Origin of the sequence: Paeniroseomonas aquatica (genome assembly GCF_030409335.1) — a bacterium.
GTDB lineage: Bacteria > Pseudomonadota > Alphaproteobacteria > Acetobacterales > Acetobacteraceae > Belnapia > Belnapia aquatica.
The window spans coordinates 1-52,950 of sequence record NZ_JAUFPN010000200.1 but is presented as its reverse complement, the minus strand read 5'-3'; the positions used below and the strand labels follow the sequence as shown (position 1 = coordinate 52,950).

The following is a 52,950-nucleotide window of genomic DNA, read 5'->3' as shown; positions in this document are numbered from 1 at the left end:
GACGGGTCACCCCTATCTCAGGCGGACATCTGGTCTAGTGGGTCACCTGCCTCGGAGTGTGCCATTGTTCCGAGCAGCGGCGGCGGCGTGCAAGCGGCTGTGCCGCATGAGCGCCTGAGCCGCCGAGGGCGTATGCGTCATTGCGCTGCTTGCGCCGCCTTTGCCGGCGCTTGCCGTTCCACAGGAAGGGTGTGGGATGCCGGTTCCACGCTTGTGCGGTCTGCTCGAACCAGGTGCCGATCTCAGTCGGGTTCTGTGGATGCTGGCCGTCGAGCGTACGGCGCTTGAGGATCCGCTGGATGGACTCCGCCATGTTCAACCAGCTGCCGTCGAGCGGGTGTAGAGCGGCATGACGCCGTGCTCGCATAGCCAGACCACCATCTCCGGTGTTTTGTGGCCAGCAAGGTTGTCCCAAACCAGGAGCATGCGCAGTGGTGGCAGCTCGGCGGGTAAGGTGAAGCGCACGGCCAAGCCGTCCTGCCAGGCTTCCCACGCGGCACGGCTTGTCGTTGCATCCGCCAGCGCGGCGGGTGGCGGCAGCGTCGCCAAGACCATTTCCAGCCGCTCCTTGAGCCAGCCATGCAGCACCGGGTTGGTGCAGCTGCTGACTGGCTGGAGGTGAACCTGCCCGCTGGCAGGATGGAACAGGGTGAGGATCTTGCAGGTGCCGCCTCGGACATACCCATGCGGCTGGGTTGCGGGTTCGCCTTGCGGCCGCCAGCTGCTGCCCGGCTGCGGCACAGCCTGGAACGGACCCGCCTCGTCCTCGCACCAGACGGCCAGGCCGAGCGAGGCGCCAAGCGTGTAGGCCCGCTCGATTAGCCCCTTTTTATGTCGGCATCTGGATCAATGACGGTGACCGGGCCCGTATGCTTGCGCTGGCGCAGCCCGTCTCGCAACAGCTCCGCTCCTTCTGCCAGCGGTATCCGACCGCCTGCAGGACACGTCCAACTGTGGAGGTGGTGATGCCGGGCAGGCCATCTTTGGCCCGGCGCAGCGAATCCCGCAGTGTCGTCAGCGACCATTTCGCCGTACCGTCCCGGGCCCGCTCCGGCACCCGGACAACTTCGGCCAGAATACGCCGCTGTTCGGCCTCGCCATAGCGGACCCGATGGCCACCACCATGGCGCGGCACCACACCAGCCAAACCGTCCCGGTTGAAGCCCGCCACCCAGCGCGCCACGGTGTCGCCGACCTCGCGGCCCACCAGGTGCGCCGCTGCCGTGTAGTTCTGCCCTTCGGCCACGGCCAGCAATGCCCGGGCACGCGCAACCTGCGCCGCCGGTGCACTCTGCGATCGGCTCAGCCGCCAGAGCGAGGTCCGCTCCGCCTCACTGAGTGAACGGAGTGGATCTTTGTGCCGCCGTGACATGGGTCGCCTCGCCATCGGAAGCAGAAACTATGGCACACTCCGAGGCAGGTGACCCACTAGAGAGCTTCCAGAGCGTCATCGCCCCGAAGAAAAGCAGTATTGCGCACTCGATCACGGACATGAGACGGTGGGCAGCAGCCCGGGAGGGAAACGACTATGTCCTTCGTACGCATCGCGACGCTGGATGGCGGTGAGATCATCGTGGCGGTAGCAAGCGTGTACCGAATACGACCTAGTCTACCCACGGCCGAGATGCCAAACGCTACAAAAATTGAGTTCGGACTGGATCGGCAGTACACTCGCGAAGGCGTCCACCAACTCGCAGAGAGACTCAGGCAGGCTGGGGCCATACTTCTGCAATTGACGTCGGCGAACAGAGAACCGGTGTATTTAAGCCGGAGCGCCATTTCCTCTGTCAAGCCAGCTGACCCACAACAGGACCCTCCGGAAGCTCGGTCGGTAATCACAGTCTCTGGTCGACGGCACGTTGTGATGGAAACGCCGCAGGAAGTGAATGCATTGCTTGGGGTCGCGTAGCAGCAGAATCGAGACCCCCGCGGTGAGGCGGCATAACGCGCGGCGTTACCGCGGCGCATGATAGCTGCGGGGGAGTGCAGATCCTGTGCGCCCCTTGAAAATCACTCGGCGTGCTCGACAGGGTGGGAACCGAACAAGCCGTTACAAACAGCTTGACCGGCTAGAGACTGCAGTGCTGTCATACCCCAGAATGTTCAACCCTATGCGAGGTCGGCTCTATGGATACGCAGCAGACGGTAGAGACCGCCGGCACGTCCGACGTGCCCCACATTTCGGCTCAGAAGGCAGCCGCAGCCAAGAATGCCGCCTTGGAGAACGCGCTGGAGCAGCTTGAGAATCTTGCCATCGGCACCGTCGAGTCGTTCGACAGCTACGACTCATTGGAAGCGGGATGTTTGTCGTGCTCGGGCGTGAAGATTTCTACAGACTGAAGTCGGCTCTTACCTGCCCCCAACCGACCGCGCGATAGAGGACAGCCGATGCCTTCCCACCCAAAGATGGCCGCGCTCATCCACAATGACGGGATGGAACCCACCATCCCAAAAGGCAGTATCGCTGTTGCCGAATATCGCGATTTGAGTGTCGATCGGTGGACCGTGGTTGGCTACAGGTCTCAGATGACGATTGACCAATGTGCTTTCATTGCAGGCCGCGAATCAGCACACCTTCGGCAGATCGGCGCTGCAGAAGTCAAAAAATTCTATGCGGAACACTTCGCAGTTTTCGGTCCACTGCGTATGAATCGCGTCGGACGTGTCGTTGGCCTGCCGAATGAGACCATCATGTTGGACCAATCGGGTCTCTACATTAACGGAAGCCATATCTCTCCCCCGAAAGAGCTGCAGTCTATATACAGCAATGTGGCCGAAGCTGCGTTCAAGCCATATTTTTCCGCCGGCCCGATTACCATTCCCGATCATCAGGTATTCATCCTCCAGGACAATCTTTTGTCGGGAAACGATTCGCGTAGCCTCGGCACCGTCAAGCTGACGTCAGTTCTAGGTCGGTTGAACGACCTCATTCCTCCTCATGAGGTCACTGCGGCCGCGCTTCGGAGTGGCACCTCACGGGTACCGGCCGATGTACTCCAGGATCTCGAAGAGCAGCACGGCCCCATCTCGACCTGGGTTCGGAGCAACTGAGTTTCCTCAGCATCGAAGCGTGGCACCCACTGCTCGCAACGCAGACCGGCTTGGTGGCCTTAGCCGTACGGCTCGGATCTACTTGTCGGGCGCCCCAAGATTGAGGCAGGCGCGAATGCACCGATGTCGCGGTTCGCAACGTATTGTGGCCACATGGTCAAGGCCACAGAAAACGCGCATCGGGCTGAAAGGGTGGATCTGATGCCTGAGCGACCTGCACCTCTTGTCGGTTGTCATCAGAGAGGCAGTGCGAAGCATCTTTCGCGGCTTGGCGATGCGGTCGATTTGATGCCGATATCCGTCGGTGGGACTGGAGCGCCTGGCTAGGATGAGCGCTCGGATAGCGATATTGGGGAAGTTTCCGCCAACTGTGGGGCAGGTAAGCACCCTCAATTTTTGGCTAGCCATTGGTTTGAAGCGTCTCGGCCACGATGTAATCGTCTGTTCTGACAGCATGTCGACGGTCAAGGACGCGGTCCGAGCGCACACTGACGAATCGCTCGCAAGGCCGCCTGCTGAACTTGCGAATATCGAGGTTCAGTACGCCGACATCGAGGACCCGACACTCTATCTACCCTTTGCGAACATTGAATTCACAAAATTTCTTTCCAAGTCTTTTGCGGCGCTGAAGAGTTTTCGTCCGGATGTTCTGCTCTCTCATTACCTCGAGCCGTACGCTCTTGTCGGTCATTTCGTCGCGGAGGCGTTGAGGATCCCGCATGTGATAACCCATGCGGGGACTGACGCGGTTCGACTCTGCTCCGACGAGGCGATCGCCGAAGTTTACCGGGAGGTTGCACAAAAGGCCCGACGTTTCGTCGCGAAGTCTCGGATTGCGGCCGAACGGTTTGGAGCGGCCCTCGATGGACCGCGCCCGGCCCCCTACTTTCCGCCTTCAGAATACTTCCAAGCAACAGATGCGCCTACTACCTTTCGCTCCTTGCTTACCGCAAAATTTGGGTTGAGCAAGGACGAGCCCATATTTGGCTTCTACGGCAAATTCACACGCGGTAAGTGTCTATTCGAATTGCTTACTGCTTTTACAGAATTTCGGAACGCCCATGCATCTGGCAAGCTGTGCTTGGTCGGAGCGCCCTTAAACAACGGGCTCAACCTAGCCGAAGACGCGGCTTCATGCCGCATTCTTGACCATGTCTCTATCCACAAGCCTTTGCCGAATTGGCAAATTCCGGATTTCATTCAGTCTTGCACAGCAGTCGTGTATCTAAAGGAAGCGTACAAAGTTGCCCAGCACAGATCTATAGTACCTCGTGAAGTCTTGGCATGCGGCGCCCGTCTCATTGCAACTGACGAATCACTGCTCGGGGTTCCCGAAGCCTTGAAATCTTCCGGCGATCTACTCATGGCTCGAGGGCCGGATGTCACACGCTCGCTAGTCACAGCAATGGCCATCGCCGCTGAGTGCAAACGCCGTCCACGGCAGACTGATGAACTAAGTCACCGACAGCTTCATCAGGATTATATTTGCTCCTGGGAGAAAATACTTCTTCAGGCGACGAGGTGAGGTATGGAGGCATTCAATCACTTCCTGGCGGACATAAATCGTCAGCTAGTGTCGGCATCTACCGACAAAGAGCGCGTTGATGTCGCCGGAGACACGCTTAAGACCTACATAACTCGTCCGGACTTCGTCCACTCGTGCATTGAGCGTTGCCTAATGACAATGCAGAATGGCAGGTCACGGTGGCGAAACCCACAAATCGCCGAGGACATCGACGCTGGCTATCTAATGCGAATGCTCTTCTGGCCTGCCAGATTCAAAGGGGACATTCACAGGCACAACCGCTGGACTGTAACAGGTGTTGTGTCCAACGCGATTGACGCCATTTTGTATGATGATGCAGGTGAGAAAGAAGTAAAGCGCTTTTCGGGCATCGCGGGCGACATTGGTAAAGTAGTGCCCCCATGTGTCCATGCCGCCGAAAATGTGGGAGATGTTCCGGCGGTTACACTTGCGGTTTTTTGTAGAACTCCGAAAAGTCAGCAATTTGGGGACGAGGTAGAATGGATCACCGAGACACAAGAGGGAAAATACGCTGCAGGCATCTTTGACCGCGCTCTCCGGGCTTTCATATTCATGATCAATCACAGCCCAACAGAGCGGTCACTCCATCTTCTTGACACGATATATATTTTGGCTCGCCCATCAATGAAGCTTCTCGCCATTAAGGCAATGGCGCGAATTGATCCAATTCGGGGCCTCCGTCGGCTAGAGGATGCTTACCACTATCTTGATGGTCCCGACGACAAGGCTCAGGTGGCCCGAGCGGCCCAGTTACTCCGCGAGGCCATCCGTGCCTGACGAGTTCATCCACCCCGACGGTTCCGATGTCTTCGTTGCCAGGTATGTTGCGAGTGCCGATCTCCGGCTCAAATTGCAGGACGTCCTTGCATCAGCACAAGATAACAGCCCTGCCGGACAGCATGATAAGAGGCCAGACTTAGATTCGCCAGGCTGGCGCTGGTTTCGAAAGAACCGAGTGGGCTTGGACGCCTTAGCTCGATTGAACTGCGAAAGGGCAAGTCGTAGCCTCAGTGTGCGCTTCGCGTCAGTTCGGACGGCGCTCGGGGCCGAGCAGTTTTCCAATTATCTCGCTGCCTTTTTGGGCCACGCCGAGATCTCCCTGAGCGCTGACAGCAGCAAGCTCGAGGACGAGTGCTTCAGTTGGCTTTGCAGACAGGTGTCTGGCGGCGACTTGAAACTAGCCTTGCATCGCGATCGCGCCCGGATGCTCTGTGACCGTCAGTTGAGAGATCTACCGCTGATAGCCACGGCTGCTGGTCTCAGGGGGCTGCGGTACGCAGTCACCAGCCGTACGTTGATCGAGGTAGAGCTGCTCACTGCGGACGACCTTATGTCGGGCACCGTTCAAATATTCGAGCCGTGCTTTGAGACAGGGAAAGTCCGAGCACTCACCGTACCGGTGGAAAAATTTCGGGCAGCCGCTTTTGTCTCGGCTGAAGGCGCAGAAGATGGCGAATAATTCGGGCGATGTACGCCTTCAAATCAACGCCATGACGCGGAAGTTCTTAACCGAAGCTGACGCACTGCTGGATGGGTACGAGATCGTCCTGGAGAATGAAATTCGGCATCGCGGATTGCGGCTACCAAGCCCGGACAAGCCCGTTAGCATTCATTCGGTCAGCGTTTTTCCTGCGGAACTAGGCCACAGTGATCTTGACGCCGTGAAGCGATTTCTGGATGAGAATAGAGATTATAGATTTGATTTGTTTAGTATCCATCTTGCTAGGGACGCCCTTTCGGGCATTTCGACCGGCCGCCTGATGCCAATTTCATATAACCGCTCCACCCTCGACGTCATGGCCGCCTCGATATCGAAGATAGCCAAGGCGGTCTCTCTCCCCCTTCTCATAGAGAACGTGTCAGAATACTACCAGTGTATAGATGCCGAGATGGATGCGTTGGATTTCTTACACGAACTTTCTTCCCGCACGGGAACTTCAATTTTGTTTGACGTCAATAATTTTCTGATAAATACGGCAAATTTCGGAGGAAATATTGAGCGCTGGCAAGAATTCATAAGCCATGGGCGTGTTCGAGAGATACATCTTGCCGGAAATCGGATGGTTGCAGGCTACGCTGTCGACACCCATGACTCGCCTGTATCTGAGGACGCTCTGATGATTGTGAGAACCATAACGCAGCAGGCGTCAGGACCTATCACCGTGGTGTTAGAACGCGATGCCAACTTGGGCGGTTCGGGTGATCTGCTTAGCGAGCTATCCAGAGTTCGAGACGCGCTCTCAGTTTAATTCCAGACCACGAGTGCTGGAGTATGGCCAGCCGGAGGCATTGCGCGCCGCCTTAACCCGGGGCGGGACCACTGCGGCCAGGAGCTTGTGCGTCCCGGGTAGGTTCTGCGCCCACACACGTCACAGGCCGGTCCATGCCATCACTTCGAGTGGGTCCAGCTTGTCCGCGGCCAGGCGGATGGCCGGCTGGCCTGTAGCGCAATCCTGGGCGGCCTCAGGACGGCTGCGGTGCCGATAGTGGTAGTCGGCGGGTGGCAGTGCATGCCGGCAGGGGCGCCAGGGGGCCGCCCAGGTAGTCCCCCTATGGGTGGCTCTGGGTCCTTCCGGGAACCAACTGGTTACCTGGGGCGGGCGCGGAGCCCGGTGTTACGGCTGATTCGGTAGGTGGAAGGCCGATTTAGGGAGAGGGGCAGAGGGAACCGTTACTCCATTCGGCGCTCCGGGGGCACAGGAAGGCCGATTGTGCGGAAGCGTCGCTAATCGCTCGACCGGTTAGTCCACCGCGTAGACTCGAAAGGGCCGGGGTGCCGGCGTTTCCGCCGGGCTCGCGTTCTGGTGTCCAATGTCGGGCGTTCCGCCGGCGAGCATCGACAGATGCACACCGCCATATCCACCGCGATTAGGAGCTGCTCAAGCCGGGCCTCAATCGATTCCTCTAGGTCGCGCACTGCTGTCTGCGCGGCCTTGAGGATTCGGAGTGCATGTTCGTTCGCGTACATAGTTCACTGTCCGGAGATTTGTCGGATAGTCGGCACACGACGCTATGTGCCCTGTATGGTCAATGCCGCAACCACCTAAGTTAGCCATCATCCCGAAAAACCAATATGCCGGCTCAACTAATCCCTGGCAGGTATGCCGGTGCGTAGAAAAAGCGATTGCCCGAATGCCCGATTGCCCTGGTGCCTTATTACCCCTATAGAGAAATTCGTTCTATATGATATCGTATCCTTTGCGTTTTTCTCCTTCCTTCATATTATACCATTCTATCTATCTATTCGGGCAGTAGAAGAAGAAAGGTATATATAATAAGGAATTAGCGATGCCCGAAAGGGTGTGGCCGAATAGTTCGTTTCGGACGCTTAAAAGGCGTATTCGGCCAATTTCGGTCAGTGCGCCCCCCGTGGCGGAAGGGCGCCGGCACAAGGATATACCGGAATAATGGTGCAGCAGGGCTGTTGCTCGAAACCGGGCAAGTCGGGGCAGTGACCGGATAGCCCTATCCGGGCGGCGAAATGCCCGTTTTAGGCCCCCGGAAGCCCCGAATCGTCACAATTCGTCCGATAAGAATGCCCGAATCAGAGCCGCCTGTGGCTCGCCTTCCACGCTGAACAGCCCCGGCCGGCGGGACCAATACCGCGCTCGCTCCTTGTCGACCATAAACCGACTAAGGTAGGAAAACCCAAGCTCGGTTAGCGCCTTGTTCATCGCCCTGGTGAGGGGCACCACGCCGCCCTCTATCTCGCCCATGGCTTCCGTCAGCTTGGTCGCATCGAGCAGGGTAGAGCAGAGATCCGGCTGCTTGCTCTCGGCTAGGACGTCCTCGATCCCCTATGTTTCCTCTGACTTCGCCATGGCGACCATGTAGCGCTTGCCGGTTGAGGTCGGCGCCTGGCAGACAGGTTGAACTCCTTATGCAGCTCGCGGGTACGGAGCCAGCGGCGGAGGGCGCCAGGGCTGCGCTCGATGGCGCCATAGAGATGCCCATAGTAGGTGGGGTTAGCGTTCATGAAGGCGACGAGATCGGCCCGGTTCTGCCACTGGCTCGTGCAGATGAAATAGCGGCTGTCGCCATCCGTCAGCGGCAGCGCGTCCCGATGGTTCGTCAGCAGCAGATAGGCGGTGCAGTTCGGTATCGAGTAGGCGTCTTTGTGCATGCGGCAGACTGAGAGGGAGGCATTCGTGATAAACGGCTTGATCCGATTGAGCACGTCGAAGCGGTTGTGACCGGTCCACTTCACTTCCTCGATCACGTTGACCAGCTTGCCCTCCGCGAAGGCGGTAAACTGGTTTTCGAGCGCATCGCCGGTCACGAGCCCGACGTTCTCAGGCCCGAGGACGAGGGCGAGCAGAGAGTGGAAGAAGGTTTTGCCGTCGCCCTCGACGCCTTGCAGCAGCACGGCCCAATTCGGCCGGCGCATGGTCCGCACGATGTAGGCGAGCCAGGACAGGAACAGCTCGCGCTCGCGGGCGATGGGGAACAGATGGCGCAGATGCGCCTCTACTATGTCGATATCCTTCGCCTCTTGCGGGCTGAATGTCTCGGGCTCCTCTGGCACGGACTTGTCGGTGTAGGTATTGACGTAGGGAACGCTGTTGACGGTGAAAAACTCGTCTTCATGCGGCATATACATGCGATTGCGGACGCACGGAATCTGATAGAGATTCATCGCAGCATCGGCGGGGAGCAGCTCGGTGAACACGCGCCCCTCAAGCACGTCCCGCTTGGACAGCATGTGCCGGGTGTGCGCGGTATTGAATGCCTGTGGCATCATCACCGTGCCCGTCTCGCGGTGATAGAACGTGTTATCGTCGGTAAGGTAGCACCATCCCTCAACCCATCGCGGCGCCGCCTTGCGCTCTGGATCTTCATACCGAACCATGCTGCGAGCAGTGGCGATGGACAGCGCGTGCCCGGTGATGCGCTTGTGTGAGGCACGGAGCTGCGCGGTGATAAGATCGCGGATTGCCGCGTCGAAGCTGGCATGCTTGGCAAGGTCGGCAGCGGCTCGCAGCGTCTCAAAGGTGTCTGCCTCGCGCAGCGCTGTCTCGATGGCTGTACGCTGCTCTGTGGCCGCTTCCTGTAGCGCCTGCTTCGCAAGGGCCAGGATATAGCGAGCTGTCTTCGCATTGGCGGCGTCGGACCGGTGAAAGCTGTTCCATTTTTCGATGCACTCGCTCTCACCGAAGTTGTCGCACCGCGACGAATACTCGATGAACAGCTCAAGCCCGGTTGTGAGATCATCTTGGAACTGGTGGTGCAGTGCCGCGCAGATCTCAAGCCAGCTTTGGTAATCCTCGAATGCGGGCACGAGCAGCAGCTTCGCGTGCAGCTCGTCAACACTGACGTCAACAGGCCCCTTTAGGTCGATCCCCTGTGACCAATCATCCTCAACCTTTGTCGTCTTCGCCAGCTTCGCCGCTTCGATGACGGGGCGCTTGCTACCGGGCAGGCGGGTGTCGCGCGGCCCGTCGAGATTGGCCTTGCGGGCGATCTCCCATCCGCGGGCAAGCGCTTGCTTTTCAAATTCAGCGACGACAGCAAGGGCTTGCTCGCTCGACAGCTCGGTAAGGCTATCCCGCGGTAGCGTCATCGGGCCGGCTGCTGAGAGCCATGCATACGGGAGGCCCGTGTCGGGGTGGATGGCATAGCTGACGAACTGCTGCCCGTCGCCGAGGATCTCTACCTTGTGGATGACGCCATGCAGATCCTTGAAGCGCCGCGACTAAACTTTGCTGAATGGATCATCGGATTTGAAGGCCAGCAACCGCTTTGGGTATTGCCCGATTCTGACGGGTGCATATCCGATGTGCCGGATTACCCATTGCTGCATGTGCCGTGCGAGATCGGACTCGAGAATGTCGAGATCCACGGCCGGGACCGTGGCGGAGATGATGCCGACGCCCGCGTGCGCGTGGCCGTTGCCGACCCAGTTCCGGACCATCGCGGGCGTCGGGTGGATATTTTGCCAGTTGACTATACCAGGCCATTTGCCGCCGACCGGAATCGGGGTCACCGGATAACCGTTCGCCAGGACGATCTCGCCCAGCTTGGCCAAATATCCTGCGGAACTGGCTGTACTCATCACGACCTCGCCGAGTCTAAAAAGGATGAAGGAGGTCGTTCAGGACGGCGGCCGGCTGGCAATAATGCGTTCGGTTATCCAGCCGTCAATCTCCGATTCAAGCCATCCCACCGCCCGCTCGCCCAGCGCAATTGGAACGGGGAAGTGACATTCCTTGACGCGTTGATAAATGCTGCTGCGACTCAAGCCAGTGCGTCTTGCGACCTCTGGCTGGCGGAGGATCCGGTCTGCACCGGAGGCCCCTTCGTGATTCGGTCGGGATGGCGCCCGCGTAGAGACGCGGAGCGGGTTAGCCTGGATCGCGAGCGCATTACTAGAGAAAGTCAGCTGGGCTTTTCGGGACACCGGTAGATTCTCCTGAACGTGCGTGGACGTCAGGAGCATGGCGATCCGCCGCGCGTGGTGCAGCCTCTCAGCCGGCTGGCAGGCAGTCAGCCGGCTGGCTTCGAATCACGTTCGCCCGCTTCCCGTCGCCATCTTCGAGCCCAGCCACCTATGGTACGCGCCTCTACCGTGAGGTATCCGTTGGACATGACCCGCACGAAGGCGCGCTCATCGGGAAAATTCTCCTCGCCGCGTTTCCAGCGGTCCCAGTGCTGCCGGACTTTAGCCTCCACCTTCCCGGCCGGCGACTTCGCGTGCCGCGCCTTCCCGGCCGCACTCTGGTGCTCCGACCTGAGCGGCGCGACGGATGCGGGGGAGTTCTGCGCAGGAGGGAGGTCGTGGCCTAGGAGGCGCCCAGTGGACCGGCGACGATAGGCCGCCGCGAGCCAGGGCGGCTCAAATCCCGCCAAAATCAGCCACCTGATCCATTCGGCAGGTGTGCGTTCATTGAGCGGGTCGGCGCGAGCCGTGAGGCTCCGAAGCTTGGGTAGCACCGCTTCCACATTCCGTTCGAGCTCGAATCGGTTCATTTCGGCCCACTCGGGGGCGGGTGATGCAGGTAGCCATCCGAAGCCCCACCCCTGCTGGTCCGAATACTCCGTGTTTTCAGGATCGAGTCCGACGGCAACGTATGCCGCTGTCTCGGGCGCCCAGCGCGGAGTAGTTAGCAAATTGCGGAGCATGCGCCATTTCGCCGCTTCCCGACGTGCAGTACTGAACACCTCCGTAGGCTCCCTCTTCCAAGGTTTTTTGCACTGTGGGCGGCCTCGCGCTGCCAGGTCGCCTGACGCCGGAATTGCGCGCCGGCTTCGCCGTTGGACTGCAGATCAAGCGCCCTTGCGCTAATGGCGTGAGGAACGGCTGTTCGGCACGCAGCAAAAAGGCACCAGGGCGCCATTAGAGCGTGTGCATCTCGCGCAACCCAGCATGCGTGGAGGGCGCGCCTCGGGCTACCGCCGCCAGCAGGCTCCGGGCATACTCACGCCGCAGCCGACGCGCGAGGTAGGCGCATTGCGTGGCCTCCGTCGCGGAGCACGTCGAGGTAGTCGGCCCAGACCTGCAGCATGGTCCGGCGTTCGTCCAAGTATTGTGCGGCATGCGTGTAAGCCTTGCGGACTTTGTTGCTCTCTGCATGCGCAAGCTGCCGCTCGATCGCGTCAGAGTTCCATTGGCCCATCTCGTTCAGCCGGGTTGCGGCCATGGCCCGGAAGCCGTGCCCTGTCATCTCGTCCTTGGCATAGCCGAGCCGCCGAAGCGCTGCGTTAATTGTATTCTCGCTCATCGGGAGTGAGGCACCGCGTAGGCCCGGGAAGATGAGCTGTCTGGTGCCAGTGATGAGATGGAGATCGCGTAGGACCACGATTGCCTGCCGGGACAGCGGCACCAGATGTGAGGCCCGCATCTTCATTCGCTCGCCGGGGATGCGCCAAATGGCGCCGTCCAGATCGACCTCGGACCATGATGCGCGCCGGAGTTCACCGGGTCGTAGCAGTGTGAGAGGCATCAGACGGAGGGCTGCCAGCGTGGCGGGCTGTCCAGAGAAGGCCTCTATGGCGCGGAGAAGCTCTCCAATGGCCTTGGGGTCGGTCACGGCAGCCCGATGCGTTACGCTGGGAGCAGTCAGAGCGCCTCTCAAGTCGGTGGAAGGGTCGCGCTCGGCGCGCCCGGTGACGATTGCGTAGCGGAAGACCTGCCCACAGGGTGCTCCGCAGACGACGCGCCGTCTCTAGCCGTCCGCGCTTCTCTTGCACGCGAAGGACCTCGAGAAGATCGGGAGCACCAATCTCGGCAATGGCGCGCCTGCCGATGACCGGGTAGGCAAAATCAAGCAGCCAAGTCACCTTCGCTAGCGTGGCGGGCGCTTTGCCTTCCCGCTCAAGCTTCTAGACCCATTCGCGCCCGATGGCCTCGAAGGTATTGGCTGCAGCCTGCCTGGCGGTTCCGGGCTGCAGCTAGACTTACGGCGGGATAGGCGCCAAGGGCCAGCGTCTTCCGCTTGCCCTGCACACGGTAGTCGAACCGCCAGAGGCGGGCTCCGGCGGGCTGAACCAGCAGGTACATGCCGGCGCCGTCCGTCAGCTTCACGGCCTTGTCGCGTGCCTTTGCGGTGCGAACGGCGGTGTCCGTAAGTGCCATGTTGACGGCATCCTGCTGACGGCATCGAGTTGATACCGTCATTTCTACCGTCAAAAAGTACCGGCTGTCACCGGAATGCCCTGCACCTTACCGGACGCCTTAGAGAGGTAAACCCTCGTGTTTGGAGGGTATTGTGGCCGGTATTGGACCTTGCTGGATGGGAATATGGTGCCCAGGGGCGGAATCGAACCACCGACACTGCGTGACAGTGTTCCGCCGGGACTTCCTGGCCGCCCATGTGCCGAAGGGAGCGGATGGGCAGGTTGCCCGCGTCGCGGATCGCTTTGCCATCATCGCCGCAGGAGGTGAGCTAGCGCGCGTGCTGGGCATCGTGCCGTGGTCGGAGGGCGAGGCGGCGCGAGCGGCCGCCCGATGCTTCGCAGACTGGCGGCGCGCCCGCGGCGGGGACGGTCCCGCCGAGTTCGAGGTAAGGATTGCCCAGGTGCGCGCCTTCCTCGAACGGAACGCGGAAGGCCGCTTCCGGCTTTTGGGAAAGGACGATGCCGGCGAGACTGCGACAGGGGCGGAGCGGGTCTATCTCGCCGGCTTCGCCGGCCGGCTGCATCGGGCGACGGGACCGAGTTCTTCATCCTGCCCGAAGTTTGGCGGGGTGAGGTCGCGGCCGGCTTCGATGCCAGCGCGCTGGCAGGGGAGATGGCGCGGAGGGGTTTCCTCCGGGCCGATCCGAGGGACGGTAAGCCTGCCTGCCGTTGTTCCCTGCCTGGCCGCCCGAAGGGCGCGCGTGCCTACCACTTTCTGCCGGCGATCTTCGCCGATGGGTGAGGCAGCGCCGGCCGCGGACTGGACGGCTGCGCTGCGCGCTGCGCTGCGCTGGCCGCGGGTTGCCCGGTTGCCCAGGGGGACATTTCACCGGGCAACCCAGCTTGCGCGGACGGAGCCCGCCCGGAGCAAGGGGTTGCGGTGCCGGTTGCGCCGGTTGCCCAGGTTGCCTAGCCATCGGGCGAGGCTTGCGCGGCAGTCGCCGGGCCGGATGAGGCGGCGGGCGTGGGGGATGATCTGGCGCACTTAGCAGAGCGCGAAGCCATCCAGTCGGAACCAGCGTTGCCTCCGCCGGACTTCGCAGAAGGGCAGCGGAAGGCGGCAGCCCAGCGCCGCATGGTGGTCGGGCTGCTGGCCGGGGCGCAGCGGCATAGGAAAGTGGGTCCCCATCCGTGCATGACCCATACGGCCGGCCAGAGCGCGGAGGAACGCTAGTCAACCGGGACAATGCAGGTTGACGCTAGTTGACGGTATGGCCCGGTCCCGCCGCAGTGGACCATGCCGGCTGAGGGGGGAAGTGGGGTCCCTCCTGCTGCTGGGCGAATATGGCGCACAAAGGCGTGCGGCCGCGCCAGTAGGGGACTGTTGCCAAAAGGTGCAACGGCTGCAACCGATCCGGCGCAACGGCGCAACCTGTTCCAGAGTGGGGGTGGGCGGTTGGTTCGAGGCGCCCGGCTGCGGCTGATTTAGATGCGGCCCATCACGAAACCGGCCCGAATGAGTCCGCAGTGAGTCCGCGAGGCCAGGAACGCGAAAAATTTGCCTCTTGGGAAATGCGCAGAAATCGGCAAAAAACCCAATGAAAACAGAATGGTGCCCAGGGGCGGAATCGAACCACCGACACTGCGATTTTCAGTCGCATGCTCTACCAACTGAGCTACCTGGGCCCAAGCAACCCCCGGGCATCACCCGGGGTCCGCGGCAGAGGCCGCGGGAAATAGCCGAAGCCGCGTCGCCTGTCCACCCGCTCAGCTGCCGGTATCGTCGTCTTCCGGCAAATCCGGCACATCGCCCGGAATCGCATAATCCCCGGCCAGCCAGCGGCCGAGGTCCACCTGCCGGCACCGCGCCGAGCAGAAGGGGCGGAACGGGCTTCCCGGTGCCACCGGCTTGCCGCAGACGGCGCAGGGCCGTGCCGCCGGGGTCTTCGCCTCATCGGCCATCGCCGGTCTCCTCAAGCTGCCAGTCGCCCCATCCCAGGCCGGGCTCCGGCCGCAGCGCCAGGGGCTGCCCCAGCGCCTCCGCCGCCTCCGCCAGCGCCCCGTCCAGGCCCTCCAGCGCCGCCAGCACCGCCGGCGCCGCCCGCAGCGCCAGCCGCCGCCCCGGGGCCGCCGCGGCCTCCCGCACCGCCTGGCGCAGGGCGGCGAGGCCGGGGGTCAGCGGCCCCGCCAGCACCTCGTGCAGCGGCGGGTGCACCCGCTGCCGCAAAATTTCGAACAGCCCGAGCGGCCCGAGCCCCAGCAGCCGCGCCAGGTGGTCCGGCGCCAGCGCCCGCGCCAGCGGCTCGGCCAGCGCCGCCCGGCGCTTGGCGGTCATCCCCGCGAGGTCCAGCAGGATCGGCCCGGCCAGCTGCCGCAGCCGGAGCTGCCGCGCCGCCGCCAGCACCGCCGCCTCGTTCACCCGCCGCTGCGCCTCGGGGTCGGCGACCCCGGCGGCGGCGGCGGCATCGACGTCGATGGCGACCAGCGCCGGGGTCGGATGCACCAGCAGCCGACCACCGCCGTCCAGCGGCACCTCCGGCCCGGCCAGCAGGTCGAATTCGGCCTCCAGCGCCTCCTCGAAGACCGGCTTCGGGCTGAAGCCCACCCGCCCGGCACCGAGCAGCCCGCGCAGCCGGGCCGCGACGGCGGCGCCATCGGTCAGGAGCATCGCCTCCGGCACCGCCCGGGCCAGCCGCAGCGCCGCCTCGGGGCCGCGCGCCAGCAGGGCAGGGGCATGGCCCGGCGGCAGCGCCAGCGACGCCCGCGCCTCGGGCGCCACCTTGGCGCTCACCCGCGCGCCCTTGCCGCCCTGCGAGGCCCGGGTGACCCGGACCACCAGCACCTGCCCCTCGGAGACCGACTTGCCGATCGGCTGGCGTACCGGCCCGGCCTCGGATTCCGGCAGGAAGCCGGTCTCGCCGCCGGCCAGGGCGAGGAAGGCGCCCGCCATGGCCGGCGCCAGCGCCGTCACCCGGGCCTGCTGCAGGTCGCCGACGCCGTCCGGCCGCGCCGGCCGCTCGACCCAGGCCTCGTCCAGCCGGTCGCCGCGCAGCAGCGCCACCCGGACCTCGCCGGGCGAGACGCTGACCAGGATGCGGGCGGCGCTCATGGCCGCAGCCAGCCGACCCCGCGCAGCAGCTGGGCAGTCTCGAACAGCGGCAGCCCGACGACGCTGGAATGCGAGCCCGAGAGGAAGCGCACGAAGACCTCCGCCTTGCCCTGGATGGCATAGCCGCCGGCCTTGCCCTGCCATTCGCCGCCGGCGAGGTAGTCGTCGATCTGCTGCTCGGTCAGGCGCTGGAAGGTCAGGATTGTATCGACCAGCCGGGACAGGCTGCGGCCCTCCGGCGTCACCACCACCACCCCGGTATAGACATGGTGCCGCCGGCCCGAGAGCAGCGCGAGGAAGCGCCGCGCCTCCGCCGCATCGGCCGGCTTGCCCAGGATGCGGCGGCCGACGCCGACCACGGTATCCGCCGCCAGCACCAGCGCGCCGGGCGAGGCCGCCGCCGCCGCCGCCGCCTTCAGCGCCGCCAGCCGCCCGGCCAGCGGCCGCGGCAGTTCGGCCTTCAGCGGCGTCTCGTCGACATCGGTCGGCAGGACCCGGTCCGGCACCACGCCGATCCGCGCCAGCAGGTCGAGCCGCCGCGGGCTGGCCGAGGCCAGCACCAGGGGCGGTTTCCCAGGGCTCAGCGAGCCTGTCTGGCTCAAGACCTTACTTGAAGCGGAAGGTGATGCGGCCCTTGGACAGGTCGTAGGGCGTCATCTCGACATTGACCCGGTCGCCCGCCAGCACGCGGATGCGGTTCTTCCGCATCTTGCCGCTGGTATGCGCGAGAACCAGGTGCTCATTGTCGAGTTTCACGCGGAACATCGCGTTGGGCAGCAGCTCCTGTACGGTGCCGCTGAACTCGATCATGTCCTCTTTTGACATCAGAAACCTTTACAATGCGCAGCGAGCCACCGCCGCGCCGCATCGGCACGGGGTGGGGCCAACGCGGGATGAGCCTGGGCGGAGGCCTCGGCCTCGGGGGATTGACTTGACGCCGGCAACATGATCGCCGGGGGGAGGCGGGTCAAGGACCGGTGCGCAAGCGAAGCGCAACGCTCCGGCCATGGGCCTGCAGCCCCTCGGCCTCGGCCAGCGCCACCGCCGCCGGCCCGATCGCCGCCAGCCCTGCGGCCGAGGCCTCGACCCAGGTGGTCCGCTTCAGGAAATCATAGACCGACAGGCCGGAGGCGAAGCGCGCCGTCCGACCCGTGGGCAGCACGTGGTTCGGCCCGGCGACGTAGTCGCCCAGCGCCTCCGGGCAGAAGCGGCCGAGGAAGGCCGCCCCGGCGTGCCGCACCCCGGCGAACCAGCCGCGCGCATCCGGCAGCATGACCTGCAGGTGCTCCGGCGCCAGCCGGTTGACCAGCCCCTGCGCCTCCGCCCAGTCCCGGACCAGGATGATGGCGCCATGCCGCCGCCAGCTCTCCCCGGCGATGGCGCCGCGGGGCAGGGTGGCCAGCTCGGCCTCGACCGCCGCCGCCACCGCATCGGCGAAGCCGGCATCGTCGGTGATCAGGATGGCCTGGGCGCTCTCGTCGTGTTCGGCCTGGGCCAGCAGGTCGACCGCGACCAGCCGCGGGTCGTTGGTGGCATCGGCCACCACCACCACCTCGGAGGGGCCGGCGATGCTGTCGATCCCGACCCGGCCGAAGACTTGGCGCTTGGCCTCGGCCACATAGGCATTGCCCGGCCCGACGATGCGGTCGACCGCGGCGATGCTGGCGGTGCCATAGGCCAGGGCGGCGACGGCCTGGGCCCCGCCGATCCGGTAGACCTCGGTCACCCCGGCCCGCCGCGCCGCGGCCAGCACCAGCGGGTTGAGCACCCCGCCCGGCGTCGGCACCACCATGGCGATGCGGCCGACGCCGGCGACCCGCGCCGGCAGCGCATTCATCAGGACGGAGGAGGGATAGGCCGCCTTGCCGCCGGGCACGTAGAGCCCGACCGCATCCAGCGCCGTCCAGCGCATGCCCAAGGTCAGCCCCGCCGGGTCCGGCAGCTCGAGGTCCGCCGGGCGCTGCGCCGCGTGGAAGCGCTCGATCCGCTCCGCCGCCAAATCCAGCGCCGCCAGCAGCCCGGCCGGGATGCCGGCGGTCGCCGCATCGATCTCGGCCGCGGTCACCCGCAGCGCCACCGCATCGGCCGGGGCCCAGCCATCGAAGCGCGCCGTCAGCGCCAGCAGCGCCGCATCGCCGCCGGCCTGGACCTCGGCCAGGATGCCGGTGACGGCGGCATCCACCTTCGCCGTCGTCTCCCGCGCCATGTCGAGCAGCGCGGCGAAGCCGGCCTCGAAGCCGGCCTCGCGGATATCGAGCCGCTTCATGCCGCCAGTGCCGCCCGGAACTTCGCGATCCAGGCGCCGATCGCCTCCGGCATGGTCTTCAGCGCCGTGCGGTTGACGATGAGGCGGGAGGTCACCTTGGCGATCACCTCGGTCTCGACCAGCCCATTGGCCTTCAGCGTGCTGCCGGTCTGCACCAGGTCGACGATCACCCGGGCCAGCCCCAGCGAGGGCGCCAGCTCCATCGCCCCGTTCAGGTGCACCACCTCGGCCTGCACCCCCCGCGCCGCGTAGTGCCGCTGCGCCACGTTCGGGTATTTGCTGGCCACCGCGATGCGCGACCAGCGGCTGGGATCGTCCCGCCCCGCCGTCGCCCCGGCGGTTGCGACGGGCTCGGCCACCGAGATCCGGCACTGGCCGATCCCGAGGTCGAGCGGGGCATAGATCTCGGGGTAGTCGAATTCCATCAGCACGTCGGCGCCGCAGACCCCGATATGCGCCGCCCCATGCGCCACGAAGGTCGCCACGTCGAAGGGCCTGACGCGCACCACGTCGAGCCGGGGGTCCGAGGTCTCGAAGCGCAGCCGCCGGCTGTCCTCGTCGGTGTAGTCGGCGGCCGGATGGATCCCGGCGCGGCCCAGCAACGGCCCGAGCTCGGCCAGGATGCGTCCCTTGGGCAGCGCCAGGATCAGCGGCCCGGTTTCGGCTTCGGCCGCCGTCGCGGCGGCGGACATCGGCAGGTCCATCTGGCTCAGCCCGTGATGCGTTCGATATCGGCGCCGACCGCGGCCAGCTTCAGCTCGACCCGCTCATAGCCCCGGTCGAGATGGTAGACGCGGTTGACGATGGTATCCCCCTCGGCGGCCAAACCCGCAAGGATGAGGGAGACGGAGGCGCGGAGGTCGGTCGCCATGACCGGCGCGCCCGAGAGCTTCGGCACCCCGCGGACGATGGCCGAGGCGCCGTGGACGTTGATCCGGGCGCCCATGCGGTTCAGCTCCGGCACGTGCATGAAGCGGTTCTCGAAGATGGTCTCGGTCACCATCGAAGCCCCCTCGGCGACCGACATCAGCGCCATGAACTGCGCCTGCATGTCGGTGGCGAAGCCGGGGAAGGGCTCGGTCATCACGTCGACGCCATGCAGCCCGTTGAGCCGGGAGACCCGCAGCCCATCGGCCTCGGCCTCCACCAGCACCCCGGCCTCCCGCAGGGTGCGGGCCACGGCACCCAGATGCTCGGCCCGGGCGCCTTCCAGCAGGACGGAGCCGCCGGTGATGGCCGCGGCGCAGGCGAAGGTCCCGGCCTCGATCCGGTCGGGCACGATGTCATGCGTGGCGCCGCCCAGGCAGGCCTGGCCGGTCACGGTCAGGCGGTCGGTGCCGACGCCCTCGATCTTCGCCCCCATGGCGATCAGGCAGCGGGCGAGATCCTCGATCTCCGGCTCCCGCGCCGCATTCACCAGCTCGGAGACGCCATCGGCGAGGCAGGCCGCCATCAGCAGGTTCTCGGTGGCGCCGACCGAGACGACGGGGAACAGGATGCGGCCGCCCTTCAGCCCCTGCGGCGCCTGCGCCTCGATGTAGCCGGCCTCGAGCACGATGGTCGCGCCCATGGCCTCCAGGCCCTTGAGGTGCAGGTCGACCGGCCGGGTGCCGATGGCGCAGCCGCCGGGCAGGGAAACCCGCGCCCTTCCGTGGCGGGCCACCAGCGGGCCGAGCACCAGCACCGAGGCGCGCATCTTCCGCACCAGGTCGTAGGGCGCCTCGAGGCTGGTCGCATTGCCGGACATGGTGAGCGTCCGCGCCGCCTTGTCGTGCACCACCTCCAGCCCGTGCTGTTCCAGCAGGGCGCGCATGGTGGCGATATCCGCCAAGTCCGGCGCGTTCCGCAGCACCAGCGGCCCATCCGAGAGCAGGGCGGCGGCCATCAGCGGCAGGGCGGCGTTCTTCGCCCCGCCGATCGGGATGCGGCCCTCGAGCGGCCGGCCGCCGCGTACCACGATACGGTCCATGCCCGGCGTCCCTAGAGCTTCGGCAGCGCGACGCCGCGCTGGTGCATGTATTTGCCGGCCCGGTCCTTGTAGCTGACCTCGGGTGCGGACGAGCCCTGCAGGAACAGAAATTGGCAGATCCCCTCATTGGCGTAGATGCGGGCCGGCAGGGGGGTGGTGTTGCTGATCTCGATCGTCACCTGGCCCTCCCACTCGGGCTCCAGCGGCGTGACGTTCACGATCAGCCCGCAGCGGGCATAGGTGGACTTGCCGAGGCAGATCACCAGCACGTCGCGCGGGATGCGGAAATACTCGACGGTATGGGCCAGCACGAAGGAGTTCGGCGGCACGATGCAGGTCTCCCCACGCCGGGTGACGAAGCCGGATTCGGAGAAATTCTTCGGGTCGACCATGGCATTGTCGACATTGGTGAAGATCTTGAACTCGTCCGCAACCCTGGCGTCATAGCCATAGGACGACAGGCCGAAGGAGATGGTACCCTCCCGCCGCTGGCTCTCGACGAAGGGCTCGATCATGCCGTGCTCGGCCGCCATGCGGCGGATCCAGTGGTCGGGCATGATGGACATGGCGGGCGGCCCCAGGAAACCGATGGCGGAAAACGCAGTGGCGGCGCCGGGCGTCGGCGGCGCCGCGGCCCGACGTCGGGCCCGTGTGATCGGCCCCCTTAGCCCAGCCCACCCCGAGCGGCAACCGCCGCCGCCGTCACCCCTGCCCCGCGTCCGGCGGGCCGGCATCGCCCGGGCCTTCGCCGGCCGGGTCCGGGGCCACCGCTTCCCGCCCCCGCGCCTGGGCCTTGCGGCGGCGGAGGTTGGCCCGCAGCGCCGCGGCCTGCCGCGCCTCCCGCTCCGCCCTGGCCCGGTCGACGGCCCGGGGCGGGGCCGGGGAAGGCGGTTCGGCGGGCGGCGGCGGTCGGGACGGGGGCTTGGCCATGGCAGCAGGCTGTCCGCCGCCCCCGCCGGCGTCAATCATCCGCCGCGCCGGCGCTTCACCCATTCGGCACGCTTCCGGTCGGGTCGTTGCGGGCTTGCCGGGCTTGGGGCAATGTTCGCCCGCCCGAAGGGCAGGGGGAGGAAAGAAATGCATTCCGCGGTCAAGCCGCCTGCCCCTGCCGGGGCCCGCCTTGCGTCCATCATAGCAACGGAGTCGCGCGCTTGAAGCCGACCGACATTCGCAATCCCGACTACTTCCACAAGGTCGTCGATTGCCAATGGGCCTGTCCGGCCCATACGCCCGTCCCCGAGTACATCCGGATGATCGCCGCCGGGCGCTATTCCGATGCCTATATGGTCAACTGGCACTCCAACGTCTTCCCCGGCGTGCTCGGCCGCACCTGCGACCGCCCCTGCGAGCCGGCCTGCCGGCGCGGGCGGGTCGAGGAGGAGCCGGTGGCGATCTGCCGGCTCAAGCGCGTTGCCGCCGACAACAAGGAAGGCATCCTGGCCCGGCTGACGCCGATCCCCGAGGTCGGCAACGGGAAACGCATCGCCTGCATCGGCGCCGGCCCCTCCAGCCTGACAGTCGCCCGCGACCTCGCCCCACTGGGCTACGAGGTCCACGTGTATGATGAGCAGGCCAAGGGCGGCGGCTTCATCCGCAGCCAGATCCCCCGCTTCCGCCTGCCCGAGAGCGTCATCGACGAGGAAGTCGGCTACATCACCGACCGCGGCGGCGTCGTCACCCACTACAACCAGCGGGTCGAGAGCCTGAAGGGCCTGCTGGCCGAGGGCTACGACGCAGTGTTTGTCGGCGCCGGCGCCCCGCGCGGTCGCGACCTCGACGTGCCCGGCCGGGCCGAGGCGGCGGCGCATATCCACATCGGCATCGACTGGCTCTCCTCCGTCTCCTTCGGCCACATCGAAAGTGTCGGCAAGCGCGTCATCGTCCTCGGCGGCGGCAATACCGCGATGGATTGCTGCCGCTCCGCCCGCCGCCTCGGCGGCGAGCAGGTGACCGTCGTCGTCCGCTCCGGCTTCGAGGAGATGAAGGCCTCCCCCTGGGAGAAGGAGGATGCCCAGCACGAGGGCATCCCCATCCGCAACTGGCTGGTGCCGAAGGAAGTGCTGCACGCGGATGGCCGCCTGACCGGCATGGTCTTCGAGAAGGTCAAGGCCGAGCGCGACGCCAATGGCCGCCGCCAGCTTGTGAACGCCGGCGAGCCCGACGTGACGATCGAGGCCGACGAGGTCCTGGTCGCCATCGGCCAGGAGAATGCCTTTCCCTGGATCGAGAAGGACCTCGGCCTCGAGTTCGACCGCTGGGGCCTGCCCAAGCTGAACGAGCAGTCGCTGCAGTCGACCCTGCCGCAGGTCTTCTTCGGCGGCGACGCCGCCTTCGGCCCGAAGAACATCATCTGGGCCGTGGCGCATGGCCACGAGGCCGCGGTCTCCATCGACATGTTCTGCCGCGGCGAGGACGTGACGGTCCGCCCGCCGCCGGAGGTGGTGATGTCCAGCCAGAAGATGGGCATCCACGAATGGAGCTACGACAGCGGGGTCTCGCTCGACCTCCGCTTCAAGGTGCCGCATGCCGAGAACGAGGTCGCGCTGCGCGACATCAAGACCGAGGTCGAGCTCGGCTACGACCGGGAGCTCGCCTACAAGGAAGCCCAGCGCTGCCTGAACTGCGACGTCCAGACCGTCTTCGTGCCCAGCCTCTGCATCGAATGCGACGCCTGCGTCGACATCTGCCCGGTCGACTGCATCACCTTCACCCCGGACGGGGAGGAGGCGGAGCTGCGCGACCGCCTGAAGATGCCGGCGCTGAACCTGACGCAGGAGATCTACGTTGCGGACGGGCTCAAGACCGGCCGCGTCATGGTGAAGGACGAGGACGTCTGCCTGCACTGCGGCATGTGCGCCGAGCGCTGCCCGACCGGCGCCTGGGACATGCAGAAGTTCTTCCTGGAAACGGCCAAGCCGAAGCTCGAGAGGGTGCACGCATGCCAGGCGTGATCAATGCGACCAACGACTTCGTGGTCAAATTCGCCAACGTCAACGGCTCCGGCTCGGCCAGCGCCAACCAGCTCTTCGCCAAGTCGATCCTGCGCATGGGCATTCCCATCGCCTCGCGCAACATCTTCCCCTCCAACATCCAGGGCCTGCCGACCTGGTTCGAGGTGCGCGTCAGCGGCGAGGGCCATCTCGGCCGGCGCGGCGGCGTCGATCTCATGGTGGCGATGAACCCGCAGACCTGGGACCGCGACGTCGCCGAGATTGACGCCGGCGGCTACCTCTTCTACGACAGCACCCGGCCGCTGCCGCGCAGCCGCTTCCGCGAGGACATCAACGTCATCGGCGTGCCGCTGACCGAGATGTGCAACGCCGCCTATACCGATGCCCGGCAGCGCCAGCTGTTCAAGAACATCATGTACGTCGGCGCCCTCTCGGCCCTGCTGCAGATCGACCCGGGCGTGGTCGAGACGCTGCTGTCCGAGGCCTACAAGGGCAAGGAGAAGCTGGCCAAGTCGAACCGCGACGCTTTCCACATGGGCCGCGACTGGGCCCTGGCGAACCTCGCCTGCCCGCTCGGCCTGCGGCTGGAGCGCGCCGACAAGGTGGGGGAGCGCATCTACGTCGACGGCAACAGCGCCGCCGGCCTCGGCGCCGTCTATGGCGGCGCCACCGTCTGCGCCTGGTACCCCATCACCCCCTCGACCTCGCTGGCCGAGGGTTTCGAGAAATACTGCCGCCGCTTCCGCACCGAGCCGGACACCGGCAAGAAACGCTACGCCATCGTCCAGGCGGAGGATGAGCTGGCCTCCATCGGCATCGTCATCGGCGCCGCCTGGAACGGGGCGCGGGCCTTCACCGCCACCTCCGGCCCCGGCATCTCGCTGATGCAGGAATTCGTCGGCCTCTCCTACTTCGCCGAGATCCCCTCCGTCATCTTCGACGTGCAGCGCGCCGGCCCCTCCACCGGCATGCCGACCCGCACCCAGCAGTCGGACGTGCTGGCCGCCGCCTATGCCAGCCACGGCGATACCAAGCACATCGTGCTCTTCCCCGAAGACCCGAACGAGTGCTTCCAGTTCGGCGCCGATGCCTTCGACATCGCCGACCGATTCCAGCAGCCGGTCTTCGTCCTGCTCGACCTCGACATCGGCATGAACGACTGGCTCTGCGAGCCCTTCGCCTGGGACGACAATAGGCGCATGGACCGCGGCAAGGTGATGACCGCCGAGGAGCTGGAGGCCGGCAAGGTCTTCGGCCGCTACCTCGATGCCGATGGCGACGGCATCCCCTACCGCACCTACCCCGGCACCCACCCCAACAAGGGCGCCTTCTTCACCCGCGGCACGTCCCGCGACCGCTTCGCCAAGTACACCGAGGTCGGCGCCGCCTATGTCGACAACATGCAGCGCCTGCTGCAGAAATTCGAGACGGCCAAGGGCGTGGTGCCCCACCCCATCCTGCGCCGCGCGGCCGAGCCGACGCGGGTCGGGGTGATCTACTACGGCAGCTCCTCCGCCGCCATGCAGGAGGCACTGACCGCGCTCGAGGCCGAGGGCATCCAGGTCGATGCGCTGCGCATCCGCGCCTTCCCCTTCCACCGGGACGTGGATGCCTTCATCGCCGAGCACGACACGGTCTTCGTGGTCGAGCAGAACCGCGATGCCCAGCTGCGCACCCTCATCATGAACGAGTGCAGCATCGCGCCGCAGCAGCTCATTCCCGTGCTGCACTACGACGGGACGCCGATCACCGCGCGCTTCATCCGCGCCGCCATCGGCGACAAGGTCCTCGCCAACAAAGTCCTCCCCTTCGCCGGAGCCGCCGCGGAATGAGCTTCCTCCCGAAACCCAAGCTGCACCACCCGCGCCTGCCGGTGAACGCCCTCGGCTTCACCCGGCGGGACTACGAGGGCGCGATCAGCACCCTCTGCGCCGGCTGCGGCCACGACAGCATCAGCGCCGCGATCATCCAGGCCTGCTTCGAGCTGGATATCGAGCCGCATCGCGTCGCCAAGATGTCCGGCATCGGCTGCTCCTCGAAGACGCCGGACTACTTCCTCGGCGCCAGCCACGGCTTCAACTCCGTGCATGGCCGGATGCCGAGCGTGCTGACCGGCGCCAACCTGGCGAACCGGGAGCTGCTGTACCTCGGCGTCTCCGGCGACGGCGACAGCGCCTCCATCGGCTTCGGCCAGTTCGCCCACAGCATCCGCCGCGGCGTGAACATGACCTATATCGTCGAAAACAACGGGGTCTACGGCCTGACCAAGGGCCAGTTCTCCGCGACGTCCGACAAGGGCTCCAAGGCCAAGAAGGGCGCCATCAATACCGACGAGGCGATCGACCTCATCGGCATCGCGCTCCAGCTCGGCGCCACCTACGTCGGCCGCAGCTTCTCCGGCGACAAGGACCAGCTCGTCCCGCTCATCAAGGGCGCGATGCGGCACGACGGCCCCGCCTTCATCGACTGCATCAGCCCCTGCGTCGCCTTCAACAACCACGAAGGCTCGACCAAATCCTACGACTTCGTCCGCGAGCACAACGAGGCGATGAACCACCTCGACGTCATCATCGGCCGCAACCCCATCACCGCGGACTACGCCCCGGGCGAGGTCCGCGACGTGCAGCAGCACGACGGCTCGGTGCTGCGCCTGCGCAAGCTGCACGCCGAATACGACCCGACCGACCGCGTCGGCGCCATGCACCACCTGCACGAACGCAAGGCGGCCGGGGAGATCGTGACGGGCCTGCTCTACATCGAGCCGGACCCGCAGGATTTGCACGCCAACCTCGGCACCGTCGCCCGTCCGCTCAACCGCCTCGGCGACGCGGCCCTGGTCCCGGGCGCCGCGGCGCTGGAGAAGCTGAACGCCAGCTTGCGTTAGCGCCGGGTGGCGCAGCCGTTGCGGACATGTGCCGTCTCGGCCGCGTTGAGTGCCAGCCCCTGCTGGTAGCGGTACAGCGCCCGGGTGCAGCCCGGGTCGATCCGCGGCGCCGCCACCCGGCGCAGCGGCGGTGCCGGCGGCGGGGCCGGGGGCGGCAGCACCAGCGCCACCTCCTCCACCGGCGGGCTGGCCGCAGCCTCGGCGGCGATGACGGCGGGTGCCGCCGTCGGCGGTACGGCGGCTGCGGGCGGCGGCGGTGGGGCTGATGCCGGCTCCGGCGCACGCACGGGGGTCGGCAGCGCCACCACCACCCGCTCCAGGGGCGGCAGCGGCGGCGCCGCCTGGGTCACGACCGGCCGGGCCGGGNCGCCACCCGGGGCGGTGGCGGCGGTTCGGGCACCGGGGCGGTGACGAGCCAGGCCAGCAGGACCAGTATCACCGCGCCGGCGGCCATCCCCGCCTTCCGCCAGACGCTGCCGCGCCGGGCGGGCCGCCGCAGTGGCGCCGGCGCGGCGTCATCCTCCTCCTCCGGCGCGACCGCCGGGACCAGGCTGCGCGACCGTGGCGGCTGGCCGGGCATCTCCCAGGCGGCGTCGTCGGCCAGCGCCGAGCGCACCGCCCCGATCCAGCTCTCCTTGCCCGGCACGGTCAGTGGCGGCAGGGTGCCGAAGCCCTCGGCCAGCAGGGCCGGCAGGCTGCGTACCGCGCCGATCTCGATCCGGCCGTGCCAGACCGGCAGGGTGCCGGGATGGTCCCGCCAGAAATCCGCCGAACCCAGGGCCCGGCGGAGGCGCGCCTCGGCATTGGGGGTGGCGTCGGGGGCGACATCCACCAGCGCCACGCCGATCGTCGGATGCACCAGCGCGTAGCAGCCGCTGGCCGGCCCGATCGGCCCCGCGGTGCCGAGGCGGCAGCGCCCCAGCAGCCCCCACCCGTCCGGCAGGGCCGAGAGCAACATGCCAGGGATACCACTCGGGAATGCGCGCGACGGTTGGACTCCTGCCTGTAGTGCCTGATCCACCGCTTGCCCCCCGCAATCAGCCTTGTAGGAATTAAGTGATCAATCTGCGGATCGGTTGCAGCCGCAGGGCCCGACGCCGGGCAACTGTGACATTCCGGCTGCACCTGCCTTCGTCTTGGGCAGGTCCGGCGCGGGCGACGATGGCACCCGGCGGACCCGCCTCAGCTTGGCACGATCCGGGGGAAGATGTCGCCGTAGGCGGCGCGCAACTCCGCGATCTGCCCGGGCGGCGGCTGGGCATAGGTCCGCCGCCGGCTGGTGAAGCGGCCGCCCATCAGCCGGTTGAGCTTCACCGCCATCTCCCCCGCCTTGAGCAGCGCGACGGAAGCGTTCAGCACCGGCGCGCCGCCGCCGGCATCCTGGATGCCGGCCTCCGCCAGCAGGATCATCGCGACGCCGGCAGCCGGGATCACCACCTCGGCGCCGCGGGCGACGCAGGCCTCGGCGGCCGCCATGAATTGCCCGATGACGCGGTCCCGCGCCGCGCCGCCGGCGAAGGCGGCATCGAGGTCGACCAGCCGGTCCACCTGCATCCGCTCCACCGCCACCACCCGGCCGCCGAGCCCGGCCAGCGTCACGTTCTCGACCACCCTGGACTGGTGCTTGTCGTTGGCGACGACCAGGCCGATGGAGGCGCCCATCTGGCAGGCGGTCAGCAGCGCCGTCTCGCAGAGGCCGAGCACCGGGATCGAGACCATCTCCCGCGCCGGCCGCAGGCCGGGGTCGGCGATGTTGCCCAGCAGCACGGCATCGAAGCCCTCCGCCTCGGCCCGGGCGACATTCTCCAGCACCTCGATGGTCTCGATGAATTCGAGGCTGCGGTACTGGTCGCCGATGCCGCCGCGCCTGGTGATGCCATGGATCTCGATCCTCGTGCCCGGATCGGCCGCGGCGGCCAGCGTCCGCTGCAGCGCCGCCGCATAGGCCGGCCAGGCCTCCGCCCGGGTCATGGACTGGTACCAAATCCGCATCATTGCCTCCCCGCGCCCCGGGCGCAGGCTAGGCACTCACAGGTCGGCGCGCCAGATCCAGGCCGCGACCAGCAGGCTGACGGCGATGCCCAGCAGCATCATGCCATTGCCGGCGACGGCGAGGTCGCGGGTGATCGCGGTCCAGAGCACCATCACGCCGATGCCGACGGCGATGCCGCCGATCAGCGACGCCCGCGACTTCTTGATCCGGCCGCCGTCGAGCGGCGTGAGCGCGGCCACGGCGCTATTCCGCGGCCATGGCGTGCGGCCGCCCGGCGCGCGGGTCGTCCACCGTGTGCCGCACCCGCTTCAGGTCGTGGCGGACGTGGGAGGCGTCGTAGCCGTTCACCAGATGCCCGAGCAGCCCGCGCCGGAGGTCCGAGGTGCCGAAGAACCAGTCGGCGATCGGGTAGGTCAGGTTGAAATTGCGCTCCATCATGATGGCGGTGTTGTGGTGCGCCGCATGATGCCGCCGGATGGTGTTGATGAAGGGCAGGTGCCGCACGATCCGGTCGTCCTTCACGTGGCAGCAGAAGTGGAAGAACTCGTAGTTCAGGTAGAGCGCCGTATTGGTGATCAGCAGCAGCCAGCCGGCATCGGGGAAGCCGAGGCTCCGCATCACCCAGGCCGGCACCAGCGACAGCGCCAGGAAGGTGATCAGCGCATAGGGCGGGAAGAAGACGATGCGGAAGTCCCGGGTGTCGTCCACCGTGTACTCGTGCTCGGTGAAGAACTGGTGATGCGCCAGGGTGTGCCGCTTGTAGATGCCCATGAAGCCACGGAGGGGGCGGTGCATGACGTACTTGTGGATCCACCACTCGAAGACGTTGGCGCCGAGGAAGGCCGCCGGCACCACCAGCCATTCGTACCAGGCCGGCGCCTCGACCTGCCGCGCCGCGTACCAGATGGCGGCGCCGCCGATGGCGTAGATCAGCGCCACATGCACCCAGCCATGGTAGAGCGCGCCGATCTTGGCGCGGAAATCCGCCCGGAAGGCCTGCTGCCGGCGGGAGAGCCGGTCGCGCTTCAGCGCCTCGATCGAGGAGTCCATGGCCATTCTCCGCTGCCCGAGACTGATATATCAGTCGTCGGCAGCGGTGCTGTCAAGGCTCGGGACCGACGGTCGCCCGGGTGAAGCTCTCGATGTAATCGATCAGCCGGTCGGAGGCCGCGGCCGCCTCCTCCGGCGCGCCGTCGGCCGTGGCGCGCGCCAGCGCCGCATGCGCCGCCGCCGCTTCCGGCAGGCCGGCGCTGCGCCGCCAGTGGATGAACCAGAAGCGGCGCGACAGCCCATGCATCAGCGCCATCGCGGCGGCGGCGAATTCGTTGTGCGCGGCCTCCAGCAGCAGCAGGTTCAGCTCGCGGTCGAGCCGCAGGAAGCCGGTCTCGTCGTTGGTCGCCGCCGCCTGCAGCATGGCCTCGGCGATGCCGCGCAACCGCTCCCGTTGCGGCGCATCGGCCCGGCGGGCCGCAGCCCGCGCGGTCAGCCGCTCGATCTCCCGCCGCACCTCCAGCAGGCGGAGCTGCTCGCGGATATCGACGGCGGCGACGACGATGCCGCGCCGCGGCAGGATCCGCACCAGCCGCTCCCGCGCCAGCCGCTGCAACGCCTCCCGCACCGGGGTGCGGCCGAAGCCGGAGCGGGTCGAGAGCTGCGCCTCGCTCACCACCTCGCCCGGCCTGAGCGAGAGGGTGACGATCGCCTCCTCGATGGCGCGGTAGGCTTGTTCGGTCAGCGTTGCGTCGAGGTCGGACTCCGTGGCGCCGCCGCGGCGGCGGAAATTCGGGCCGGCAGCCGTGGCGGCCGGGCGTGGTGCTGTGGGATCAGGCATGGGCGGAGCTTTCGCGGGTCGGGGCGCACAACGCAACCACCGCTGTTGACAGGCGGGAGCGGCGCAGCGACACTGCATGCGAGAGATATATCAAGCGGCACATCAGCGTTGGTATATCGGCCCTGCGGAAAGCCGGGTTTAGGGAGGGTAAGGTTCCAGTCGGGTTGAGCGTGCATCTGCGGCGGAAGCCGTCAGATGTGCGCTCCCTTTGGCTGAATCCGGTCCACCGCCGCCGCAATATCCTCCGTCGTCAGCAGCCAGGCATTGTCGAGTTCGGCGACCACCTCGTGCATGAAATCCTCGGTCAGGGCCAGCGCCCTCTGCGCATCGCCCAGGTGGTCGCATAGCAAGGCGAGTGCCAACTGCCGCGGGCCGTCGCCCTCATAGGTCCATTCGTAGCCCATCGGCGAGAAGGCCTTCACCTCGAAGCGCGGGTCGAGCGGTGCGCCATCCACCGTCACTTCCGCGCCAGCGAGGCCGCGGCCACCTTCGTAGATCTTCATGCGAACACCACCACCGATCGGATGGCCTCGCCGCGCTTCAGCGCCGCGAAGCCTTCGTTGATATCCTCGAGCCCGATCCGCGCCGTCACCAGGCTGTCGAGGTCGAGCCGGCCGTCGAGATAGGCCGCCGCCATCGCCGGGAAATCCTCGGCCGGCCGCGCCCCGCCGTAGCTGCTGCGGAGGATGCGCTTCTCCTGCATCAGCGCGCCCCAGCGGAAGGCCATCTCGTCCTGCACCCCGAGCTTGCCGAGCCAGACCACCTGCCCGCCCGGCCGCACCGCCTCGACGCTGGCGCGGAAGCCGGCCGGCGCCCCCGCCGCCTCGATCACCACATCGGCGCCGCGCCCGGCGGTGAACGACCGCGCCAGCGCTGCCGGGTCCTCGGCCCCGGGGTCGCACAGCACCGCAGCCCCGGCGCGTTCCGCCATCGCCCGCCGCGCCGGATTGGGGTCCACCGCGACGATCCGCCCGGCGCCCGCCAGCTTCGCGCCCTGGATCGCCGCCAGCCCCACCGCCCCGGCGCCGATCACCAGCACCACCGAGCCCCATTCGATGCCGGCGATATGCGTCGCCGCGCCGAAGCCGGTCATGACCGCGCAGCCCAGCAAACAGGCGCGATCCAGCGGCATCGCCTCCGGCACGCGCACCGCCTGCTGCGCCGGCACCACGACATAGTCCGCGAAGCCGCCGAGGTACATCAGCTGGTGCAGCGGCGCGCCATCGTCGCAGGCGAAGCGCGGCCGCCCGTCGAAATGGCCGGCCCTGGGTCCGTTGCCCAGATACTGCTCGCACAGGATGGGCTGCGCCCGGCCGCAGTAGAAGCACTGCCCGCAATGCGGATTCCAGGACAGCACCACCGGATCGCCGGGGGACAGGCCTTGCACCGCCTCGCCCAGCGCGGCGATGGTGCCCGCCACCTCATGCCCCAGCACCGCCGGCAGCCGCAGGCCGAGCTGCCCCTCGATCACCTCGAGGTCGGTGTGGCAGAGCGAGGCGGCGGTCACGCGCACCAGCACGTCGCCCGGCCCCATCGGCCCGACGGCGACCGGCTCGATCGCCATCGGCCGGCCAATCTCGCGCAGCACCGCCGCCCGCGCCCGCTGCACCGCCATGAACGCCCCCCATCCTTCGGGCGGAATCTACGCCGTGGCGGACTGATATGTCACGGCCCGCAGCGCACCAGCCCGTCGACCGCCAGGCAGCCCCAGGGCCCGCAGATCAGCGGATTGACCTCCGCCTCCTGCAAGGCCTCGCCCGCCTCGGCGACCAGCACCGAGAAGGCCGAGACCGCGGCGGCGACCGCGGCGATATCCGCCTTCGGCGCCCCGCGGAAGCCATCCAGCAGTGGGAAGCCCTTCAGGCTGCGCAGCATCTCCTCCGCCCGGGCCGGGCTCACCGGCGCCAGGTCCAGCGCCACGTCGCGCCAGAGCTCCGCCTGCACCCCGCCGGTGCCGACCAGCACCAGCGAGCCGAACTGCCCGTCCCGCCGGGCGCCGAGGATCAGCTCCATCCCTTTCTGCGACATCCGCTGCACCAGCACGCCATCGAGCCGGGCGGCCGGCGCATGCCGCTTCGCGCTGGCCATGATCTCGGCAAAGGCCGCCTCGACCGCCGGCCCGTCGGCGAGGTTCAGCGCGACGCCGCCGACCTCGGTCTTGTGGGCGATATCCGGGCTGTCCAGCTTCAGCACCACCGGGAAGCCAAGCGACGCGGCCTCCGCCGCGGCGGCGATCGCGGTCGAGGCGCGGCGTTCCTCCACGACGGGCACGCCGACCCTGGCAAACAGCGCCTTGGCCTCCGCCTCCATCAGCACCGCGCCGCCGCCGGGCAGCGAGGCGATGGCCGCGCCCAGCCCCGAGGGCGCCGCGACCGGCCCCGGCGCCACCTGGCCGTAATGCTCCAGCCAGAGCCGGATCGCGTTCATCAGCCGGCGCATGGAGCGGAAGACGATCAGCTCCGGCACCGAATCCGCCTTCTCGACGCCGGGACCCTCCAGCCGCTCCGGGATCCAGGCGATGATCAGCGGCTTGCCGAACTTGGCCGCATAGGGCCGCAGCTGCTCCATTCGCAATTGCGTGGAGGCATGGTGCGAATAGACCACGGGGATGACGGCGCAGCCGTATTGCGGGTCCGTCAGCATCGCCTCCATGCAGGCGTCGTAGCTGGCGGGGTTGGAGGCGACCTGCGCGGTCAGGTCGCAGGGGTTGCGCGGCGCGCCGAAGTCCGGGATGGCGGCGCGCAGCACCGCCTCGGTCTGCGGCATCGGCTGCGGCATCGAGAGCCCCTGCGCCTCGGCATGGTCGGCCGCCATGATGCCGGCGCCGCCCGAGGGGGTGATGATGGCGACCCCCGGCGCGGTCGGCCTCGGCGCCTTGGCGAACAGGCCCGCGGTCTCCAGCAGCGCGTCGAAATCCTCGACCTCGACCATGCCGGCCCGCTTGAAGGCGGCGCTCCAGGCCGCGGCGCTGCCCGCGAGAGAGCCTGTGTGGGAGACCGCGGCCGCCGCCCCCGCCTCGCCCCGGCCGAGCTTGAGGACCACGATCGGCTTGCCGGCCTTGCGGGCGGCCTCGCCCAGCAGCGCCAGCCGGCGGCCGTCCCGCAGCCCCTCCACCGCCAGCGCCACCGCCCGGCATTCCGGCATGGTCAGCTGATAGGCGGCGAGGTCGCAGACATCGAGGTCGGTCGCATTGCCCGCCGTGGTCATGTGGCAGACCGAGAAGCCACGCTCGGCCGCCTGCATCAGCGCATAGCCCAGCGCGCCGGACTGGCTGGTGATGGCGACGCCGCCGGGCGGCGCGGTCATGCGCGGATACTCCGGCATGAAGGTGACGCCGGCCTTCAGCACGTGGTCGACGATGCCGAGGCAATTGACGCCGACCAGCGGCAGCCCCGCCGCGCGGCAGGTCTCCCGCAGCACCTCCTCCTCGGCGATGCGGTCCTCGAGCCCGGTCTCGCCATAGCCGGAGGCGAAGGCGATGATCCCGCCCGCGCCCCTGGCGATGCAGGCCTCGACGGCGGCCATGATGCCGGTGCGCGGCAGCGCCAGCAGCACGCAGTCGGGCGCCTCCGGCAGGTCGGCGATGGAGCCGACGCAGGGGTAGCCGTGCAATTCCTGGCCGGCGTATTTCGGGTTCACCGCCCAGACCGGGCCGGTGAAGTTCTTCATGTTGGAGATGCTGCGGGCGCCGAAGCCGATCGGGTCGGCGGAGACGCCGACCACGGCGACGCTGCGGGGCGAGAGCAGCCGGCGCAGCGAGGCCGGGTCGCGGAGCGGTTCGGGCGCGCTCATGCCGTGAGGATCCGCCCGGCCGTGGAATGCTGGTGCTGCAACCGCCCCTCCCCATGACCCGCCTTCGAAGGCGGGCTCGCTTGAACCCGCGGCCAGCCTAGCCATGGAGGCGGTCGGGTCAACCTCCAGCGGGCCGGCCTACTGGGCGGGAATGGTCACCACCGGCGTCGCCTGGCCGCGGCCGCTCTCGGCCAGGACCTGCAGGATATAGGCGAAGGTGAAGGCGGTCTTGGACCGCAGGTCGGCGGAGTCGATCCAGAACCAGCGGTCGCGGTAGGCGACGGCGGCATAGGCATCCGCCGGGGCGCGGGTGCCCTGGCGCACCCGGATCACCCGGTCGCGCGGGTCGCCCTGGTCGGTCGGGCGGGTCTCGCCGCGTTCGACATCCGCCGCCGAGACCTCGATCTGGGTGCCGAATTCGTAGAGCACCTGCAGCATGGACCGGGTCAGCAGCGCCACCTGGTTCTGGCCGCCGCGGCTGCGGCCATAGACCACCTCCAGCTCCCGCGCCGCCGGCCCGGCGCCGAGCAGCCGCCGCGCGTCCCGGATGCGGGAGCGCAGCCCGGGCTGGCTGTCGTCGAGCAACAGGAAGACCTTGGTCAAGGGGCCCTGCCGCTCGAAGCGCAGGCCGAGCGCCCCGCCGTGCTGGATCTCGACCAGCGCCCGCATCAGCTCCTGGAAGCCGCCCGAGGCCTGCTGCGAACCGCCGCTGCGGGTCACCTCGTTGGCCAGGCCGTTCACCGAGTGCACGCCGATGCGGAACAGCAGGTCGATCGGCGCGCCGCTCTGCGCCAGCGACAGCAGTTCGGCCGGGGCCAGGGGCCGCAGGTAGGACTGGGCGAATTGCTCGCCGGTGACCGGGGTGAAGGTGAAGGTCGGCCGGTCGGTGTATTGCACCGAGCCGGCGGCGGAGAAGAAATTGCCCGGCGCCGCGTTGGGATAGGCATTGAGCCCGAGCTGCCCCGTGCTCTGCACCGTATAGCCCGAGATCATCTGGGTGATCGACACGAAGGCGGGCACGTCGGCATAGCGCAGCCGCACCATGTTCAGCAGCATCTGCCGCTTCAGCCCTTCCCCCATGGCGCTGGCATAGCCGAGCTGGTCGACATGCAGCCGCTGCGGGCCGACGCCGAGGGAGCACCCTGCGAGCAGCAGGGCGACGGCGGGAAGGAGGATTCTGGGAAGGATCATGCCGGTTGCCGCAACGCAGCAACCGGCGCGGGGATCATTCTACAAGGGCTTCAGCGGCACCGGCACGCCGGGCGGCAGCGGCACCTGGGCGACGTTCAGCGTCATCGCCACCGCCACGTAGTAGCCGCTGACCGCGATGACATCGACCACGCCCTGCTCGCCGAAGCGGTCGCGCAGCGCCACATAGGTGGCATCCGAGACGAATTTGGTCGCATGCAGCTCGGTGCAGAATTCCCAGATGACGGTCTGGTCGGCATCCATGCCCTCGGGCCGGCGGCCCTCGGCCACCGCCTGGGCGACGGCATCCGGCAGCCCCGCCTTCATCGCCAGCAGGTGGTGGGCATACCATTCGTACTGCGCCGACCAGGCGCGGGCGGTGATCAGGATCGCCAGCTCGTTCAGCGCCGCCGGGATGGAGCTGCCGAAGCGGAGGTACTCGCCCACCTTCTGGAAGCGGTCCGCCACCTCCGGGCTGCGCAGCATGGCCGGGAAGGGGCCCCGCAGCCCGCCGCGCGGGCCGCCGGCGATCCCGGCCGCGACCTCCTTCTGGCGCGGCGTCATCTCAGCCTCGGCGATCGGCGGCAGGCGGCCGGAGCGGCCGTCATCGGCCGGCAGTGTCGTATCGGATGGCATCCTGGAGGTCCCCTTGCTCAGTTCGCGGGCAGGATCATCGCCCCGCCGCGCCAGGGCGGCAACTTTCGCTATCCCGCGGCCGGAGGGCTGGCTAGCCTTGCCGGGCAGGGACTGGCTGCCGGGAGAAAACCTTGGCCTACGCGTTGCAGCAGCTGATCAACGGGATCAGCCTGGGAATGATCTACGGCCTGATCGCGGTGGGCTACACCATGGTCTATGGCATCATCGGCATGATCAATTTCGCCCATGGCGACGTGTTCATGATAGGCGCCTTCATATCGCTGATTGCGGTGCTGCTGCTCTCGATGGGCGGCATCATGGGCGGGCCGGCCGGGATCCTGCTGGTGCTGCTGATCTCCATCGTCATCACCGGCATCTACGGCTGGGCGATCGAGCGCATCGCCTACCGGCCGCTGCGCGGCAGCTTCCGGCTGGCGCCGCTGATCTCGGCCATCGGGCTTTCCATCGTGCTGCAGAATTTCGTCCAGGTGAGCCAGGGCGCGCGGGTGAAGCCGATGGAGACGCTGGTCGCCGGCGGCATCGAGGTGATGCGCCAGGACGGCTTCGTGGTGCAGCTCGCCTACACGCAAATGCTGATCATCGGCGTCACGCTGGCGGTGCTCGCGGTCTTCACCGTGCTGGTGACGCGGACGCCGCTCGGCCGCGCCATGCGGGCCTGCGAGCAGGACCGCAAGATGGCCGGGCTGCTCGGCATCGACACCGACCGCACCATCAGCCTGACCTTCGTCATCGGCGCGGCGCTCGCCTCGGTCGCGGGGACCATGTACCTGCTGCGCTACGGCGTCATCGATTTCTACATCGGCTTCCTCGCGGGGGTGAAGGCCTTCACCGCCGCCGTTCTGGGCGGCATCGGCTCGCTGCCGGGGGCGGTGCTGGGCGGGCTGCTGATCGGGCTGATCGAGACCTTCTGGAGCGCCTATTTCAGCGTGCAGTACAAGGATGTCGCCGCCTTCTCGATCCTGGTGCTGACGCTGATCTTCCTGCCCACCGGCCTGCTCGGCCGGCAGGAGGTCGAGAAGGTATGAGCGCGTCCGATCGTGGAGGGCCGCAGGCCCGCGACGTGAATCGGCCGCGGCCTTCCTCTCGTCTCCAGCTCGCGCTGAAGGATGCGCTGGTCGCCACCGCCGTCGCGGCGGCGCTCTTCGTGCCGCTGGTGGCGCTGCGTACCGACATCGGCGCCGGCGGCGGGCTGGCGCTGCGCTTCCGCTGGAAGGAAGCGGCCATCCTCTGCGGCCTGGTCTTCCTCGGCCGGCTGGCGCTGGTGCTCTGGACCGGCCGCCGCGGATTGCGTCCCAGCACCGCACCGGGGCCCTGGACCGACCGCCTGCAGCAGGCCGGCCGGCTGGCCGCGCCCGCCTTCCTCGCGGTGGCGCTGGTGCTGCCGGCGATCCCCGGCATCGACCGCTACGAGCTCGACCTCGGCATCCTGGTGCTGACCTATGTGATGCTCGGCTGGGGGCTGAACATCGTGGTCGGCCTCGCCGGGCTGCTCGACCTCGGCTACGTCGCCTTCTATGCGGTCGGCGCCTATTCCTATGCGCTGCTGGCGCAGTATTTCGGCCTGTCCTTCTGGATCTGCCTGCCGCTGGCCGGCATCTTCGCCGCCTTCTGGGGCATCCTGCTCGGCTTCCCGGTGCTGCGGCTGCGCGGCGACTACCTCGCCATCGTGACCTTGGCCTTCGGCGAGATCATCCGCGTCGTGCTCATCAACTGGGCCAGCTTCACCGGCGGGCCGAACGGCATCACCGGCATCCCGCGCCCGAGCTTCTTCGGCCTGCCGTTTTCCATGGCGGGCGGGGAGGGGACCTTCGCGGGCTTCTTCGGGCTGGAGCCCTCGGTCAGCCACCGCGTCATCTTCCTCTACTACCTCATCCTCGGCCTGGCGCTGCTGACCAACTGGGTGACGATCCGGCTGCGCCGGCAGCCGCTGGGCCGGGCCTGGGAGGCGCTGCGGGAGGATGAGATCGCCTGCCGGGCGCTCGGCATCAACGTCACCACCACCAAGCTTTCGGCCTTCGCGCTGGGGGCCATGTTCGGCGGCTTCGCCGGCGCCTTCTTCGCCACCCGCCAGGCCTTCATCAGCCCGGAGAGCTTCACCTTCATCGAGAGCGCCATCATCCTCGCCATCGTCGTGCTCGGCGGCCTCGGCAGCCAGATCGGCGTCGCCGTCGCGGCGCTGGTGCTGATCGGCGGCTTCGAGGTGTTCCGCGGATTGGAGGAATGGCGGATGCTGGTCTTCGGCGGCGCCATGGTGGTCATCATGGTGCTGCGGCCGCGCGGGCTGGTCGGGACGCGGACACCCTCCATCGCGCTGGGGAAGAAGCGAACCATCAGCGGCGACCTCGTGGGGGAGGGCCGCTGATGAGCGATCGCGGCCGCATCCTCCACCCGCCGCGGCGGGTCATGCCCATCCTGGAAGTCGCCGGGCTGACCATGCGCTTCGGCGGGCTGACCGCGGTCTCGGCGGTGGGCTTCGCCGCCGGCCGCGGCGAGATCACCGCGCTGATCGGCCCGAACGGCGCCGGCAAGACCACGCTGTTCAACTGCATCACCGGCTTCTACCGGCCGAGCGAGGGCGTCATCCGCCTGCACAAGCCGGATACCGAGCCGGTCGAGCTGCAGCGCCTCGCCGGGCACCGGATCGCCCGCGCCGGCGTGGCCCGCACCTTCCAGAACATCCGCCTGTTCGCCGGCATGACCGCGCTCGAGAACCTGCTGATCGCCCAGCACGTCACGCTGATGGCGGCGACCGGCTGGGGCATCGGCGCGGTGCTCGGCCTGTCGCGCTACCCCGCGGCGGAACGCGCGGCGGTGGAACGCGCCAAGCGCTGGCTGATGGCAACCAACCTGATGGACCGCGCCGACGACCCGGCCGGCGCGCTGCCCTATGGCGCGCAGCGGCGGCTCGAGATCGCCCGCGCCATGTGCACCGAGCCGGCCCTGCTGTGCCTCGACGAGCCGGCGGCGGGGCTGAACCCGCGCGAATCGGACGAGCTGGCGAGGCTGCTGCTCGATATCCGGGCGCAGGGCACCTCCATACTGCTGATCGAGCACGACATGGGCGTGGTGATGCGGATCAGCGATAGGGTGGTGGTGCTCGACCATGGCGTGCTGATCGCCGACGGGGTGCCGGCGGCGGTGCGGGCGGACAAGAAGGTGATCGCCGCCTATCTCGGCGAGGACGAGGATTCGGTGCCGGCATGACCCCGCTGCTCGAAGTCGATCGCGTCTCGGCCGGCTACGGCGCGGTGCAGGCGCTGGCCGAGGTCTCGCTGCATGTCATGCCGGGGGAGATCGTCACGCTGATCGGCGCCAATGGTGCCGGCAAGTCGACCCTGCTGATGACCATCTGCGGCGATCCGAAGCCGCGCATGGGGCGCATCCTGCTGGGCGGCGAGGACATCACCGGGGAGGCGACGCACCTGACCATGCGGCGCGGCCTGGCCCAGTCCCCCGAGGGGCGGCGGATCTTCCCGCGCATGAGTGTCTACGAGAACCTGCTGATGGGGGCCGAGGCGCTGGTCAAGGGCGACCCGAAGCCGCAGCTCGAGCAGGTCTTCACCCTGTTCCCCCGGCTGAAAGAACGCCTCGCCCAGCGCGGCGGCACGCTCTCGGGCGGGGAGCAGCAGATGCTGGCGATCGGCCGGGCGCTGATGTCGAAGCCGAAGCTGCTGCTGCTCGACGAGCCTTCGCTCGGCCTGGCGCCGCTGGTGGTGCGGCAGATCTTCGGCGCCATCCGTGCGCTCAACGCCGAGACCGGGCTGACGGTGCTGCTGGTGGAGCAGAACGCCAACCAGGCGCTGCGGCTGGCGCACCGCGGCTACGTGCTGGTCAACGGCCGCATCACCATGGAGGGCGAGGGCCTCGCCCTGCTGGCCCGGCCTGAGATCCGCGACGCCTATCTCGGTGGCGGGCATGGGTGAGGCTGGTCTAGGATCGTAACCAACCCGCCCCTCGGGCGGGTATCAGGCAGGAGAGCACCGGGATGCTGACACGTCGGGGATTGATCGCCACCACCGCGGCCCTGCCTTTCGCGGGTGCCGCCTACGCGCAAGGCAGCGGCCCCATCCGCCTCGCCTGCGCCGGGCCGATGACCGGCTCGAACGCCGCCGCCGGCGACCAGATGAAGATCGGCGCGACCCAGGCGGTCGCCGACTTCAACGCCCGCGGCGGCGTGCTCGGCCGCCAGCTCGCGCTCGAGATCGCCGACGACGCCTGCGACCCGCGCCAGGCGGTCTCGGTCGCCAACCAGCTCGCCGGGCGCAAGGTGGCGATGGTCGCCGGGCATTACTGCTCGGGCAGCTCGATCCCGGCCAGCAAGGTCTACGCCGAGGAGGGCGTGCTGCAGATCAGCCCGGCCAGCACCAACCCGCGCTACACCGACGACGGTGCCTGGAACACCTTCCGGGTCTGCGGCCGGGACGACCAGCAGGGGCTGATCGCCGGCACCTACATCGCCAAAAATTTCCGCGGCAAGAAGGTGGCGATCCTCCACGACAACCAGGCCTACGGGAAGGGCCTGGCCGACGAGACCAAGAAGGCGCTGAACGCCAACGGCGTGACCGAGACGCTCTACGCCGCCTATACGCCCGGCGAGCGCGACTACAACGCGCTGGTCTCCCGCCTGAAGGGGGCCGGGATCGAGGTCATGTACATCGGCGGCTACTACACCGAAGCCGGGCTGATCCTGCGCCAGGCCAAGGAGCAGGGCATGGCGGTGACCATGATCGGCGGCGATGCGCTGGTGACCAAGGACTTCTGGCAGATCACCGGCGCCGCCGGCGAGGGCTCGCTGATGACCTTCAGCGCCGACCCGCGCAAGCGCCCCTCCGCCGCCGCCGTGGTCGCCAGCTTCAAGGCCAAGAACATCGATCCCGAGGGCTACGTCCTCTACACCTATGCGGCGATCGAGATCTGGGCGGCCGCGGCGGCCAAGATCAACAGCGTCGACCCGAAGAAGGTGGCGGAGGCGATGAAGGCGCAGGGTCCCTGGACCACCGTGCTCGGCCCGGTCAGCTTCGACCGCAAGGGCGACGTGACGGTGCCGGATTACGTCTTCTACGTCTGGAAGAACGGCGAATATCTCGAGGTGTAACAACCGCAGGGAATGCTTGCCTTCGGGGCGGCGGCGGGTGCAGAATTGGCTCCATCGTCAACAACCGAAAGGAGGTGATCCAGTGTCTCATTGCCATACGCCGTGTGCCCTGCCCGCGGCCTGGATCATCGTCACCGCCACTGCGGAGATGGCGTCCTGAGCCCTGCATAGGCCGGCAACGGCTGCCGCAATGGGAAGGCCCGGATGGGAAACCATCCGGGCCTTCCGCATGTCTGGGCCCGGAACTCAATTCGGCTCAATTCGGCTCAATTCCGCTCAAATCCCCTAAAGTCCCCTGGTCCAACCCATTGATCGGGTTGGCATCGAGGCCCGGAATTTTAGAATTGAGGGTTTTGGCGCCCCGGTGCCGCGCCACCGGACGGCCGCGCTGATTTTATTCCTATAGCCTGTCCCGCCGCCGGAATCAACTCATCCCCGCCGCGCCAGCACCGCGACCACCTGCGCCCGCAGCCAGCTCTCGGCCGGGTCGTCGTCCAGCGCCGTGCGCCAGGCCATGCGCATGACCGAATCCTGGGTCGGCAGCGGCAGCGGGTCGGCGGCCAGGCCGCCGCCGGCCTCGGGCGCCAGCAGCGCCTCGACCAGCGCGTCCGAGATGGTGCAGAGCAGGTCGGTGCCGAGCAGGAGCTGCCGCAGCAGGCCGAATTCCGGCACCCCCAGCACCACCCGGCGGCTGCGGCCCAGCCGGTCCAGCGCGGCATCGGCGAAGCCGGTCAGGTCGCCGCGCGGCGTCACCAGCACATGCGGCCGGGCGCAATAGGCGTCGAGGTCCACGGGCGGGGTATCGGCCGCGCGCAGCACCTGGAACTGCCCCCGGCGCAGCACCCGCTGCTTGGCGACCGCCGGCAGGTCGTCGCCCATGAAGCCGAGCGCCAGGCCGATCTCGCCGCTCTCCAGCATGGCCGGGATGGTGCGGTAGTTGGCGGCGCGGATCACCAGCCGGCAATGCGGCGCCTGCTGCCAGATGCGCGTCAGCAGCGGCTTGGCGGCCATGCCGACATCGTCGGTCCAGCCGATGCGGAAGACCCGCTCGTCGGTCGCGGGGTCGAAGGGGGTGGCGCCGGCCAGCGTCGCGCTGATCGCCTGCAGCGAGGGCACCAGCGCCGCCATCAGCGCCTCGGCCCGGGGCGTCGCCTCCAGCAGCTTGCCGTTGCGGATCAGCAGCTCGTCGCGGAAGGCGGCGCGCAGCCGGGCCAGGGCGGCCGAGGTGGCGGGCTGCGACAGGAACAGCGCCTGGCCGGCCCGGGTCACGCTGCGCTCGCGCATCAGGGCGACGAAGACCGGCAGCAGGTTCAGGTCGAGCCGGCGGAGCTCCGATTCATCCGGGCGAAGCGCCATGGGCGATCGGCGTCAGGCGGCCGGCTTGCCGACCGGATGGTAATCCCGGCCGAAGTAGATCAGCCCGTGGTCATGCGCGCTGCCGCGGCCGATGCCGGCGACCTCGGCGAAGATCACGCTGTGGGTGCCCTTGTCGACGATGTCGACGACCTTGCAGTCGAAGGAGACCACGGCGCCCTGCAGCACCGGCGCGCCGGTGGCGAGCGTCGCCCAGGTGCCGGCGTCGAAGCGCTCCTCCATCGTGCATTTGGTCACGCCGGCGAAGACCATGGCGACCTCCCGCTGCCCGGCGGTGACGACGTTGACGCAGACATTGGCATTCTCCCGCAGGGCGGGGGCGGCGGTCGCGTTGCGGTTCATGCAGACGAGGAGCATCGGCGGGTCGTCGGTCACGCTGCAGACGGCGCTGGCGGTGAAGCCGCCGCGGCCGGCCGGGCCGCCGGTGGTGATGACATTCACCGCGGCGCCGAGCCGGGCCATGGCATCACGGAAATCCTGCTTGGTCACGGACATGGGGAGGCGCGCCTTGGGTTGTTGGCGCGATTAAAGCATGCGGCGTGCCGGGGCGAATACCGGGCGGCGGCTCAGCGCCCGGCGCAGGGCCCCTCCGGCGGGCGGTCGGCGGCGGGGCCCTGGTGCTGCGGCGCCAGCCGCATCACCCAGCAGGCGGCGGCCGCGGACTCGACCGCGAGGCGGGAGACGGCGGTGGCCAGCGGCGGCAGCTCCGCCTCCTCCGGCGCCAGGGACAGCAGGCTGGCGAAGGCCTCGGCGGCGCTGGGGTGGCCGGTCGCCTCGTGCATGTTGGTGCGCGAGGCGAGCATCAGGCAGCAGGTCACGACCAGGAGCGCGCCCTGCCGGCTGCCCCGGCGGGAGGCAGGCGCCGCCGCGGCCTCCGCCGGCACCGCCAGGGCGGGGACAAGCACGGGGGCGGGGGCAGGGCGACGGGTGCGCCGGTCGTAGTCCTGCCAGACATGATCCCACTCATCCCGGACGAAGCTCGCAGGTCCACCGGAGGCCATATCAACATCCCAACAACACAATCTTCGGTTGCGTAACGCCACCTTAACCAAGAGGTTGGGTTGCGCCTAGCGGGATGACGCAATGTTGACGGTTGCTCAGGGACGCGGCTGGGCCGCGGCCCCGGCCAGGGGGGTGGAGACATCCTCCAGCGAGCGCCCCTCCGCCGCGAAGCCCAGGCGCCATTCGGTGCCGGCGGCGACCAGCATCAGCGCCGCGGCGATGAGGTAGCCCCAGAGGATGTCGAAGCGGTCGCCGCTCGAGATCAGCCAGCCGAACAGGGTCGGGCCGATGACGCCGCCGACCGCCGTGCCGATGGCGTAGAACAGCGCGATGGCCATGGCCCGCATCTCCAGCGGGAAGCTCTCGCCCACCGTGAGGTAGGCGGCCGAGGCGGCGGCGGAGGCGAAGAAGAAGATCACCGTCCAGGCCGCGGTCTGCTCCCAGGCGCTCAGCCAGCCCTGCGCGAAGGCGAGGCCGGTCGCGGCCATCAGCAGCCCGGCCAGGCCATAGGTCGCGGTGATCATCTGGCGGCGGCCGATGGTGTCGAAGAAGCGGCCGAGCACCAGCGGCCCGGCCAGGTTGCCGAGGGCGAAGGGCAGCATGAACCAGCCGATGTGATGCGCCGGGATCGCGTAGAATTTGGTCAGCACCAGGGCATAGGTGAAGAACACCGCATTGTAGCAGAAGGCCTGGCAGGACATCAGCGTCAGGCCGAGGATGGCGCGGTCGCGGTGGGTCCGGAACATGGTGTGCCAGATCTCGGCCAGGCTGGCGGCGCCGCGGCGGTGCAGCACCGTCGGGCCGTAGGTGGTGGGCGGCAGCGGACCCTTCTCGGCGGCGACGTCGCGCTCGATGGCCGAGACGATCTGCTCCCCCTCCTCCGGCTTGCCGTGCAGCATCAGCCAGCGCGGGCTCTCGGGCAGGTGGCGGCGCAGCAGCAGCACCACCAGCGAGAGCGCCCCGCCGACCACGAAGGCGGCGCGCCAGCCGATCTCGGGGTCGATGATGGCGGGGTCGAGCACCACCAGGGAGGTGATGGCGCCGATCGCGGCGCCGCCCCAGAAGGTGCCGTTGACGAAAAGGTCGACCCGGCCGCGCAGCCGGGCGGGGATGAGCTCCTGGATGGCGGAATTCACCGCCGCGTATTCGCCGCCGATGCCGGCGCCGGTCAGCATCCGGCAGAGCGCGAAGGTCCAGAAGTCCCAGGCGAAGCCGGTGGCGATGCTGGCCACCATGTAGACGATGAGGGTGATGAAGAAGAGCCGGCGGCGGCCGATCCGGTCGGCCAGCCAGCCGAAGCCGAGCGCGCCCACCACCGCGCCGATCAGGTAGGCCGAGGCGGTGAGGCCTATCTGGGTCTCGGTCAGGGCCAGGCTCGGGCTCTGGTGGATGGCGGCGGCGAGGCTGCCGACCAGCGTCACCTCGAGCCCGTCGAGGATCCAGGTGATGCCGAGGGCGATGACGACGCGCCAGTGGAAGCCGCTCCAGGGGAGGCGGTCGAGCCGGGCGGGGACGTCGGTCTCGAAGCGGTCGCCGGCGGCGGCCCCGGGTGTGTCGCGCATGTAACCGTATCTCCCTCTGCGGGGCCAACGCGGCGGGGCGGCAATGGTGGCGCCGCGGATTGTCGGGCCGCCGCCGTCGCAAGGGGCATGGCAAAGCCGGGCCGGGGTGGCTAGATGCGCCGGGAACCCACCCAAGGAGGATACGCATGCCCGACATCCAGATCGCCGCGACCGACGGCAGCGGCAGCTTCGGCGCCTACCTCGCCCTGCCCAAGGGCAAGCCCGCCGGTGCGGTGGTGATGATCCAGGAGATCTTCGGGGTGAATGCGGCGATGCGCGCGCTCAGCGACTGGGTCGCCGAGATGGGCTTCATCGCCATCAGCCCCGACCTGTTCTGGCGCCAGGAGCCGGGCGTGCAGCTCGACCCCGACCAGGGCCAGGCGCAGTGGGACAAGGCCTTCGCCTGCATGAAGGCGATGGACCAGGACAAGGCGGTCGAGGATCTGAAGGCGACCCTCGCCCATGCCCGCACCATGGAGGGCGCCAACGGGCGCGCGGCGACCATGGGCTTCTGCCTCGGCGGCCGGCTGGCCTACATGATGGCGGCGCGCTCCGATGCCGATGCCAACGTCAGCTACTACGGCGTCGGGCTGGAGGGCCTGCTGGGCGAGGCCGATGCCATCAAGGCGCCGCTGATCCTGCACATCGCGGAGAAGGACGGCTTCGTGCCGCCGGAGGCGCGGGAGAAGATCGTGGCCGGGCTCAAGGGCAAGCCGGGGGTCGCGGTGCATGTCTATCCCGGCGTCGACCATGCCTTCGCCCGGATGGGCGGGCATAGCTGGGACGCCCGGGCGGCGACCATCGCCAATGGCCGGACCGCCGAGCTGCTGGCCGAGGTGCTGGGCTGAGCCCAGGGCCGATACCGGGGAGGCGCTGCCTCCCCGGTATCGGCTTCAGTTGCGCCCGTAGGTATCCTCGATGCGGACGATGTCGTCCTCGCCGAGGTAGGCGCCGACCTGCACCTCGATGAGGTTCAGCGGGATCATCCCCGGATTCTCCAGCCGGTGGACGCAGCCCAGCGGCAGGTAGATGCTCTCGTTCTCGCGCAGCATGATGTCCTCGCCGTCGCGGTGGACGATGGCGGTGCCGTTCACCACCACCCAGTGCTCGGCGCGGTGGAAGTGCTTCTGCAACGACAGCTTCTGGCCGGGGCGGACCTGGATCTTCTTCACCTGGAAGCGGTCGCCCTGGATGAGCCCCTCGTAGTTGCCCCAGGGGCGGTAGACCCGGCGGTGCTCGGTCGCCTCGCGCCGGCCGGCGCGGCGGAGCTGGTCCACCAGCTGCTTCACGTCCTGGGCGCGGTCGCGCGGCATGACCAGCACCGCATCCTCGGCGGTGACCACCACGATGTCCTTGAGGCCGATGACGCCGGTGAGCATGCCCTCGGAGCGGATGAAGCAGCCGGCGGAATCGACGATCTCGACCGGGCCGGTGGCGACGTTCCCGCTGGCGTCCTTGGCGCCGGCCTCCCAGAGCGCGGCCCAGGAGCCGAGGTCCGACCAGCCGATGCTGGCGGGCACCACGGCGGCGAGCCGGGTCTTCTCCATGACCGCGTAGTCGATCGAGATGGCCGGGGCGGCGCCGAAGGCCTCGGCGCCCAGGCGGACGAAGTCGAGGTCGCGGGTCGCCGCGGCGATGGCGGCCGAGACGGTGCGGAGGACCTCGGGCGCATGCGCCTCGAGCTCGGCCAGCAGGGTGGCGGCGGTCGCCACGAACATGCCGCTGTTCCAGAGGTGCCGGCCGCCGGCGAGGAAATCGGCGGCCTTGGCGGCATCCGGCTTCTCGACGAAGCGGGTGACGGCCTGCACGCCGGGGGCGCCGGGCAGCTCGGCCCCGGCCTCGATGTAGCCGTAGCCGGTCTCGGGCGCCGTCGGCTGCATGCCGAAGGTGACGATCTGGCCGGCCCGGGCGGCGACCACGGCCCGGCCTAGGGCCGCGTGCAGCGCGGCGGGGTCGGTGATGGCGGCATCGGCGGCCATCAGCCAGAGCACCGCCTCCGGCGATTGCTCGGCGACCAGCAGGGCGGCGGCGGCGACGGCCGGGGCGCTGTTGCGGCCGGCCGGCTCCAGCAGGATGCGGGCGCCCGCGATGCCGGCGGCGCGGAGCTGCTCGGCCACCAGGAAGCGGTGCGCCTCGTTGCAGACCACCACGGGCGGCGCGAAATCCGGGCCCAAGGCGCGGCCGGCGGTTTCCTGGAGCATGGTCTCGGCACCGACCAGGGGCCAGAATTGCTTCGGATAGGCTTCCCGGGAAAGCGGCCAGAGCCGCGTCCCGGTGCCACCCGAGAGAATGACCGGCACGATCGTCACGAGAACCCTCCGCCACGTTGTGGGCGCGCTATAGCAGATCGCGGGTGGCGGAAAGCCGGCCGTGGTGGGGCGGAATGTGTCGCAGGAGGCTCAATCCCCGGTGAGGCGGGGCGGGTCAGGCGACGCGCAGCCCGCTGTCGGCGAAGCCGGCGAACATGTAGCCGGCCCCGCGCACGGTCTTGATGCAGTCCTGCTGCGCCGGGCCGAGCTTGCGGCGGAGGCGGAGGACGAGGTTGTCGACGGTGCGGTCCTCGGCCCGGAAGGGCCGGCGGAACACCGTCTCGGCGATGGCGTCGCGGCTGATGGCGCGGCCGCGGCCCTCGACCATCATGGTCATCAGGTCGAATTCGGCGGTGGTCAGGGCGCATTCCGAGCCGTCCGGGCGGAGCAGCTGCCGCCGGCTCGGGATCAGCCGCCAGCCGCCGACCGAGACGGTGGGCTCGGCCTCGACCGTGCCCCATTCCGCCCGACGCAGCACGGCCCGGATGCGGGCGAGCACCGCCCGCAGCGGCAGGTCGCGGTCCACCAAGTCGTCCGCCCCGGCCTCGAGCAGCATGATCTCGCTCATGTCGTCGGAGCGGTCGGCCAGCATGATGCAGGGCACCAGGGAGATGTCGCGGATCCGCCGCAGGGTCTGCAGGGCGGCCGCCGGCTCCCGGCCCTCTCCCAGCACCACCATGCGGGGCGGGCGGCTGGGCAGCCGGGCCAGCAGGGAATGGGCGTCGTCGTGCAATTCGGCGGAGAAGCCATGTTCGCTGAAGAAATTGGCCATCTTGCGGCCGAAGGTCGCGTCCGTCTCGATGATGCCGAGCCCGAGCTGTGCCATGGACTGATCCTTACCGCCCGTTGCAGCCGCCTTGCCAAGGCGCAATCCCATCAACCATGGATTGCTCAGAGGCCATTGTGTGCGGTGCAGCATGCCCCTGTCACCAGCGAAATCATGCCACGGGTATGGTCAACGGCTTGTTACCGGGATTTATTTTATCATGGATGGATGCACGGCAGGTCCGGCCGCCGCCGGCAGGTCCGGCCGCTGCCCGGCGGCCACCGCGTCGATCAGCGCCAGGTGCTGCGGCAGGCAAACGGCGTTGAGGTCGTAGCGCTCGACCGCGGTGCGGCGGGCCGCGGCCCGCAGCGGCGCATGCGCGGCCGGGTCCGCCAGCGCCCGCACCACCGTCTCGGCCAGCGCCTCGGGCGAGAAGAAATCGACCAGCAGCCCGTTCCGGCCGTGCTCGATCACCTCCTGCACCGGGGCGGTGGCGGAGCCGATGACCAGGCAGCCCATCGCCATGCTCTCGAGCATCGACCAGGAGAGCACGAAGGGGAAGGTCAGGTAGACATGCGCCTGGGACAGCGACAGCAGCCCGAGCAGCGTCGGGTGCGGCACCTTGCCGGTGAAATGCACCCGGCCGAGGTCGAGCCGCCCGCCCAGCTCGGCCAGCAGCACCTCCTTCCAATTCGCCCCCTCCGGCGGCTTGGCGCCGTAGTGCGGGTCCTCGCCGCCGACCACCACGACCTGCGCCGCGGGGCGGCGGGCCAGGATCTCCGGCAGGCTGCGCATGAAGATGTGGAAGCCGCGATAGGGCTCGAGGCCGCGGGCGACGAAGGTCACCACCTCGTCGCCGTCCCGCAGCCGGCAGCCGTCCGGCAGGGTGATCTCGGCCCCGGCCCGCCGCTGGATCTTGGCCGTGTCCACCCCCTCGTGCACCACCGAGATCTTCTCCCGCGCCCAGGCGGGGAAGCGGCTGGCCTGCCACTGCGTCGGCGTCTGGCCCCAGTCGGCGGTCTGCATGGTGACCAGGTGGTTGGCGTTGAGGATGCGGACCCGGCAGGCGTCGTCCATCGAGACCTCGCCCGGCGGGTCGAAGCCGACGTCGGCGCCGGTCGAGTGGTAATAGAACTCCCAGTAGAACAGCAGCTTGGTGTCGGGCCAGATGTCCCGCAGGAAGAGCCCCTCGCCCCAGCCGGGATGGCAGCAGACGATGTCCGGGGTGAAGCCGCGTTCCTTCAGCTGCAGCGCCGCCCGGGCCGCCTGCTGGCCGCGGAAGACCGCGTTCTCGAAGCGGCGCATGTAGCGGTGGGTGGTGGCGGCGCCGGTCGGCGGCGCCTTGTAGCGCAGGTGCCGGACGCCGGGCAGCGCCTCCCCCGGATTCTCCCCGAGGCCGATGACCTGATGGCCCGGCCGCTGCGCCAGGGCCCGGGCGACGTGGCGGTACTGCGCCGGGAAATTCTGGTGGACGAACAGCGTGCGCATGGCTCGTCGGATCCTGTCCTGGGCCGATTCCGGTGGCGAGGGCCGCGTTCGCTCATGCCCGAATGGTCCGATGCTGTCCAACATTCGCGCGGCGGGCGAAAGGCGGGGCGCGCCCGCTGCCGTTCTCGCGCCTGTGCTGCACGAATGCGCGGGTTGCGCAACAGTCCGGCCCCCGGCGGATTATGCTGCGCCCATGCAAGCCGCCTTCGACAGGACCGACTGGTCCGTGCTCTCGACCCTGCTCCGCCTGGCCCAGCGCGACGGCTGGCGGGTGGAGTTCAGCAGCGACCAGGTCATGGTCTCCAGCCGCCGCGCCGCGGCGGGGGTGGTGGTGCTGCCCTCCCGCCTCATGCGCCATGCGCGGGCCAGCGGCTGGAGCGCGGCGATCGCCCCGGGCCGGATCGGCCTCCGGCACCCGTCGGTGCGCCAGTCGGTGCTGCTGCGGCTGGGGGCCTGACCCCGCGCCCGGGCGGCGCCGGCGCTACCAGCCGTGCAGCGCCCGTGAATCCGCCGGCGCCTGCTCCCGCCGCTCCGCCATGCCGTAGTCGCGCATCACCCCGACCACCCGCAGCCGGTAGCCGGCGAAGATCCCCGCCCGGCCGGCCGCCTGGCTGCCGCGGTGGGCATCGTGGTTGCGCCAGCAGGCGACCGCCGCGTCATCCTCCCAGAAGGACAGGCTGAGCAGCTTCCCCGGGTTGCTGAGGCTGCGGAAGCGCTCGACCGAGACGAAGCCGGGCACCTTCTCCAGCTCGGGCTTCAGCCGGGCGGCGTGGTCCAGGTAGTCGTCGAAGCGGCCCTCGGCGGGCTCGACCTCGAAGATGACGGCAATCATGGGCGTTCTCCTCTCGCCGCCAGGGTGCCACGCCGGGGCGGCGCTGTCCTTCGCCCGGCCCCGAAGCGGCGCGCGGCATTCCCGGCTAGGCTGCGCCGAGACCCGGGAGCCGCCGATGACCACCCCCGCCGCCTTCGCCAGCCTCGCCGCCCTGATGGCCGACCCGGCCCGCGCCGCCATGCTGACGGCGCTGCTCTCGGGGGAGGCGCTGACCGCCGGGGAGCTGGCCCGGGTCGCCGGCATCGGCGCCCCCGCCGCCAGCGCCCATCTCGCCCGGCTGGTCGAGGGCGGGCTGGTCGCGGTGCACCCGCAGGGCCGCCACCGCTACCACCGGCTGGCCTCGGCGGCGGTGGCGGCGACCCTGGAGGCGCTGGGCGGCCTGGCCGGGGCGGTGGCGCCGGCCCGGCGCTGGCCGCATGGCGAGGCCTTCCGCAGCGCCCGGCTCTGCTACGACCACCTGGCCGGGCGGCTCGGCGTCGCGGTCCATGCCGGGCTGGTCGGGCGCGGCTGGCTGAGCCCGGCGGCCGGCGGCTGGTCGGCGACGCCGCGCGGCGAGGCGGGGCTGGCCGCGCTCGGCATCGACCTGGCGGCGGCCCGGCAGGCGCGGCGCTTCGCCTGCGACTGCATGGACTGGTCGGAGCGGCGGGCGCACCTGGCCGGCGGGCTGGGGCGGGAGATCGCCGCCTGCTGCCTGGCGCGGCACTGGCTGCTGCGGCTGCCCGGGGAGCGCGAGGGCGACCCGATGGCCCGCCGCCGGCTGCGGCTGACGCCGGAGGGCGCCCGCTGCCTGGGCGAGGCGCTCGGGGTCGGCGGGCTGGACCTGGCGGCGTGACGGCGGCGACCCGGTTGCTGCTGGCACTCACCCTGATGACCAGCGCCAGCCAGTTCCACCGGGCGGCGCTCGGGGTGATCGGGCCGGAGCTGGCGGCCGACCTCGGCGCCGGCACCGCCCTGCTCGGCGCCGCCAACGGGGTCTTCTTCCTGGCGCTGCTGCTGCTGCAGATCCCGGTCGGGCTGGCGCTGGACCGGGCCGGGCCGCGGCTGACGGTCGCGGCGCTGAGCCTGCCCTGCGTGCTGGGCGCGCTCGGCCAGGGGCTGGCGCCGGATGCCGGCTGGTTCCTCGCCGCCCGCTTCCTGCTGGGGATCGGCTGCGCGGCCTCCTTCATGGCCAGCGTGGTGCTCTGCGCCCGCTGGCATGCCGGGGAGGGGCTGACCACGGCGCTCGGGCGGGTCTTCGCCTGCAGCCAGCTCGGCATCCTGCTGGCGGGGGCGCCCTTCGCCTGGGCGGCCGGGCTGCTGGGCTGGCGCGGCGCCTATGCGCTCTCGGCCGCGCTGACGCTGGGCCTGGCGGCGCTGTGGTGGGCCTGGGTGCGGGACGACCCGCCGGACCGGCCCCGCCCGGCGCGGCCGGCCGAGAGCATCGGCGGCGCCCTGCGCGGGCAGCTCACGGTCTGGCGGACGCCGGGGCTGCTGCCGGTGCTGGCGATGCACCTGGTCGGCTATGCCGCGATGGCGACGGTGCTGGCGGTCTGGGCCGGGCCATACCTCGCGCAGGTGCACGGGCTGGGGCCGGGGCCGCGCGGGGCGGTGCTGCTCGGCATGGGGTTGGCGCTGGTCGCCGGGCTGCTCGTGGTCGGGCCGCTGGAGCGGCGGCTGAACACGCGGAAATGGCTGGTCGCCGGCATGGCGGGCGGGGCGGTGCTGGTGCTGCTGGCGCTGGCCGCCTGGCCGCGGGCGCCGCTGCCGGTGGCGGCCGGGCTGCTGGTGCTGCTCTGCGCCCTCAGCTGCTACCCGGTGGTGGTGGTGGCGCAGGGCCGGTCGCTCTTTCCGGACCATCTGGTCGGGCGCGGGGCGACGACGGTGAACCTGGCGCAGACCCTGGGCAGCGCCGCCCTGCCGGCGCTGACCGGCTGGGCGGTGGCGGCGGCGCCGCCGGCGGCGGCCTGGCCGATCGCCTTCGCCACCCTGGCGGCGGCGCTGGCGCTGGGCATCGCCGGCTACCTGGCCGGGCGGGACGCCCCGCCGCGACCGGCGGGGCAGCGGCCGGCCGGGGATCCTGCCCCGGCCGGCCTGGTCGTCAGCGCTTCCACCAGCCGCGGCGGCGGGGGGCGGCCTCGTCCAGCGCATCGACGCTGACCGGAAGCACGGCCGGGCCCTGCACCACCTCGGGGGCGGCCGGGGCCACGGGCTCCGGCACGGCGGCCTCGGCCGGGGCTTCGGGCGCGGCCTCGGCAGCGGGCACCGCGGCGGCTTCGACCGCAGGAGCCTCGACCGCCGGCGCCTCGACCGCGACGGCTTCGACCACCGGAGCCTCGGCCACCGGAGCCTCGGCCACCGGCGCTTCGACCGCGGCGGCCGCAGCCACCGGGGTTTCGGCAACCGGGGTTTCGGCAACCGGGGCTTCCGCGACCGGCGTCTCCGGCACCGGGGCCGCAACCGGCGCGGCAGGAGCGTCGGCCTCCGGAGCCACCGGCTCGGCGGCCGCCGGGGCAGCCTCGGCCGGTGCCGCCGGCGGCACCGGGCGGGACCGGCGCTCGGCGGCGGCTTCGGCGGCGGCCTCGGCGGCTTCCATCGCCGCCATGATGTCGTCGACATGGCCGGCGAAGGGATCGGCCGGCGTCGGACCCATGTAGCGCGGCGCCTCGGCATGGCGCGGCGGCTGCGGCTCGGACGGGCGCGCGGCCGGCTCGGGGCCGGACTCGGCACCCTCGCGCGGGGTCACGCCGGGGCGG

General features: G+C 68.8%; 53 protein-coding genes, 1 tRNA gene and 2 pseudogenes. 18 read left to right on the top strand and 38 right to left on the bottom strand.

The window, feature by feature from the left end; translation table 11 throughout:
* Nucleotides 1-34: 34 nt before the first annotated feature.
* The 3 genes from QWZ14_RS26845 to QWZ14_RS26835 all read right to left on the bottom strand — a co-directional run bounded on the left by QWZ14_RS26845 (nt 35) and on the right by QWZ14_RS26835 (nt 1,255).
* Nucleotides 35-313 carry a hypothetical protein gene (locus QWZ14_RS26845; RefSeq protein WP_290320106.1) on the bottom strand — a complete coding sequence of 93 codons (279 nt, stop codon included), beginning with the start codon at nt 311-313 and terminating at the stop codon, nt 35-37.
* Nucleotides 314-315: 2 nt separating this feature from the next.
* Nucleotides 316-741: a hypothetical protein gene (locus QWZ14_RS26840; RefSeq protein WP_290320104.1), complete on the bottom strand. Its 426-nt coding sequence runs from the start codon at nt 739-741 to the stop codon at nt 316-318.
* Between the two features lie 88 nt (nt 742-829).
* Nucleotides 830-1,255: a helix-turn-helix domain-containing protein gene (locus tag QWZ14_RS26835; RefSeq protein WP_290320103.1), complete on the bottom strand. Its 426-nt coding sequence runs from the start codon at nt 1,253-1,255 to the stop codon at nt 830-832.
* An 872-nt stretch (nt 1,256-2,127) separates the two neighbouring features.
* Here QWZ14_RS26835 and QWZ14_RS26830 point away from each other — a divergent pair.
* From QWZ14_RS26830 to QWZ14_RS26805, 6 genes are all read left to right on the top strand, one after another.
* Nucleotides 2,128-2,340: a hypothetical protein gene (locus QWZ14_RS26830; protein WP_290320102.1), complete on the top strand. Its 213-nt coding sequence runs from the start codon at nt 2,128-2,130 to the stop codon at nt 2,338-2,340.
* A gap of 66 nt (nt 2,341-2,406) precedes the next feature.
* Nucleotides 2,407-3,051: a signal peptidase I gene (gene lepB / locus QWZ14_RS26825; protein WP_290320101.1), complete on the top strand. Its 645-nt coding sequence runs from the start codon at nt 2,407-2,409 to the stop codon at nt 3,049-3,051.
* 328 nt (nt 3,052-3,379) lie between these two features.
* A complete protein-coding gene (locus QWZ14_RS26820) occupies nt 3,380-4,576 on the top strand; it encodes a glycosyltransferase (protein WP_290320100.1) in 1,197 nt (398 codons plus the stop codon).
* Nucleotides 4,577-4,579: 3 nt separating this feature from the next.
* Nucleotides 4,580-5,374: a hypothetical protein gene (locus tag QWZ14_RS26815; RefSeq protein WP_290320099.1), complete on the top strand. Its 795-nt coding sequence runs from the start codon at nt 4,580-4,582 to the stop codon at nt 5,372-5,374.
* Entirely contained in the window at nt 5,367-6,056 is a 690-nt protein-coding gene (locus tag QWZ14_RS26810; protein WP_290320098.1) for a hypothetical protein, read from the top strand. The genes QWZ14_RS26815 and QWZ14_RS26810 overlap by 8 nt, the downstream gene beginning before the upstream one ends.
* On the top strand, nt 6,046-6,846 hold the full coding sequence (locus QWZ14_RS26805; RefSeq protein ID WP_290320097.1) for a DUF692 domain-containing protein: 801 nt from the start codon (nt 6,046-6,048) through the stop codon (nt 6,844-6,846). The genes QWZ14_RS26810 and QWZ14_RS26805 overlap by 11 nt, the downstream gene beginning before the upstream one ends.
* 1,529 nt (nt 6,847-8,375) lie before the next feature.
* Here QWZ14_RS26805 and QWZ14_RS26800 read toward each other — a convergent pair.
* The 16 genes and pseudogenes from QWZ14_RS26800 to QWZ14_RS26730 all read right to left on the bottom strand — a co-directional run bounded on the left by QWZ14_RS26800 (nt 8,376) and on the right by QWZ14_RS26730 (nt 21,424).
* Nucleotides 8,376-10,157: a DUF5906 domain-containing protein gene (locus QWZ14_RS26800; RefSeq protein ID WP_290320096.1), complete on the bottom strand. Its 1,782-nt coding sequence runs from the start codon at nt 10,155-10,157 to the stop codon at nt 8,376-8,378.
* Nucleotides 10,158-10,289: 132 nt separating this feature from the next.
* Nucleotides 10,290-10,622 (bottom strand): bifunctional DNA primase/polymerase, encoded by a 333-nt coding sequence (locus QWZ14_RS26795; RefSeq protein WP_290320095.1) that lies wholly within the window; start codon nt 10,620-10,622, stop codon nt 10,290-10,292.
* A gap of 66 nt (nt 10,623-10,688) precedes the next feature.
* Nucleotides 10,689-11,033 carry a helix-turn-helix transcriptional regulator gene (locus QWZ14_RS32115; protein WP_290320094.1) on the bottom strand — a complete coding sequence of 115 codons (345 nt, stop codon included), beginning with the start codon at nt 11,031-11,033 and terminating at the stop codon, nt 10,689-10,691.
* Between the two features lie 979 nt (nt 11,034-12,012).
* A complete protein-coding gene (locus QWZ14_RS26785; protein WP_290320093.1) occupies nt 12,013-12,624 on the bottom strand; it encodes a tyrosine-type recombinase/integrase in 612 nt (203 codons plus the stop codon).
* A gap of 169 nt (nt 12,625-12,793) precedes the next feature.
* A pseudogene (locus QWZ14_RS32110) lies at nt 12,794-12,874 on the bottom strand (hypothetical protein); the annotation flags it as partial.
* A gap of 34 nt (nt 12,875-12,908) precedes the next feature.
* Complete coding sequence (locus QWZ14_RS26780) at nt 12,909-13,169, bottom strand: Arm DNA-binding domain-containing protein (RefSeq protein WP_290320092.1); 261 nt, start codon at nt 13,167-13,169, stop codon at nt 12,909-12,911.
* A 1,591-nt stretch (nt 13,170-14,760) separates the two neighbouring features.
* A tRNA-Phe gene (locus QWZ14_RS26775) sits at nt 14,761-14,836 on the bottom strand.
* 81 nt (nt 14,837-14,917) lie between these two features.
* Complete coding sequence (locus QWZ14_RS26770) at nt 14,918-15,112, bottom strand: DNA gyrase inhibitor YacG (RefSeq protein ID WP_290320091.1); 195 nt, start codon at nt 15,110-15,112, stop codon at nt 14,918-14,920.
* On the bottom strand, nt 15,102-16,259 hold the full coding sequence (locus QWZ14_RS26765; RefSeq protein WP_290320090.1) for a ribonuclease E/G: 1,158 nt from the start codon (nt 16,257-16,259) through the stop codon (nt 15,102-15,104). The genes QWZ14_RS26770 and QWZ14_RS26765 overlap by 11 nt, the downstream gene beginning before the upstream one ends.
* Nucleotides 16,256-16,843: a Maf family protein gene (locus QWZ14_RS26760; protein WP_456307271.1), complete on the bottom strand. Its 588-nt coding sequence runs from the start codon at nt 16,841-16,843 to the stop codon at nt 16,256-16,258. The genes QWZ14_RS26765 and QWZ14_RS26760 overlap by 4 nt, the downstream gene beginning before the upstream one ends.
* Nucleotides 16,844-16,865: 22 nt before the next feature.
* Nucleotides 16,866-17,084, bottom strand: coding sequence for a translation initiation factor IF-1 (infA, locus tag QWZ14_RS26755; RefSeq protein ID WP_290320088.1), 219 nt, complete (start codon nt 17,082-17,084; stop codon nt 16,866-16,868).
* Between the two features lie 142 nt (nt 17,085-17,226).
* On the bottom strand, nt 17,227-18,525 hold the full coding sequence (gene hisD / locus QWZ14_RS26750; protein WP_290320087.1) for a histidinol dehydrogenase: 1,299 nt from the start codon (nt 18,523-18,525) through the stop codon (nt 17,227-17,229).
* Nucleotides 18,522-19,229 carry an ATP phosphoribosyltransferase gene (gene hisG, locus QWZ14_RS26745; protein WP_290320086.1) on the bottom strand — a complete coding sequence of 236 codons (708 nt, stop codon included), beginning with the start codon at nt 19,227-19,229 and terminating at the stop codon, nt 18,522-18,524. The genes hisD and hisG overlap by 4 nt, the downstream gene beginning before the upstream one ends.
* Nucleotides 19,230-19,234: 5 nt before the next feature.
* On the bottom strand, nt 19,235-20,494 hold the full coding sequence (gene murA / locus QWZ14_RS26740; protein WP_290320085.1) for a UDP-N-acetylglucosamine 1-carboxyvinyltransferase: 1,260 nt from the start codon (nt 20,492-20,494) through the stop codon (nt 19,235-19,237).
* Between the two features lie 11 nt (nt 20,495-20,505).
* Complete coding sequence (dcd, locus tag QWZ14_RS26735) at nt 20,506-21,060, bottom strand: dCTP deaminase (RefSeq protein ID WP_290320084.1); 555 nt, start codon at nt 21,058-21,060, stop codon at nt 20,506-20,508.
* A gap of 136 nt (nt 21,061-21,196) precedes the next feature.
* Nucleotides 21,197-21,424: a hypothetical protein gene (locus QWZ14_RS26730; protein WP_290320082.1), complete on the bottom strand. Its 228-nt coding sequence runs from the start codon at nt 21,422-21,424 to the stop codon at nt 21,197-21,199.
* 221 nt (nt 21,425-21,645) lie between these two features.
* Here QWZ14_RS26730 and QWZ14_RS26725 point away from each other — a divergent pair, with 221 nt between their 5' ends.
* From QWZ14_RS26725 to QWZ14_RS26715, 3 genes are read left to right on the top strand one after another with little or no spacing between them, the layout of a single operon-like run.
* Entirely contained in the window at nt 21,646-23,445 is a 1,800-nt protein-coding gene (locus tag QWZ14_RS26725; protein ID WP_290320080.1) for an FAD-dependent oxidoreductase, read from the top strand.
* Nucleotides 23,433-25,277, top strand: a complete 1,845-nt coding sequence (locus QWZ14_RS26720) for a 2-oxoacid:acceptor oxidoreductase subunit alpha (protein ID WP_290320079.1) — start codon at nt 23,433-23,435, stop codon at nt 25,275-25,277. Before QWZ14_RS26725 ends, QWZ14_RS26720 begins: the two co-directional genes overlap by 13 nt.
* On the top strand, nt 25,274-26,329 hold the full coding sequence (locus QWZ14_RS26715) for a 2-oxoacid:ferredoxin oxidoreductase subunit beta (protein ID WP_290320078.1): 1,056 nt from the start codon (nt 25,274-25,276) through the stop codon (nt 26,327-26,329). Before QWZ14_RS26720 ends, QWZ14_RS26715 begins: the two co-directional genes overlap by 4 nt.
* Here the strand turns inward: QWZ14_RS26715 and QWZ14_RS26710 are convergent.
* From QWZ14_RS26710 to QWZ14_RS26665, 10 genes are all read right to left on the bottom strand, one after another.
* Nucleotides 26,326-26,679, bottom strand: a complete 354-nt coding sequence (locus QWZ14_RS26710) for a hypothetical protein (RefSeq protein WP_290320077.1) — start codon at nt 26,677-26,679, stop codon at nt 26,326-26,328. The genes QWZ14_RS26715 and QWZ14_RS26710 overlap by 4 nt on opposite strands.
* 832 nt (nt 26,680-27,511) lie before the next feature.
* Entirely contained in the window at nt 27,512-28,321 is an 810-nt protein-coding gene (locus tag QWZ14_RS26705; protein ID WP_290320076.1) for an aspartate/glutamate racemase family protein, read from the bottom strand.
* 36 nt (nt 28,322-28,357) lie between these two features.
* Complete coding sequence (locus QWZ14_RS26700) at nt 28,358-28,561, bottom strand: hypothetical protein (RefSeq protein WP_290320075.1); 204 nt, start codon at nt 28,559-28,561, stop codon at nt 28,358-28,360.
* 4 nt (nt 28,562-28,565) lie between these two features.
* Complete coding sequence (locus QWZ14_RS26695) at nt 28,566-29,372, bottom strand: sterol desaturase family protein (protein ID WP_290320074.1); 807 nt, start codon at nt 29,370-29,372, stop codon at nt 28,566-28,568.
* 52 nt (nt 29,373-29,424) lie between these two features.
* Nucleotides 29,425-30,153, bottom strand: a complete 729-nt coding sequence (locus QWZ14_RS26690; protein WP_290320073.1) for a GntR family transcriptional regulator — start codon at nt 30,151-30,153, stop codon at nt 29,425-29,427.
* 191 nt (nt 30,154-30,344) lie between these two features.
* Nucleotides 30,345-30,656 carry a DUF6166 domain-containing protein gene (locus QWZ14_RS26685; RefSeq protein WP_290320072.1) on the bottom strand — a complete coding sequence of 104 codons (312 nt, stop codon included), beginning with the start codon at nt 30,654-30,656 and terminating at the stop codon, nt 30,345-30,347.
* Nucleotides 30,653-31,768: a Zn-dependent alcohol dehydrogenase gene (locus QWZ14_RS26680; RefSeq protein WP_290320071.1), complete on the bottom strand. Its 1,116-nt coding sequence runs from the start codon at nt 31,766-31,768 to the stop codon at nt 30,653-30,655. Before QWZ14_RS26680 ends, QWZ14_RS26685 begins: the two co-directional genes overlap by 4 nt.
* Before the next feature lie 50 nt (nt 31,769-31,818).
* The gene (locus QWZ14_RS26675; RefSeq protein ID WP_290320070.1) at nt 31,819-33,945 is read right to left on the bottom strand and encodes an acetate--CoA ligase family protein; all 2,127 of its coding nucleotides are present in this window, start codon (nt 33,943-33,945) and stop codon (nt 31,819-31,821) included.
* A 138-nt stretch (nt 33,946-34,083) separates the two neighbouring features.
* Nucleotides 34,084-35,136, bottom strand: coding sequence for a hypothetical protein (locus tag QWZ14_RS26670; protein ID WP_290320069.1), 1,053 nt, complete (start codon nt 35,134-35,136; stop codon nt 34,084-34,086).
* 39 nt (nt 35,137-35,175) lie between these two features.
* Nucleotides 35,176-35,769, bottom strand: a complete 594-nt coding sequence (locus tag QWZ14_RS26665) for a carboxymuconolactone decarboxylase family protein (RefSeq protein WP_290320068.1) — start codon at nt 35,767-35,769, stop codon at nt 35,176-35,178.
* A gap of 131 nt (nt 35,770-35,900) precedes the next feature.
* Here QWZ14_RS26665 and QWZ14_RS26660 point away from each other — a divergent pair, with 131 nt between their 5' ends.
* The 5 genes from QWZ14_RS26660 to QWZ14_RS26640 all read left to right on the top strand — a co-directional run bounded on the left by QWZ14_RS26660 (nt 35,901) and on the right by QWZ14_RS26640 (nt 40,885).
* On the top strand, nt 35,901-36,815 hold the full coding sequence (locus QWZ14_RS26660) for an ABC transporter permease subunit (protein WP_290320067.1): 915 nt from the start codon (nt 35,901-35,903) through the stop codon (nt 36,813-36,815).
* Nucleotides 36,812-38,152 carry a high-affinity branched-chain amino acid ABC transporter permease LivM gene (livM, locus tag QWZ14_RS26655; protein WP_290320066.1) on the top strand — a complete coding sequence of 447 codons (1,341 nt, stop codon included), beginning with the start codon at nt 36,812-36,814 and terminating at the stop codon, nt 38,150-38,152. The genes QWZ14_RS26660 and livM overlap by 4 nt, the downstream gene beginning before the upstream one ends.
* Nucleotides 38,152-38,994, top strand: a complete 843-nt coding sequence (locus tag QWZ14_RS26650) for an ABC transporter ATP-binding protein (protein WP_290320065.1) — start codon at nt 38,152-38,154, stop codon at nt 38,992-38,994. The genes livM and QWZ14_RS26650 overlap by 1 nt, the downstream gene beginning before the upstream one ends.
* Nucleotides 38,991-39,713, top strand: a complete 723-nt coding sequence (locus tag QWZ14_RS26645; protein ID WP_456307270.1) for an ABC transporter ATP-binding protein — start codon at nt 38,991-38,993, stop codon at nt 39,711-39,713. The genes QWZ14_RS26650 and QWZ14_RS26645 overlap by 4 nt, the downstream gene beginning before the upstream one ends.
* 62 nt (nt 39,714-39,775) lie before the next feature.
* A complete protein-coding gene (locus QWZ14_RS26640) occupies nt 39,776-40,885 on the top strand; it encodes a branched-chain amino acid ABC transporter substrate-binding protein (protein ID WP_290320064.1) in 1,110 nt (369 codons plus the stop codon).
* A 429-nt stretch (nt 40,886-41,314) separates the two neighbouring features.
* Here the strand turns inward: QWZ14_RS26640 and QWZ14_RS26635 are convergent, their stop codons facing one another.
* The 4 genes from QWZ14_RS26635 to QWZ14_RS26620 form a co-directional block, all read right to left on the bottom strand.
* The gene (locus tag QWZ14_RS26635; protein WP_290320063.1) at nt 41,315-42,241 is read right to left on the bottom strand and encodes a LysR family transcriptional regulator; all 927 of its coding nucleotides are present in this window, start codon (nt 42,239-42,241) and stop codon (nt 41,315-41,317) included.
* Nucleotides 42,242-42,253: 12 nt separating this feature from the next.
* A complete protein-coding gene (locus QWZ14_RS26630) occupies nt 42,254-42,754 on the bottom strand; it encodes a flavin reductase (RefSeq protein WP_290320062.1) in 501 nt (166 codons plus the stop codon).
* A gap of 71 nt (nt 42,755-42,825) precedes the next feature.
* Nucleotides 42,826-43,260 (bottom strand): hypothetical protein, encoded by a 435-nt coding sequence (locus QWZ14_RS26625; protein ID WP_290320061.1) that lies wholly within the window; start codon nt 43,258-43,260, stop codon nt 42,826-42,828.
* Between the two features lie 96 nt (nt 43,261-43,356).
* Nucleotides 43,357-44,823, bottom strand: coding sequence for an MFS transporter (locus QWZ14_RS26620; protein ID WP_290320060.1), 1,467 nt, complete (start codon nt 44,821-44,823; stop codon nt 43,357-43,359).
* Between the two features lie 146 nt (nt 44,824-44,969).
* Here QWZ14_RS26620 and QWZ14_RS26615 point away from each other — a divergent pair, with 146 nt between their 5' ends.
* Complete coding sequence (locus QWZ14_RS26615) at nt 44,970-45,671, top strand: dienelactone hydrolase family protein (RefSeq protein ID WP_290320059.1); 702 nt, start codon at nt 44,970-44,972, stop codon at nt 45,669-45,671.
* 45 nt (nt 45,672-45,716) lie between these two features.
* Here QWZ14_RS26615 and QWZ14_RS26610 read toward each other — a convergent pair whose 3' ends face one another.
* The 3 genes from QWZ14_RS26610 to QWZ14_RS26600 form a co-directional block, all read right to left on the bottom strand.
* Entirely contained in the window at nt 45,717-47,132 is a 1,416-nt protein-coding gene (locus QWZ14_RS26610; protein WP_290320058.1) for a mannose-1-phosphate guanylyltransferase/mannose-6-phosphate isomerase, read from the bottom strand.
* Between the two features lie 115 nt (nt 47,133-47,247).
* Complete coding sequence (locus tag QWZ14_RS26605; RefSeq protein WP_290320057.1) at nt 47,248-47,958, bottom strand: response regulator transcription factor; 711 nt, start codon at nt 47,956-47,958, stop codon at nt 47,248-47,250.
* Between the two features lie 150 nt (nt 47,959-48,108).
* Entirely contained in the window at nt 48,109-49,386 is a 1,278-nt protein-coding gene (locus QWZ14_RS26600) for a glycosyltransferase family 4 protein (protein ID WP_290320056.1), read from the bottom strand.
* Nucleotides 49,387-49,579: 193 nt separating this feature from the next.
* On the opposite strand from QWZ14_RS26600, the gene QWZ14_RS26595 reads away from it, so the two are divergent.
* A complete protein-coding gene (locus QWZ14_RS26595; protein ID WP_290320055.1) occupies nt 49,580-49,843 on the top strand; it encodes a hypothetical protein in 264 nt (87 codons plus the stop codon).
* Between the two features lie 24 nt (nt 49,844-49,867).
* On the opposite strand, the gene QWZ14_RS26590 is transcribed toward QWZ14_RS26595, so the two are convergent.
* Nucleotides 49,868-50,218 carry an antibiotic biosynthesis monooxygenase family protein gene (locus tag QWZ14_RS26590; protein ID WP_290320054.1) on the bottom strand — a complete coding sequence of 117 codons (351 nt, stop codon included), beginning with the start codon at nt 50,216-50,218 and terminating at the stop codon, nt 49,868-49,870.
* On the opposite strand from QWZ14_RS26590, the gene QWZ14_RS26585 reads away from it, so the two are divergent.
* Nucleotides 50,217-51,050: an ArsR/SmtB family transcription factor gene (locus QWZ14_RS26585; RefSeq protein ID WP_290320053.1), complete on the top strand. Its 834-nt coding sequence runs from the start codon at nt 50,217-50,219 to the stop codon at nt 51,048-51,050. The genes QWZ14_RS26590 and QWZ14_RS26585 overlap by 2 nt on opposite strands.
* The gene (locus tag QWZ14_RS26580) at nt 51,047-52,354 is read left to right on the top strand and encodes an MFS transporter (RefSeq protein WP_290320051.1); all 1,308 of its coding nucleotides are present in this window, start codon (nt 51,047-51,049) and stop codon (nt 52,352-52,354) included. The genes QWZ14_RS26585 and QWZ14_RS26580 overlap by 4 nt, the downstream gene beginning before the upstream one ends.
* Here QWZ14_RS26580 and QWZ14_RS26575 read toward each other — a convergent pair.
* A pseudogene (locus QWZ14_RS26575) lies at nt 52,296-52,950 on the bottom strand (hypothetical protein); the annotation flags it as partial. The gene QWZ14_RS26580 and the pseudogene QWZ14_RS26575 overlap by 59 nt on opposite strands.

Bases quoted from the DNA above. Each gene is read 5' to 3' on its own strand.
- infA (WP_290320088.1), bottom strand. From the start codon at position 17,084: ATGTCAAAAGAGGACATGATCGAGTTCAGCGGCACCGTACAGGAGCTG.
- QWZ14_RS26635 (WP_290320063.1), bottom strand. From the start codon at position 42,241: ATGGCGCTTCGCCCGGATGAATCGGAGCTCCGCCGGCTCGACCTGAAC.
- lepB (WP_290320101.1), top strand. From the start codon at position 2,407: ATGGCCGCGCTCATCCACAATGACGGGATGGAACCCACCATCCCAAAA.
- QWZ14_RS26605 (WP_290320057.1), bottom strand. From the start codon at position 47,958: ATGGCACAGCTCGGGCTCGGCATCATCGAGACGGACGCGACCTTCGGC.
- QWZ14_RS26730 (WP_290320082.1), bottom strand. From the start codon at position 21,424: ATGGCCAAGCCCCCGTCCCGACCGCCGCCGCCCGCCGAACCGCCTTCC.
- QWZ14_RS26600 (WP_290320056.1), bottom strand. From the start codon at position 49,386: ATGCGCACGCTGTTCGTCCACCAGAATTTCCCGGCGCAGTACCGCCAC.
- QWZ14_RS26845 (WP_290320106.1), bottom strand. From the start codon at position 313: ATGGCGGAGTCCATCCAGCGGATCCTCAAGCGCCGTACGCTCGACGGC.
- QWZ14_RS26630 (WP_290320062.1), bottom strand. From the start codon at position 42,754: ATGTCCGTGACCAAGCAGGATTTCCGTGATGCCATGGCCCGGCTCGGC.
- QWZ14_RS26765 (WP_290320090.1), bottom strand. From the start codon at position 16,259: ATGAGCGCCGCCCGCATCCTGGTCAGCGTCTCGCCCGGCGAGGTCCGG.
- hisD (WP_290320087.1), bottom strand. From the start codon at position 18,525: ATGAAGCGGCTCGATATCCGCGAGGCCGGCTTCGAGGCCGGCTTCGCC.
- QWZ14_RS26830 (WP_290320102.1), top strand. From the start codon at position 2,128: ATGGATACGCAGCAGACGGTAGAGACCGCCGGCACGTCCGACGTGCCC.
- QWZ14_RS26705 (WP_290320076.1), bottom strand. From the start codon at position 28,321: ATGCGGATTTGGTACCAGTCCATGACCCGGGCGGAGGCCTGGCCGGCC.
- QWZ14_RS26650 (WP_290320065.1), top strand. From the start codon at position 38,152: ATGAGCGATCGCGGCCGCATCCTCCACCCGCCGCGGCGGGTCATGCCC.
- QWZ14_RS26675 (WP_290320070.1), bottom strand. From the start codon at position 33,945: ATGAGCGCGCCCGAACCGCTCCGCGACCCGGCCTCGCTGCGCCGGCTG.
- QWZ14_RS26690 (WP_290320073.1), bottom strand. From the start codon at position 30,153: ATGCCTGATCCCACAGCACCACGCCCGGCCGCCACGGCTGCCGGCCCG.
- QWZ14_RS26695 (WP_290320074.1), bottom strand. From the start codon at position 29,372: ATGGACTCCTCGATCGAGGCGCTGAAGCGCGACCGGCTCTCCCGCCGG.
- dcd (WP_290320084.1), bottom strand. From the start codon at position 21,060: ATGTCCATCATGCCCGACCACTGGATCCGCCGCATGGCGGCCGAGCAC.
- hisG (WP_290320086.1), bottom strand. From the start codon at position 19,229: ATGGACCTGCCGATGTCCGCCGCCGCGACGGCGGCCGAAGCCGAAACC.
- QWZ14_RS26805 (WP_290320097.1), top strand. From the start codon at position 6,046: ATGGCGAATAATTCGGGCGATGTACGCCTTCAAATCAACGCCATGACG.
- QWZ14_RS26800 (WP_290320096.1), bottom strand. From the start codon at position 10,157: ATGACGCTACCGCGGGATAGCCTTACCGAGCTGTCGAGCGAGCAAGCC.
- QWZ14_RS26620 (WP_290320060.1), bottom strand. From the start codon at position 44,823: ATGCGCGACACACCCGGGGCCGCCGCCGGCGACCGCTTCGAGACCGAC.
- QWZ14_RS26685 (WP_290320072.1), bottom strand. From the start codon at position 30,656: ATGAAGATCTACGAAGGTGGCCGCGGCCTCGCTGGCGCGGAAGTGACG.
- murA (WP_290320085.1), bottom strand. From the start codon at position 20,494: ATGGACCGTATCGTGGTACGCGGCGGCCGGCCGCTCGAGGGCCGCATC.
- QWZ14_RS26680 (WP_290320071.1), bottom strand. From the start codon at position 31,768: ATGGCGGTGCAGCGGGCGCGGGCGGCGGTGCTGCGCGAGATTGGCCGG.
- QWZ14_RS26780 (WP_290320092.1), bottom strand. From the start codon at position 13,169: ATGGCACTTACGGACACCGCCGTTCGCACCGCAAAGGCACGCGACAAG.
- QWZ14_RS32115 (WP_290320094.1), bottom strand. From the start codon at position 11,033: ATGCTCCTGACGTCCACGCACGTTCAGGAGAATCTACCGGTGTCCCGA.
- QWZ14_RS26645 (WP_456307270.1), top strand. From the start codon at position 38,991: ATGACCCCGCTGCTCGAAGTCGATCGCGTCTCGGCCGGCTACGGCGCG.
- QWZ14_RS26720 (WP_290320079.1), top strand. From the start codon at position 23,433: ATGCCAGGCGTGATCAATGCGACCAACGACTTCGTGGTCAAATTCGCC.
- QWZ14_RS26585 (WP_290320053.1), top strand. From the start codon at position 50,217: ATGGGCGTTCTCCTCTCGCCGCCAGGGTGCCACGCCGGGGCGGCGCTG.
- QWZ14_RS26665 (WP_290320068.1), bottom strand. From the start codon at position 35,769: ATGCCATCCGATACGACACTGCCGGCCGATGACGGCCGCTCCGGCCGC.
- livM (WP_290320066.1), top strand. From the start codon at position 36,812: ATGAGCGCGTCCGATCGTGGAGGGCCGCAGGCCCGCGACGTGAATCGG.
- QWZ14_RS26615 (WP_290320059.1), top strand. From the start codon at position 44,970: ATGCCCGACATCCAGATCGCCGCGACCGACGGCAGCGGCAGCTTCGGC.
- QWZ14_RS26590 (WP_290320054.1), bottom strand. From the start codon at position 50,218: ATGATTGCCGTCATCTTCGAGGTCGAGCCCGCCGAGGGCCGCTTCGAC.
- QWZ14_RS26820 (WP_290320100.1), top strand. From the start codon at position 3,380: ATGAGCGCTCGGATAGCGATATTGGGGAAGTTTCCGCCAACTGTGGGG.
- QWZ14_RS26770 (WP_290320091.1), bottom strand. From the start codon at position 15,112: ATGGCCGATGAGGCGAAGACCCCGGCGGCACGGCCCTGCGCCGTCTGC.
- QWZ14_RS26625 (WP_290320061.1), bottom strand. From the start codon at position 43,260: ATGGCCTCCGGTGGACCTGCGAGCTTCGTCCGGGATGAGTGGGATCAT.
- QWZ14_RS26815 (WP_290320099.1), top strand. From the start codon at position 4,580: ATGGAGGCATTCAATCACTTCCTGGCGGACATAAATCGTCAGCTAGTG.
- QWZ14_RS26595 (WP_290320055.1), top strand. From the start codon at position 49,580: ATGCAAGCCGCCTTCGACAGGACCGACTGGTCCGTGCTCTCGACCCTG.
- QWZ14_RS26670 (WP_290320069.1), bottom strand. From the start codon at position 35,136: ATGATCCTTCCCAGAATCCTCCTTCCCGCCGTCGCCCTGCTGCTCGCA.
- QWZ14_RS26640 (WP_290320064.1), top strand. From the start codon at position 39,776: ATGCTGACACGTCGGGGATTGATCGCCACCACCGCGGCCCTGCCTTTC.
- QWZ14_RS26715 (WP_290320078.1), top strand. From the start codon at position 25,274: ATGAGCTTCCTCCCGAAACCCAAGCTGCACCACCCGCGCCTGCCGGTG.